At 66.2% G+C, this 57,671-nt stretch carries 57 protein-coding genes and 1 pseudogene (2 of these 58 running past the window's edge); 23 read left to right on the top strand and 35 right to left on the bottom strand.

The window, feature by feature from the left end; genetic code table 11:
• Both dapC and fdxA read right to left on the bottom strand, forming a co-directional pair.
• Nucleotides 1-299 carry the 5' portion of a succinyldiaminopimelate transaminase gene (gene dapC / locus ABW18_RS08320; protein WP_049698475.1) on the bottom strand. It extends 826 nt beyond the left edge of the window, so 299 of the gene's 1,125 nt are visible here — the first part of the coding sequence; the start codon lies at nt 297-299; its stop codon lies off the left edge, out of view.
• Between the two features lies 1 nt (nt 300).
• Complete coding sequence (gene fdxA / locus ABW18_RS08325) at nt 301-633, bottom strand: ferredoxin (RefSeq protein WP_049698476.1); 333 nt, start codon at nt 631-633, stop codon at nt 301-303.
• Between the two features lie 465 nt (nt 634-1,098).
• On the opposite strand from fdxA, the gene ABW18_RS08330 reads away from it, so the two are divergent.
• The gene (locus ABW18_RS08330) at nt 1,099-1,698 is read left to right on the top strand and encodes a cupin domain-containing protein (protein WP_049698631.1); all 600 of its coding nucleotides are present in this window, start codon (nt 1,099-1,101) and stop codon (nt 1,696-1,698) included.
• Nucleotides 1,699-1,722: 24 nt separating this feature from the next.
• Nucleotides 1,723-2,091 (top strand): rhodanese-like domain-containing protein, encoded by a 369-nt coding sequence (locus ABW18_RS08335; RefSeq protein WP_200903230.1) that lies wholly within the window; start codon nt 1,723-1,725, stop codon nt 2,089-2,091.
• Nucleotides 2,092-2,132: 41 nt separating this feature from the next.
• Here ABW18_RS08335 and cofG read toward each other — a convergent pair whose 3' ends face one another.
• From cofG to ABW18_RS08400, 13 genes are all read right to left on the bottom strand, one after another.
• Complete coding sequence (cofG, locus tag ABW18_RS08340) at nt 2,133-3,365, bottom strand: 7,8-didemethyl-8-hydroxy-5-deazariboflavin synthase CofG (RefSeq protein WP_049698632.1); 1,233 nt, start codon at nt 3,363-3,365, stop codon at nt 2,133-2,135.
• 36 nt (nt 3,366-3,401) lie between these two features.
• Entirely contained in the window at nt 3,402-4,907 is a 1,506-nt protein-coding gene (locus ABW18_RS08345) for a flavin-containing monooxygenase (RefSeq protein WP_049698478.1), read from the bottom strand.
• Nucleotides 4,904-6,043, bottom strand: coding sequence for a radical SAM protein (locus ABW18_RS08350; RefSeq protein ID WP_049698479.1), 1,140 nt, complete (start codon nt 6,041-6,043; stop codon nt 4,904-4,906). Before ABW18_RS08350 ends, ABW18_RS08345 begins: the two co-directional genes overlap by 4 nt.
• Nucleotides 6,044-6,123: 80 nt before the next feature.
• Complete coding sequence (locus tag ABW18_RS08355; protein ID WP_049698480.1) at nt 6,124-6,495, bottom strand: hypothetical protein; 372 nt, start codon at nt 6,493-6,495, stop codon at nt 6,124-6,126.
• On the bottom strand, nt 6,495-7,388 hold the full coding sequence (gene mshB, locus ABW18_RS08360) for an N-acetyl-1-D-myo-inositol-2-amino-2-deoxy-alpha-D-glucopyranoside deacetylase (protein WP_200903240.1): 894 nt from the start codon (nt 7,386-7,388) through the stop codon (nt 6,495-6,497). Before mshB ends, ABW18_RS08355 begins: the two co-directional genes overlap by 1 nt.
• A 23-nt stretch (nt 7,389-7,411) precedes the next feature.
• Entirely contained in the window at nt 7,412-9,319 is a 1,908-nt protein-coding gene (locus ABW18_RS08365; protein ID WP_049698482.1) for an ABC transporter family substrate-binding protein, read from the bottom strand.
• 86 nt (nt 9,320-9,405) lie between these two features.
• The gene (typA, locus tag ABW18_RS08370; protein WP_049698633.1) at nt 9,406-11,331 is read right to left on the bottom strand and encodes a translational GTPase TypA; all 1,926 of its coding nucleotides are present in this window, start codon (nt 11,329-11,331) and stop codon (nt 9,406-9,408) included.
• Nucleotides 11,332-11,506: 175 nt separating this feature from the next.
• On the bottom strand, nt 11,507-12,298 hold the full coding sequence (locus ABW18_RS08375; protein ID WP_235434333.1) for an EamA family transporter: 792 nt from the start codon (nt 12,296-12,298) through the stop codon (nt 11,507-11,509).
• A gap of 160 nt (nt 12,299-12,458) precedes the next feature.
• The gene (locus tag ABW18_RS08380) at nt 12,459-13,898 is read right to left on the bottom strand and encodes a lipase family protein (protein ID WP_049698483.1); all 1,440 of its coding nucleotides are present in this window, start codon (nt 13,896-13,898) and stop codon (nt 12,459-12,461) included.
• Nucleotides 13,899-14,095: 197 nt separating this feature from the next.
• A complete protein-coding gene (locus ABW18_RS08385; protein WP_083444337.1) occupies nt 14,096-14,506 on the bottom strand; it encodes an NUDIX domain-containing protein in 411 nt (136 codons plus the stop codon).
• Nucleotides 14,503-15,552, bottom strand: a complete 1,050-nt coding sequence (locus ABW18_RS08390; protein WP_049698485.1) for an ABC transporter ATP-binding protein — start codon at nt 15,550-15,552, stop codon at nt 14,503-14,505. Before ABW18_RS08390 ends, ABW18_RS08385 begins: the two co-directional genes overlap by 4 nt.
• Nucleotides 15,549-17,192: an ABC transporter permease gene (locus ABW18_RS08395; RefSeq protein WP_049698486.1), complete on the bottom strand. Its 1,644-nt coding sequence runs from the start codon at nt 17,190-17,192 to the stop codon at nt 15,549-15,551. The genes ABW18_RS08390 and ABW18_RS08395 overlap by 4 nt, the downstream gene beginning before the upstream one ends.
• The gene (locus ABW18_RS08400; protein ID WP_338043838.1) at nt 17,168-18,184 is read right to left on the bottom strand and encodes a thiamine ABC transporter substrate-binding protein; all 1,017 of its coding nucleotides are present in this window, start codon (nt 18,182-18,184) and stop codon (nt 17,168-17,170) included. Before ABW18_RS08400 ends, ABW18_RS08395 begins: the two co-directional genes overlap by 25 nt.
• A gap of 507 nt (nt 18,185-18,691) precedes the next feature.
• Between ABW18_RS08400 and ABW18_RS08405 the strand changes: the two genes are divergently transcribed.
• From ABW18_RS08405 to ABW18_RS08420, 4 genes and pseudogenes are all read left to right on the top strand, one after another.
• Complete coding sequence (locus ABW18_RS08405; RefSeq protein ID WP_049698488.1) at nt 18,692-19,498, top strand: Rv1157c family protein; 807 nt, start codon at nt 18,692-18,694, stop codon at nt 19,496-19,498.
• Nucleotides 19,499-19,765: 267 nt separating this feature from the next.
• Nucleotides 19,766-20,707, top strand: a complete 942-nt coding sequence (locus tag ABW18_RS08410) for a hypothetical protein (protein WP_049698489.1) — start codon at nt 19,766-19,768, stop codon at nt 20,705-20,707.
• An 89-nt stretch (nt 20,708-20,796) separates the two neighbouring features.
• Entirely contained in the window at nt 20,797-21,984 is a 1,188-nt protein-coding gene (locus ABW18_RS08415; RefSeq protein ID WP_231894277.1) for an alpha/beta hydrolase, read from the top strand.
• Between the two features lie 32 nt (nt 21,985-22,016).
• A pseudogene (locus ABW18_RS08420) lies at nt 22,017-22,709 on the top strand (lysoplasmalogenase); the annotation flags it as partial.
• A 22-nt stretch (nt 22,710-22,731) separates the two neighbouring features.
• Here the strand turns inward: ABW18_RS08420 and ABW18_RS08425 are convergent.
• A complete protein-coding gene (locus tag ABW18_RS08425; RefSeq protein WP_049698491.1) occupies nt 22,732-24,252 on the bottom strand; it encodes a sugar porter family MFS transporter in 1,521 nt (506 codons plus the stop codon).
• 161 nt (nt 24,253-24,413) lie between these two features.
• Entirely contained in the window at nt 24,414-24,941 is a 528-nt protein-coding gene (locus tag ABW18_RS08430) for a hypothetical protein (protein ID WP_049698492.1), read from the bottom strand.
• Between the two features lie 32 nt (nt 24,942-24,973).
• On the opposite strand from ABW18_RS08430, the gene ABW18_RS08435 reads away from it, so the two are divergent.
• Entirely contained in the window at nt 24,974-25,561 is a 588-nt protein-coding gene (locus tag ABW18_RS08435) for an HhH-GPD-type base excision DNA repair protein (RefSeq protein WP_049698493.1), read from the top strand.
• Nucleotides 25,562-25,570: 9 nt separating this feature from the next.
• The gene (locus ABW18_RS08440) at nt 25,571-26,485 is read left to right on the top strand and encodes a hypothetical protein (RefSeq protein WP_049698635.1); all 915 of its coding nucleotides are present in this window, start codon (nt 25,571-25,573) and stop codon (nt 26,483-26,485) included.
• Here ABW18_RS08440 and ABW18_RS08445 read toward each other — a convergent pair.
• From ABW18_RS08445 to ABW18_RS08475, 7 genes are read right to left on the bottom strand one after another with little or no spacing between them, the layout of a single operon-like run.
• Nucleotides 26,415-27,890 carry a WS/DGAT domain-containing protein gene (locus ABW18_RS08445; protein WP_049698494.1) on the bottom strand — a complete coding sequence of 492 codons (1,476 nt, stop codon included), beginning with the start codon at nt 27,888-27,890 and terminating at the stop codon, nt 26,415-26,417. The two genes, ABW18_RS08440 and ABW18_RS08445, sit on opposite strands and share 71 nt — an antisense overlap.
• A gap of 14 nt (nt 27,891-27,904) precedes the next feature.
• A complete protein-coding gene (locus ABW18_RS08450) occupies nt 27,905-28,462 on the bottom strand; it encodes an Asp23/Gls24 family envelope stress response protein (RefSeq protein WP_049698495.1) in 558 nt (185 codons plus the stop codon).
• The gene (locus ABW18_RS08455) at nt 28,459-29,106 is read right to left on the bottom strand and encodes a DUF6286 domain-containing protein (protein ID WP_053117402.1); all 648 of its coding nucleotides are present in this window, start codon (nt 29,104-29,106) and stop codon (nt 28,459-28,461) included. Before ABW18_RS08455 ends, ABW18_RS08450 begins: the two co-directional genes overlap by 4 nt.
• Nucleotides 29,103-29,669, bottom strand: coding sequence for an Asp23/Gls24 family envelope stress response protein (locus tag ABW18_RS08460; protein WP_049698496.1), 567 nt, complete (start codon nt 29,667-29,669; stop codon nt 29,103-29,105). The genes ABW18_RS08455 and ABW18_RS08460 overlap by 4 nt, the downstream gene beginning before the upstream one ends.
• Nucleotides 29,662-29,844: a DUF2273 domain-containing protein gene (locus tag ABW18_RS08465; protein ID WP_049698497.1), complete on the bottom strand. Its 183-nt coding sequence runs from the start codon at nt 29,842-29,844 to the stop codon at nt 29,662-29,664. The genes ABW18_RS08460 and ABW18_RS08465 overlap by 8 nt, the downstream gene beginning before the upstream one ends.
• Nucleotides 29,837-30,295, bottom strand: coding sequence for a hypothetical protein (locus tag ABW18_RS08470; RefSeq protein ID WP_049698498.1), 459 nt, complete (start codon nt 30,293-30,295; stop codon nt 29,837-29,839). The genes ABW18_RS08465 and ABW18_RS08470 overlap by 8 nt, the downstream gene beginning before the upstream one ends.
• Nucleotides 30,295-30,801 (bottom strand): Asp23/Gls24 family envelope stress response protein, encoded by a 507-nt coding sequence (locus ABW18_RS08475; protein WP_049698499.1) that lies wholly within the window; start codon nt 30,799-30,801, stop codon nt 30,295-30,297. The genes ABW18_RS08470 and ABW18_RS08475 overlap by 1 nt, the downstream gene beginning before the upstream one ends.
• 174 nt (nt 30,802-30,975) lie before the next feature.
• Here ABW18_RS08475 and ABW18_RS08480 point away from each other — a divergent pair, with 174 nt between their 5' ends.
• The 3 genes from ABW18_RS08480 (at nt 30,976) to ABW18_RS08490 (ending at nt 33,821) form a co-directional block, all read left to right on the top strand.
• Entirely contained in the window at nt 30,976-31,740 is a 765-nt protein-coding gene (locus ABW18_RS08480; protein ID WP_414651965.1) for an RNA polymerase sigma factor, read from the top strand.
• Complete coding sequence (locus ABW18_RS08485; protein ID WP_049698500.1) at nt 31,737-32,321, top strand: hypothetical protein; 585 nt, start codon at nt 31,737-31,739, stop codon at nt 32,319-32,321. The genes ABW18_RS08480 and ABW18_RS08485 overlap by 4 nt, the downstream gene beginning before the upstream one ends.
• A gap of 228 nt (nt 32,322-32,549) precedes the next feature.
• The gene (locus tag ABW18_RS08490; protein ID WP_049698501.1) at nt 32,550-33,821 is read left to right on the top strand and encodes an AI-2E family transporter; all 1,272 of its coding nucleotides are present in this window, start codon (nt 32,550-32,552) and stop codon (nt 33,819-33,821) included.
• An 18-nt stretch (nt 33,822-33,839) separates the two neighbouring features.
• Here the strand turns inward: ABW18_RS08490 and ABW18_RS08495 are convergent, their stop codons facing one another.
• The gene (locus tag ABW18_RS08495) at nt 33,840-34,625 is read right to left on the bottom strand and encodes an enoyl-CoA hydratase (protein ID WP_049698502.1); all 786 of its coding nucleotides are present in this window, start codon (nt 34,623-34,625) and stop codon (nt 33,840-33,842) included.
• A 308-nt stretch (nt 34,626-34,933) separates the two neighbouring features.
• On the opposite strand from ABW18_RS08495, the gene ABW18_RS08500 reads away from it, so the two are divergent.
• The 6 genes from ABW18_RS08500 (at nt 34,934) to ABW18_RS08525 (ending at nt 39,988) form a co-directional block, all read left to right on the top strand.
• Entirely contained in the window at nt 34,934-35,260 is a 327-nt protein-coding gene (locus ABW18_RS08500) for a transglycosylase family protein (RefSeq protein ID WP_049698503.1), read from the top strand.
• 168 nt (nt 35,261-35,428) lie between these two features.
• A complete protein-coding gene (locus ABW18_RS08505) occupies nt 35,429-35,929 on the top strand; it encodes an acyl-CoA thioesterase (protein ID WP_049698504.1) in 501 nt (166 codons plus the stop codon).
• A 196-nt stretch (nt 35,930-36,125) separates the two neighbouring features.
• Entirely contained in the window at nt 36,126-36,866 is a 741-nt protein-coding gene (locus ABW18_RS08510; protein ID WP_049698638.1) for a (Fe-S)-binding protein, read from the top strand.
• 104 nt (nt 36,867-36,970) lie between these two features.
• The gene (locus ABW18_RS08515) at nt 36,971-38,413 is read left to right on the top strand and encodes a LutB/LldF family L-lactate oxidation iron-sulfur protein (protein WP_049698639.1); all 1,443 of its coding nucleotides are present in this window, start codon (nt 36,971-36,973) and stop codon (nt 38,411-38,413) included.
• A complete protein-coding gene (locus ABW18_RS08520; RefSeq protein WP_049698505.1) occupies nt 38,410-39,045 on the top strand; it encodes a LutC/YkgG family protein in 636 nt (211 codons plus the stop codon). The genes ABW18_RS08515 and ABW18_RS08520 overlap by 4 nt, the downstream gene beginning before the upstream one ends.
• Nucleotides 39,046-39,130: 85 nt before the next feature.
• The gene (locus ABW18_RS08525) at nt 39,131-39,988 is read left to right on the top strand and encodes a TIGR03621 family F420-dependent LLM class oxidoreductase (protein WP_049698506.1); all 858 of its coding nucleotides are present in this window, start codon (nt 39,131-39,133) and stop codon (nt 39,986-39,988) included.
• Between the two features lie 4 nt (nt 39,989-39,992).
• Here ABW18_RS08525 and ABW18_RS08530 read toward each other — a convergent pair whose 3' ends face one another.
• Both ABW18_RS08530 and ABW18_RS08535 read right to left on the bottom strand, forming a co-directional pair.
• Complete coding sequence (locus ABW18_RS08530; protein ID WP_049698507.1) at nt 39,993-40,628, bottom strand: response regulator transcription factor; 636 nt, start codon at nt 40,626-40,628, stop codon at nt 39,993-39,995.
• Entirely contained in the window at nt 40,625-41,824 is a 1,200-nt protein-coding gene (locus ABW18_RS08535) for a sensor histidine kinase (protein WP_049698640.1), read from the bottom strand. Before ABW18_RS08535 ends, ABW18_RS08530 begins: the two co-directional genes overlap by 4 nt.
• 204 nt (nt 41,825-42,028) lie before the next feature.
• Here ABW18_RS08535 and ABW18_RS08540 point away from each other — a divergent pair, with 204 nt between their 5' ends.
• Nucleotides 42,029-43,066, top strand: a complete 1,038-nt coding sequence (locus tag ABW18_RS08540; RefSeq protein ID WP_049698508.1) for an ABC transporter permease — start codon at nt 42,029-42,031, stop codon at nt 43,064-43,066.
• Nucleotides 43,063-43,920, top strand: coding sequence for an ABC transporter ATP-binding protein (locus tag ABW18_RS08545; RefSeq protein ID WP_049698509.1), 858 nt, complete (start codon nt 43,063-43,065; stop codon nt 43,918-43,920). Before ABW18_RS08540 ends, ABW18_RS08545 begins: the two co-directional genes overlap by 4 nt.
• On the opposite strand, the gene ABW18_RS22350 is transcribed toward ABW18_RS08545, so the two are convergent.
• The 6 genes from ABW18_RS22350 to ABW18_RS08575 all read right to left on the bottom strand — a co-directional run bounded on the left by ABW18_RS22350 (nt 43,803) and on the right by ABW18_RS08575 (nt 48,509).
• Nucleotides 43,803-44,246, bottom strand: a complete 444-nt coding sequence (locus ABW18_RS22350) for a hypothetical protein (RefSeq protein WP_152930035.1) — start codon at nt 44,244-44,246, stop codon at nt 43,803-43,805. The genes ABW18_RS08545 and ABW18_RS22350 overlap by 118 nt on opposite strands.
• A gap of 294 nt (nt 44,247-44,540) precedes the next feature.
• Entirely contained in the window at nt 44,541-45,212 is a 672-nt protein-coding gene (locus ABW18_RS08555; protein WP_049698511.1) for a class I SAM-dependent methyltransferase, read from the bottom strand.
• A 92-nt stretch (nt 45,213-45,304) separates the two neighbouring features.
• A complete protein-coding gene (gene cynS / locus ABW18_RS08560) occupies nt 45,305-45,757 on the bottom strand; it encodes a cyanase (protein ID WP_162491223.1) in 453 nt (150 codons plus the stop codon).
• Nucleotides 45,758-45,840: 83 nt separating this feature from the next.
• Nucleotides 45,841-46,902: a PHP domain-containing protein gene (locus ABW18_RS08565; protein ID WP_049698512.1), complete on the bottom strand. Its 1,062-nt coding sequence runs from the start codon at nt 46,900-46,902 to the stop codon at nt 45,841-45,843.
• A gap of 111 nt (nt 46,903-47,013) precedes the next feature.
• Nucleotides 47,014-47,994, bottom strand: a complete 981-nt coding sequence (locus ABW18_RS08570; protein WP_049698513.1) for an isopenicillin N synthase family dioxygenase — start codon at nt 47,992-47,994, stop codon at nt 47,014-47,016.
• Nucleotides 47,991-48,509, bottom strand: coding sequence for a nucleoside deaminase (locus ABW18_RS08575; protein WP_049698642.1), 519 nt, complete (start codon nt 48,507-48,509; stop codon nt 47,991-47,993). The genes ABW18_RS08570 and ABW18_RS08575 overlap by 4 nt, the downstream gene beginning before the upstream one ends.
• Nucleotides 48,510-48,595: 86 nt before the next feature.
• Here ABW18_RS08575 and ABW18_RS08580 point away from each other — a divergent pair, with 86 nt between their 5' ends.
• Nucleotides 48,596-50,176, top strand: a complete 1,581-nt coding sequence (locus tag ABW18_RS08580; RefSeq protein WP_049698514.1) for a helix-turn-helix domain-containing protein — start codon at nt 48,596-48,598, stop codon at nt 50,174-50,176.
• Nucleotides 50,177-50,249: 73 nt separating this feature from the next.
• Here the strand turns inward: ABW18_RS08580 and ABW18_RS08585 are convergent, their stop codons facing one another.
• Nucleotides 50,250-51,665: a purine-cytosine permease family protein gene (locus tag ABW18_RS08585; protein WP_049698515.1), complete on the bottom strand. Its 1,416-nt coding sequence runs from the start codon at nt 51,663-51,665 to the stop codon at nt 50,250-50,252.
• 116 nt (nt 51,666-51,781) lie between these two features.
• The gene (locus tag ABW18_RS08590) at nt 51,782-52,951 is read right to left on the bottom strand and encodes an LCP family protein (RefSeq protein WP_049698643.1); all 1,170 of its coding nucleotides are present in this window, start codon (nt 52,949-52,951) and stop codon (nt 51,782-51,784) included.
• Between the two features lie 646 nt (nt 52,952-53,597).
• Here ABW18_RS08590 and ABW18_RS08595 point away from each other — a divergent pair.
• From ABW18_RS08595 to ABW18_RS08605, 3 genes are all read left to right on the top strand, one after another.
• A complete protein-coding gene (locus ABW18_RS08595; protein WP_049698644.1) occupies nt 53,598-55,799 on the top strand; it encodes an ArnT family glycosyltransferase in 2,202 nt (733 codons plus the stop codon).
• Between the two features lie 79 nt (nt 55,800-55,878).
• Complete coding sequence (locus ABW18_RS08600; RefSeq protein ID WP_049698516.1) at nt 55,879-57,330, top strand: S1C family serine protease; 1,452 nt, start codon at nt 55,879-55,881, stop codon at nt 57,328-57,330.
• Nucleotides 57,331-57,531: 201 nt separating this feature from the next.
• Nucleotides 57,532-57,671, top strand: the beginning of a protein-coding gene (locus tag ABW18_RS08605) for an alpha/beta hydrolase (protein ID WP_049698517.1). It continues 799 nt past the right edge of the window; only the first 140 of its 939 coding nucleotides appear in the window; it begins with the start codon at nt 57,532-57,534; the stop codon falls past the right edge of the window.

Genomic DNA, 57,671 nt, shown 5'->3' on the forward strand with positions numbered 1-57,671 from the left:
CCGATGACCGGCAGAATCGACGATTCGTCGAGTCCTGTTGCGCCGTACCGTCGTGCCAGCGCGTCGACGGCAGCCTTGCGCAGCTCAGGTGTGCCGACGGTTGTCGGGTAGCCGGGGAAATCCGACGCCGACGCCAACGCCTCGCGGATCAGCGTGTCGACCGGATCGACGGGTGTGCCGACAGAGAGGTCGACGATGCCGTCCTCGTGAGCAGCAGCGGTCGCCTTGGCCTCGGCGAGCGAATCCCAGGGAAAATCGGGTAGCGCCTCACTCACACGTGCCCGGCGGGCCGTTCGCAAGTCAGTCCTCGCCCTCGTTCATCGGGGGGAGTTCCTTGATGAACGGCGGGTCGTAGTCGGTCTTGCCCACCTTGCTCGCACCACCCGGCGAGCCGAGGTCGTCGAAGAAGTCGGCGTTCGCGCTGACGTAGGGCTCCCACTCGTCGGGAACGTCGTCCTCGTAGAAGATCGCTTCCACAGGACACACCGGTTCGCAGGCACCGCAGTCAACGCACTCATCCGGCTGGATGTACAGACTGCGGCCACCCTCGTAGATGCAATCGACAGGGCACTCCTCGACGCAGGCCTTGTCCATCACGTCCACACAGGGCTCCGCGATGATGTACGTCACCACTCTCTCCTTCTCCGCATAACGTTCATGTGTCCGCTCGCGCCCGCGTGTGCTCACGCGGCGGCAGACCTTGACGCGAGGGCTGGTCGCGTCGCATGCGCACGCCGTCGACCTCCCCCGAAGCAGGCGCGGAGCACACACGCATCGTCAACCTTATCTGCCTGGCCCAGCCCCGGCCCACATCGCCCCGTGCTATCGCTCACATCTGTCCCGGTCAGGGCAACTCGGCACGACGAAGATCACAGTTTCGACGTTTCGTTCCCCCCGCGAACTCCCATAGTGGGTTTGCGTTCAGCGTGACGCCAACCCTCCCGCGGCGCAGAGGTCGGGAGCATCCTGTTCTGGTGAGTCTGATCATCGCCCGGAACGGGGTCCAGCAGATCAGCGTGGGATTGGCGATCGCGCACTGTCGACGCCGCTGATCACCCGCCGATCCCCGACCCCTCTCCACCTTCGTCCGGAGTGCTCATGACCTCGACCCTCGATCCCGTGCACCGTGCCGCGACACGACCGACGAGTGCCACCCTTCCCACCAGACTTCGACCCGCCGACCTCCTGCGCATCACAGATCAGGGCGTCGCGGACGTTCTCGACGGTCGATACAACCACCTCCTACCTCCGAGCTGGGACCCCGTCGAGCGCTGGTCGACCCGCCTCGAATCCGACGACGACCTCGACCTCTGGCTGATCAGCTGGACACCCGACAGGTCGACGGACCTGCACGACCACGCCGGCTCGCTCGGCGCACTGACCGTGCTCTCCGGCGCGCTGCGCGAGTACCGCTGGACCGGCAACGACCTCGCACTGCGCATCCTGTCCGCGGGCGACCAGGCGTCGTTTCCCCTCGGTTGGGTCCACGACGTGCAGCATCACGCCAGCGCACCTCCGCTGCGCGGACTCAACCAGGCGCACGCGACCTCGCACCGCCTCGGCTCGGTGAACGAGCCCGGCCCCACGCTCAGCGTGCATGCCTATTCGCCACCGCTGACGGCGATGTCGTTCTACGAGGTCACCGACGCCAGCCGGCTACGACGCACACGCACAGAACTCACCGACGAACCCGAATGACCCCGATAACCTTGCGATGTGCCGATGACGATCAATGACCTCCTGCTGAACGCCCGCGAAAGCCTCCAGCGAGTCGACGCCGCGGATCTACCCGGCGAACTCGAGAGCGGTGCAGTCCTCGTCGACATCCGGCCGGCCGCGCAGCGCGCCGCCGAAGGAGAGCATCCCGACGCCCTCGTCATCGAGCGCAATGTCCTGGAGTGGCGCTGCGATCCCGCCAGTGACGCGCGGATCGACGAGGCAGTCGATCACGATGTGCGGTGGATCATCCTGTGCTCGGAGGGCTACACGTCGAGCTTGGCCGCGGCATCGTTGCAGCAGTTGGGTTTACACCGCGCCACCGACGTCGTCGGGGGCTACCGAGCGATCCTCGCCACGCAGTCAGCCGACTGAACTTCTTAGCGCCACAAGACCTCCCGACGCCGGAGGCTCGCTCACGCGACGGCGGGCCAGGGGCGACCCGACGGCCGGGTGTCTGCCGCGAGTCCGGTGACCGGGTTCGCGAGCGCGGCCACGTGCTCGGCCAGCGATGCGTCGATCCAGTTCTCGGCGTCGAGCACATAGGGCGGCTGGGCCGTGATCCGCTCGGCGAGAACGTATCCCGACTCGGCGGTGATCTCGGCGAGCGTGGTGAGGTTCGGCCACGGGCGTTCGGGGTTGACGTGGTCGGGCGTCAGCGGCGACACGCCGCCCCAGTCGTCGATACCCGAGGCGATCAGCGCTGCGCACTCCTCCCCCGATACCAGGTTGGGCGGCGCCTGCACTCGCATCCGCGACCCGAGCACGATGCGCGCCGTCGCCACTGCCGCGAGGAACTCCGTCATCTCGGCGTCGGGCGTGCCACGCATCGCGGTGTCGGGCTTGGCGCGGAAGTTCTGCACGATCACCTCTTGGATGTGACCGGCACGCGCGATATCGGCAAGTGCGAGTAGCGATTCCGCGCGTTCGGTCAGACTCTCGCCGATACCGACGAGGATGCCCGTGGTGAACGGAATCCGCAGATCGCCCGCATCGCGCAGCACCTGCAGCCGGACCAGCGGGTCCTTGTCGGGGCTGCCGTAGTGCGGTTGTCCCTTCTCGGTGAACAATCTGCGCGAGGTGGTCTCGAGCATCATGCCCATCGACGGCGCCACCGGTCGCAACACCGCCATCTCCTCGGCGCTCATCACGCCGGGATTGAGATGCGGCAGCAGGCCGGTGTCTTCGAGGACGGCGACCGCCGCCGCGTGAACGTAGTCGAGCGTCGACGAATATCCGCGTGCGGCAAGCCATTCGGCGGCCTGCGGCCAGCGATCCTCTGGCCGGTCGCCCAGCGTGAACAGCGCTTCTTTGCAGCCGAGTGCCGCGCCCTGGCGCGCGATCGATAGCACCTGGTCGATCTCGAGAAACATTCCCTCGCCCGCACGGGCCAGTTTGCCCGGCACGGTCACGAACGTGCAGTAATGACACCGATCGCGGCACAACCGCGTCAACGGCACGAATACCTTGCGCGAGTAGGTGATCTGCCGTTCCCGACCCACCTCGGCGAGCCCTTCGTCACGCATCGCCGACGCGACCGCCGCCACTGCCGTGAGGTCGTCGCCCGATGCCGACAGCAGTGCTGTTGCCTCGGCGAGCCCGACGTCGCCGCCCGCACGCACCACGTCGAGCGCCTCACGTGCGGTCATCGCCTTACCTGCAGTCATGTCAGTTGTCATCCACGCTCACCCCTCGCGGGTCTCGACGACATACGGCTCTACATCGAACGTACCGTTTCTCTCTCGGAACGAGACGGCCGTACCAGGCCACAGCAGCGTCAATCTCCCGCTGTCGGGATCGACGTACCAACTGTTGCAGCCGGTCAACCACACCGTCGACGATGCGCGGTCGTCGATCTCGGCGGTGTAGGCGGCTTCAGCGTCCGCGGTGACCTCCAACGATCGGATGCCGTCGTCGGAGAGCACATCGAGCGCGCCGAGAACGTAGCTGAGTTGGGTTTCGATCATGTAGATGGCGGAGTTGTGACCGAGCGCGGCATTGGGCCCGTCGAGCACGAACATGTTGGGAAAACCGTGAACGGTGGTCGACGCGTACGACGTCATCCCGTCGGACCAGTGCGTGTCGAGCCGTTCGCCGCGGGCGCCGGTGATGCGTGTGGAGACGGGAGGCCGGGCAGCCTCGAATCCCGTTGCCATCACGAGCAGGTCGAGGTCGTAGCAGCGTCCGCTCGCGGCGCGAGCCTTGGATTCGCGCACCGTGTCAAGAGCGCTCGGCTCGAGGATCACGTTGTCGCGCACGAGTGTCGGATAGAAATCGTCGCTCAACAGGATGCGCTTGCATCCGATCTCGTAGTCGGGGGTGAGGATCGACCGGAGTTCCGGATCACCGATCTGAGAATGCAGATGAGTTCTTGCGCGCGAACGGATCTCGTCGATATCCGGGTGCAGCGCGAGTCGCTGACGGAACGCCGCGTCGGCGTCGCGCAGAAGTTGATCGCGCACATCATCTGCGACGGCGGGATCGAGGTAGGTGGCGCGTTCTTCGACGGTGTACTGCCGATCGTCGCGCGGCACGACATACGGTGGCGTCCGACAGAAGACGACGAGTTCTTCGGCTTTCTCGGCGAGATGCGGAGCGATCTGCACCGCGGACGCACCCGTACCCACCAGACCGATGCGCGCACCGTCGAGCGGCAGGTCGTCGCGCCAGGCGGCGGTGTGGACCACCTCGCCGGTGAACGAGTCGAGTCCCTCGATGTCGGGGATGCGCGGCTCCGACAGCCGCCCCACGGCGAGAACCAATGCGCGGCAGGTGATCTCACCGTCCGACGTCATGATCGTCCACCGGGCCGCTGCGGGATTCCAGGTGGCGTCAAGTAGTTCGCAACCGAGACGGAGTCGATCGTCGAATCCCTCGTCGATGACAGTCCGTTCGAGATACTCGCGGATCTCGGCACCGCTGGGATAGACCGACGACCAATCGGCAGGCGGACGGAACGAGAACGAGTAGAGATGTGCCGGAATGTCGCAGGCGATGCCCGGATAGGTGTTGTCGCGCCAGGTTCCCCCGACAGCGTCGGCGCGCTCGAGAACAACGAACGACTCGCGTCCACGTCGGGCGAGTCCCGTGGCCATCCCGATGCCGGCAAACCCCGCACCGACGATCACGACATCGACGTCGAGCTCTGCGACAGTTCGACGGTCAGGCGTGCTCGAGAGGTCGGCAGTCACCCGCAGGCCCGCGCATTCTCGTTCTGCGGCAAGGCAATTCGACGCCCCTGCGGCGGTTCGCCGTAATCGGTACGTCGCTGCCGGGGCAGCCGACCGACCTCGTGCGCGATCTCCGCGATGTCGTCGACGGACAACGTCCGACCGGCCTCCTGGCCGGATTCGGGTGAGAGCTCGCCGTCGAGCAGCAAGCCACCGATGTCGTCGGCGCCACCCGCGAGGACGTCGAGGACGACGTCGCGATCGAGCTTGGTCCAAGCGACCTGGATGTGGTCGATGTGTCCGAGCATCATCAGACGCGCGACCGCGTGGACAGCCCGGGTCTCACGCACGCCGACCGAGTCGGTGGCAGCGTCGGCGAGGTGAGGTGGTGCGTTCTCGGGCAGCAGCGGCATGACGATCAACTCGTGGAAGCCGCGGGTTTCGTCGGCGATGCGGGCGAGCAGCCGCAGGTGTGCCACCACCTGTTCGGGCGTCTCGACGTGGCCGTACAGCAGCGTCGCGGTGGAGAACAGCCCTGCACGATGGGCAGCGCGGATCGTCTCGACCCACTCCGCTACCGGCTGCGGCGCACCTGCGGGATGCAGTGCGGCCCGCACCTCGTCGTCGAGGATCTGTGCCGCGGTGCCCGGTACGGACCCGAGCCCCGCGTTGCGTGCCAGCTCGAGGAACTGCGGGACGTCGAGGTTCATGCGCTCGGCGCCGTCGCGAATCTCGGGTGGGCGGAAGGCGTGCAGGTGCATGTCCGGCGACGAGGCGTGGATTCTCTCGATGATTCGCAGGTAGACGTCGCCGCGATCGTCGCCCGGTACAGCGCCCTGCATGCAGATCTCGGTGGCTCCGAGCGACCAGGCCTCGGCGACGAGCGCCTCGATCGAGACGGCCGAATCGTCGGCCGCGACAACCGCGGTGTCGAAGTTTCGGTTCACCACGAAGGTCATGACGTCGGGATCGGTGACCTCTCTGCGGGCGGCGTCGGCGACTGCGCACAGTTCGAGCAGTTCGTCGCCATCGGCGCCGAGCAAGGCCACCCACTCGGCGTCGGTCACCGACGCCGCGTCGGCTCGCACAGCGGCCAACGCCGACCGAACCGATTCGACTGGGGCGGGGCGGTCACTCGCCCACGCGCGCAACACCATGCAGAACACTCTAACGATCACGCTTACCGCTTCCCCGGCGGACGCCACCCAGAGGACTCGGCGGCCGACGCGGGACCGGGTCAGGCCTCGGCCTCCGGCAGGCGCCTCGACCAGACCAACGCGACGGGTGCGCCGAGTCCGATGATCACGAGTAGCAACGTCGCGAGTGTGGTGCTGCCCTGCAACGCGAGCATGACGTCGCCTCCCGGGCCGCCCATACCCGCCACAGCGAGCACAATCAGCCACGCCACCAGAGGGCCGTACCGCAGCGGGCCGTCGGTGTACTTCGCGGCCAGCCACAGCAGCAGGCAGTTGAGCAGGCCTGCGGCGATCGCAGCGACCGGTACGGGTGTTCCGCCGAGGCGCAGGTACACGAAGCCGACCGAGAGCAACCCGACGATGAACCCATCGAGGATCAGGAATCCGAGGAGGACACGATCGGCGACGCGCATCACGCCACTCCGTCAGAAGAGCCGTCAGACGAGGGGTCCGAGGAATCTGCGAAGAAGAGATCCGCAGCACGGCGTCCCGACCTGAGGCGGTCACGGCTCGACCGCAGCACGAAGTGTTCGTCACTCATGATCGGTTGCAGGATGTTGTTGCTGAGCGCGTACTCGGTTCCCGAAAGCGCAACGGTCACCTGGGTCGCATGCGCACGCAGGCCCTCGACCTTGCGGTCGTACACGGCGCTGATATCGATCGCGGCGTCGATCTCGTCGTCGGCGTAGCTGGGCAACTCCCCCGCCTCGGGCATCCGCCATCCGTCAGGAACGCTGCGCGCAGAGGCCAATCCCTGGTGCAGCGCGCTGTGTTCGGTCACCGACTCCCAGACGATGAGCTCGCGCCCGGTTCGGGCCTCGACAAGCGGTATCGCGGCCATCGACGCCGTGTGGACCATCTTGTGGTCGGGGTGGCCGTAGGTGCCCGCCATGTCGTAGGTGATGAGGACCTGCGGGTCGAAGTCGGCGATGACGTTCGCGAGAGTTGCGACGACATCGTCGAAGCGCGCTTGGGCGAGCGCACGCGGGTGCTGTGCCGATGGCGAACCGGCCATCCCCGAATCACGCCAATGCCCCGCTCCGCCGAGAAACTCCGGACGCAGTGGCGCGGCGCCCTCCGGGGTGAGCGCGGCCAGCGCGTCCGTCAGCTCACGGATCCGGTAGCCGCCGAGCTGATCGGCACCGCCGTCGGCGACCAACTGTGCCCATTCGTCGCCGATCACCTCGCCCTCTTCGCCGAGCGTGAACGTGAGCACCCGCACGTCGACGCCGTCGGCGAGATACCGCGCGATGGTGCCACCGGTCATGATCGTCTCGTCGTCGGGGTGCGCGTGAAGCAGCAACATACGACGATCGGATCGCTGGTCGCTCACCGGAGGTTCCATGTGCTCGCCGAGCCGAAGATCGAGACCTGAATCGGTCCGGACAACGGAACGTCGGTCACCTTGCGCGTCACACCCACCATCATGCTGTCCTGATACAGCGGCAGATAAATCGACTGCGCTGCAAGTAGGGGCTCTGCCTCGGTCAGCTGAGGCAGCGGGTCGTCGGATGCCATCGCGTCGCGCGCGAGACCGATGAGCACGTTGTCGCAGACCCCCGAGGGATTGGACGCGTAGACGTCCTGATTCGACGACTGCTGCTGCTGGTCGGGGGCGTCGCTGGTTGGTGTCGGCGGCGTCGAGAGGCTCGGTGCCGTACCCGGCTTGGGCTGATCGCAGTCGACCTGGGACGCCAGCGCCGCGGCAGGCGGCACGCCGAGGCCGGTCCAGCCGACGGCCATGTCGACGCGCGATTCGGTCAGGGCTACCCCGTACAGCTCGTTATTGGGCAGCGAGACCACCGCGGCACGGACACCGGCGTTGCGTAGCTGGTCGACGATGTTGGCGGCGGCCGCGGTCGACCTCGCGTCACCGCTGATCGCACCGACGCGCACGGCCAGGTCGCGCCCGTCCTTCGAGAAACCGGCGACACCGTCGGGTACCGGCGACATCGTCGACGCGGGGTCGGGTGGCGTCGAGGAGGACGGCGCTCCCGACGAGGGGGAAGCAGAGCTGGTGGCCGGTGCACTCGAGGGAGCCGACGAACCGGCGGACGACGTCGACGTCGGGGTGGCCGCCCCACGCCGGTACCCCGCGGAGGCGAGCAACTCGTCGATCTGCTCGGCACCCGGGCGCTGACGGTCGACCGCGAAGTATCCCGGATCCGACGGCGCGAGAACGGTGTTCGCGTACGGCGTGACGACCGTGTCGCCCGCGCCCGCGTAGGTGACGACCGCCGGGTCGATCATTCCCAGGATCGCCCGACGAACCGCCACCGAATTCATCACCGGGGTGCGCGCGTTGACGCTGATGCTCAACGCTCGTGATGTCGCCGAGCGCTGCGTCGCGATACCCGGGACGGCGGCGAGTTCTGCGCTACTCGCAGGCCCGGTGGCCAGCGTCGCGAGCGACGAGTCGCCCGAACGTACGGACTCCACCATCTGCGACGCCGTGCCCGCCCTGCGCAGCACCACCTGGTCGAGGATCGACGGTTTCACCCAGAAACGGTCGTTGCGGATCAGGCGCACCTCGTCGCGGGTGGTGTCGATCGAGAACACCGAGAACGGCCCCGCCGACACCGGCTTTCCGCTGTCCATACCGGTCTGGAATCCGGCGGGCGCGCCCTTCAGGACGTGACTGGGAAGCAACCAGGTGAACATCTCTCGCCACGCCGGGTAGGCACGCGCGAACTTGACCGTCACGACCTTGCCGCCGCTGCTCGACTCCACGGAGTCGATCAACCGGTAGCCGGCGGGAGCGACGACGTTGGGCTGTCGCGACATCTGTTGCCACAGGTAGCTGAAATCGTCGCCGGTGACGGGCAGGCCGTCGGACCACTGCGCGTTGGTGTGGATCTTGTAGGTGACCGTGAACGGCTGCTGTGACGTGACCTCCGCCGAGGTGAGCAGAGCTTCGGAGCGCTGCCAGACGACGCCGTTCGGCGTCTGAACCGGTTCGAACGCACTCGGCAGCGTCATCGAGGCGATCGCCGTCGTGACCGGGCTCTGATCAGCGGCCAGGTGCGGATTGAATCCCTGGCCGACCGAGTCGGTGGCGACGTAGATCGTCTTCTCCGTCGGGTACTCGGCGGGGGTCTGCGGTGGCGCCTCGGTCTCGCGGACCGGGGGCGGCGGGTCGGACATACACCCGGCCATCGTCGCCACCACAACAGCGCTCAGCACCGCCAACAGGAGGTGCCTACGCCGTCGAGAACGGTCAACCGCTCGCGCCCGCATCGGCGGCCTCCTGCCGGTCACCCACTCACCCCCACCATCACGTCCCGATGTTCACCCAGCATTCACCCCGACACTCGCGAGGTCGGCTAGCCGGCCGCCTGATCGCGCGTCTTGGCCCGCGAACGCTCACGGGCACGCGTCGACGAATCGAGGTGCACCTTACGCACTCGCACGACCTCGGGGGTCGCCTCGACACACTCGTCCGCGGCGCAGAACTCCATCGCGCCCTCGAGCTCGAGGTGCATCGGCTTGGCCAGCGTCTCCATCACGTCTGCCGACGACTGACGCATATTGGTCAGCTTCTTTTCACGGGTGACGTTGATGTCGAGGTCTTCCGCACGCGGGTTGATGCCGACGACGTGGCCCTCGTAGGTGTCGTCGCCCGGATTGACGAAGAACGTTCCGCGATCGGCGAGCTGGATCATCGCGAACGGCGTCACGCTGCCCGCGCGGTCACTGACCAGTGAACCGGTGTGGCGTGCGCGGATCTCGCCCGCCCAGGCGTCGTAGCCGTCGAATACGGCGTTGGCGATGCCGGTGCCGCGGGTCTCGGTGAGGAAGTCGGTACGGAAGCCGATCAGGCCGCGAGAGGGAACCCGGAACTCCATGCGGACCCAACCGGATCCGTGGTTGTTCATCTGGTCCATCCGACCCTTACGCGCGGCCAGCAACTGAGTGACCGCGCCGAGGTACTCCTCGGGCACGTCGATCGTCAGGTGCTCGAACGGCTCGTGCACCTTGCCGTCGACCTTGCGCGTGACCACCTGCGGCTTGCCGACGGTGAGTTCGAAGCCCTCGCGGCGCATCTGCTCAACGAGGATCGCCAGGGCGAGCTCACCACGACCCTGGACCTCCCAGGCGTCGGGGCGATTGATGTCGACGACGCGCAGCGACACGTTACCGATGAGCTCGGAGTCGAGGCGGTCCTTGACCATGCGCGCGGTGAGCTTGTGACCCTTCACCCGTCCGGCGAGCGGCGAGGTGTTGGTGCCGATGATGACCGAGATGGCAGGCTCGTCGACGGTGATGCGCGGCAGCGCGACCGGGTTCTCGGCGTCGGCGAGGGTGTCGCCGATCATGATCTCGGGGATGCCGGCGATGGCCACGATGTCGCCTGCGACGGCCGACTCCGCGGGACTGCGCTCGACGCCGACGGTCGCGAGCAACTCGGTGATCTTGGCGCGCTCGACGACGGGCTCTGCCGTGCCGTCCTCCTTGGTGATCTCACGCATCCAGGAGACGGTCTGGCCCTTCTTGAGGGTGCCGTTGTGGATGCGGACCAGCCCGAGGCGGCCGAGGAACGGCGAGGCGTCGAGGTTGGTGACGTGCGCCTGCAGCGGAGCATCCGCGTCGCCCTTGGGTGCGGGGACGTGCTCCATCAGGACGTCGAAGAAGGGGTCGAGGTTCTCGCCCTCGGGGACCTCTCCGTTCGCGGGCTCCACCGTGCTGGCGATACCGGCGCGGCCCGACGCGTACAGGACCGGGAGGTCGAGGACCTGCTCGGCAGCGGCGGCGGCTTCGTCGTCGAGGTCGGAGGCGAGGTCGAGCAGCAGGTCGTGGGTCTCGGAGACGACCTCGGAGATACGAGCGTCGGGACGGTCGGTCTTGTTGACCAGCAGGATGACCGGCAGCGATGCGCTGAGAGCCTTGCGCAGCACGAAGCGTGTCTGCGGGAGCGGACCCTCGGACGCGTCGACGAGCAGCACGACGCCGTCGACCATCGACAGGCCGCGCTCGACCTCGCCGCCGAAGTCGGCGTGACCGGGGGTGTCGATGACGTTGATGACGACCTCGGTGCCGTCGGGCTGACGACGATGCACCGCGGTGTTCTTGGCGAGAATGGTGATGCCCTTCTCGCGTTCGAGGTCGCCGGAGTCCATCACGCGGTCGACGAGCTCGGCACGCTCACCGAACACTCCGGACTGGCGGAGCATCGCGTCGACCAGCGTGGTCTTGCCATGGTCGACGTGCGCGACGATCGCGACATTGCGGAAGTTGGGGACAGCGCTCACTGAGCTCTCTTTCATCTTTTTCGACGTCCCGAAGGCATGTGCGGGCCGTCGGCGATCCGGTTTCAGGCACCGGATGTGGACTCTACGACGCTCAACAGGGTATCTGCTCGGACCATGAGAGCGCGATCACACAGGTGGGAGTGGGTTTTGCGGTGCTCTTCGGGGGTCGCCGTCGTCACCGCGTCCGACCACCGGCCTGGACCAGGATCGCCCCCGCGACGGCGAGGATTCCGAGCAGCTCTGTGAGTGCGGGGACCTGCCGTAATGCGATGAAGCCGACCACCGCGGCGGTCATCGGCAGCAGTGCGAGCAGCACGGCGAATCGCGCCGGACCCACCGACCGTAGGACGACCTGATCGAGGGCATACGGAACCGCTGTCGACAGCACTCCGAGTCCCAGCGCGAGCAGGATGAGCCACCACACGTTCTCGCCGGCCTTCACCGCCGGCACGACGGTCAGCGCCAGCGGCGAGGTCACGATCGCCGCGACAACGAAACCCGTTGTCAGATCCTCGATCCCCGCTCCGCGCACCGCGACGCGACGGCCGAGCAGGATGTAGCCCGCCCAACACGCGGCGGCCACGAGGGCCAGCACGACGCCGAGCACACTCCCCGACCAGTGCACGTCGACGATGAGTGCCACGCCGATCACGGCAGCAAACAGTGCTGCGACATCGCGCCTCGTGCGTGATCCGGCTGCCGCCACCGCGATGGGACCGAGAAACTCCAGTGCGACTGTCGTGCCGAGTGGTAGGTGATCGAGCGCGAGGTAGAACGCGATATTCATTGCGGCCGTCATCAGGCCGAACACGCCCGCAAGGCGTAGGCGCGACCACTGCCACGCGGCGCGGCCGGGACGCACCACGATCAGCAGGACGAGCGCGGCCCCGGTGATACGCAACCACGCGACACCCGCGGGCGACACCGCGTCGAAGAGGTCTATCGCGATGGCGGCACCGAGGTACATCGACGTGCCACCCGCGAGCATCAGCGCGGGAGCCAGCCAGCGGACGTCACGCGTGGCGCGGAGCCGCTCGACCCGTTGCCGTCGCTGTTGCGTCACAGCCGACGAACCTACTCCGCGCTGCGGTCACCGCGCACGGCGGTTTGTGCCGACGCTGCCTCGGTCAGGACGAGCCGGATGATCCTGCCGAGCCCGTCGTCAGTCCGTTCGACGGTGCCTTCCGCACGCATCCGCTCGCCGGAGCCTTACCGGCGAATCTGTCGGCGAGCCAGTCGTACGCCTCGTTGTACCCGGCAACTCCACCCGCGATGTGGCCCAACGCAGTTCCTCCGAGTACCGGAAAGGCGATACTCCGGTATTCGAGCGACTTCGGGGACTTGGCGCACCACTCGGCGAAGAGTGTCTGACCTTGCGAAGCGGGGACGGTCGGGTCAACTGGATTGCTGGACAACAGGATCGGGATGTCGGTGGGCTTGTGCATACCGACCTTCTGCTCGTTCACGCGCGCGGCAAGCGCGGGGGTGGAGTCGATCAGCTCTCCGATCGTCTTACCGCTGGCCGTCCACGTACTCGTCTTGGGTGATCCGATCAGGGTCGTCGCCACGATGCATTGTCCGCGAACGAGATTCATCACACGCTTACCCTCCGCGTTCAGTAGCGGAGGAATCTGTTGTGCCATATCCGGATACAGCGCCATCGCCGCGTCGATCGCCCAACCGATCGCTCCCCCGAGGCGCTGACCGTCGAGGTGGTTGAGCAGACTACGCAGATCGGTTGGCGCCCCGCCCGCGTAGATCCCGACAACGTGCTCGGCGAGGTCGGGGGCATAGTCGTCGATCAGTTCTGCCGCGGCCGCCGTGGCGGCACCGCCCTGCGAATAACCGGCGAGCGCAACCTTTGTCGCGGGATCCACGCCCGGCAGTTGCAGTGCGGCGCGGGCGGCGTCGATCTCCGCATCGCCCTGATCGACCCGCATCGCGAACGTATGGACGCCCGGCGTACCCAATCCGATGTAGTCCGTGCTGACAACGCCGTAACCCCGTGCGAGCAGGTTGTAGGTGATGAGAGCTTCGATCTCGGCCATGGGTCCGCCGGGAGGCGCCACGGTCGGCGAAGAGATCAAACGTGAAGGCGCACACTGGTCGCCCATACCGTGCGCGCCCGGCCCGTACGACACGAGCGGCCGGGGTCCCGGTCCGGTCCACGGACGCGACGGCGCGAGGTAGTAGCCGCTCACCGCAACCTTCTTGCCGAGAGCGTTCGTCGACACGTACATGATCTTCGTCGCCGACGCCGGGATCTTCCCTGCGCGGTTCGGGACGGTGATGAACGTCGACATGGACTGTGTCCGAAGCAGTGTGCCCGCTGCGGGAAGCGGGCCGGCGGGCGGCGTGTAGAACGGGTCGCTGCCGTCCGACGATCCCGCCGAGCCACTGTCGGCCGACCCGGACGACCCGAGGGGGGACGCCACGGCACGTCCGGCGTCGAGCGTTCCGCACATTCCGGCCAGCGCAACGGCCGCCGTCATGGCCAGCGCACAGCCGATGGTCGCTACCGATCGGCGCCCGCTGCTGCGAAGCCGACCCGTACGCCGATACGACATCGCTCCCTCGATTCCCGGTCTGGAACACCCGATTCGGCCCGTCGCCACCGTGGCGGGATAGACGCAAAGCGCGGCCCCGCCTGCCTCACGACGCAGCAGTGTAGGACAGTAAACCGCGCATTGACTGGGTCCGCTCGGCGATTACCGAATTGTCATCTACCGAGCCGACAGTCGCCTCAACCGCCCGACGAAGGACCTCAGTCGCGCTGGCGCAGGACCTCGCATAGCTCGGGCACCCACGCGGTATCGGCGGGAACCAACTGGTTCGAGGCGGCCATGTCTTCGAGTTCGTCGACGCTCACCCAGACCAAGCGGGAATGTTCGACGGCCCTCGGCACGCCGTCGACGATCCGCGCCCAGAGCGCGACAAGTGTCAGGTCGTGGGCGAGTTCGACGGTCTCGGCGAGGAGTGCACCGACCTCGACATCGATCTCGAGCTCCTCCCGCAGTTCACGACGCAGCGCGGCCGCCAGCTCTTCGCCGGGCTCGACCTTGCCACCCGGAAGTTCCCACAGACCCGCAACCTGAACCGGATAACTCCTCTGCGCCAACAGAAGTCGACCATCGGAAGAGGTGATGGCACCCGCGACGACGGTCCGCATGCTCACGTGCCGACCACCGCAACGTGTTCGGGACGCAACCGCAGCGCGACCGAATCACCCACGCGCACAACGTCCAGTGACACCGCGTCGACCTCTCCCACCGATGTCGACACCCGAACTCTCTGGCCTGCCGGGAGATCGGCTACCACGACGACCTCGCCACGGACCGAAGCGGCGTCACCGGACGCATGCTGCACTCCTGGCCGCTCCGCGACGAGCGACTCTGCACGAAGTCCGAGTTCGCCTGATTCCCAACCACACTCGATGCCCAGCTCTCTCGGGTCGACGAGGCCCAGCGGTGTGCTGATGGCGCCGTCGGTTCGTCGCGCCGGAATGATGGTCGTGCATCCGAGGAACTGCGCGGTCCACGCGTCGACCGGCCTTTTCCACAGTCGCGCAGGTGGACTCGTCTGCACGATGTCGCCCGACCTCATCACCGAGATGGCGTCTGCAACGAGCGCCGCCTCGGTGTGATCGTGAGTGACCAGGATCGCGGGAGTCTCGGTCGCCCGCACCGCGCGACCGATGTCGACGGCGAGCTCGTCGCGCAATCTGCGATCGAGCGCGGCGAGCGGTTCGTCGAGCAGCAGCAGTCGGGGATGCGGCGCTAGAGCGCGCGCCAACGCGACGCGTTGCGCCTGCCCGCCGGACAGTTCGTCGACAGCACGCCGTTCAAAACCGGGCAACTGTACGAGTTCGAGCATCTCGGCAACACGCTCGGCGATCTGTGACCTGCCCATGTGTCTGGCCTTGAGTCCGTATGCGACATTCGCGCCGACGCTTCTGCCACCGAACAATTGTCCGTCCTGAAACACCACGCCGAAATCTCTGCGGTGTGCCGGCACGCGGACCAGATCGGTTCCGTCGAGTCGAATGCTTCCTCGCTCGACCTCTTCAAGACCTGCGATGGCTCGAATAAGCGTCGACTTTCCACACCCCGAAGGACCGAGCAGCGCGCTCACGAGCCCGTCTGCCCCGACGCTCCAGTCGAGACCGTTGATCACCGTGTGCGAACCGTAGGAGATGCGCACGCCCTCGAGTTCGAGTTTCACAGCGGTGCCCCCGACCGCGGCCTGAGCGCTTCGACGGCGACCATCGCCACGGCCGTCGCCATGACGAGCAGCATCGACGCGGCCATCGCGGTCGCCAATTGTGTTGCGCCGGGACGGTTCAGCGCGGAACCGATCAATACGGGCAGCGTCGTGGTGTCGGCGCGCGCCAGAAAGCTCGTCGCACCGAACTCGCCGAGCGCCATCACGAACGCGAATCCTCCCGCGGCAGCCAACGACCTGCCGATCGCGGGCAGGTCGATGGTGCGCAGTACCCGCAGCGGGCCGGCTCCGAGCGTCGCGGCAGCAGCACGCGCGCGGTCGGGAACGGCGTTGAGCGCGGGCACGATGATCCCGATCACGACCGGTATGGCGATGAGCGCCTGGACGCAGGGAATGATCAACGGCGAGGACGACGTTCGTGCGGGGAGCTCCGACAGCACGATCAGATAGCCGAAACCGAGTGTGACAGCACTGATCCCGAGCGGGATGAGCGCCAGGATCGCGCCGACCGTCCGCGCGGCGCCGCGCGCGGTGTGCAGCGCGATCGCGGCCATGACTCCGACGACGAGCGCGATCAGCATCGCGAGCAACGCGGAGAGAAACGAATACCGCAGCGTCGCAAGTGGTGTCACACCGTTCACCGGGTCGGCGAGCGCGCGATAGCCGGCGAGTGTCCACGCGCCGTCACGACCGGGGCGAACCGAGCGGACGGCGAGCACCACGATCGGAACGACCAGGATCAGAACCGTCCAGGCCCACGCGAGGGTCGCCGACACTCGCGCCCACCCCTGCAGTCGACGACGCCGAGGCGCGCGCGTGCTCGTGGCGAAACCTCGCGACCGCGCCGTGACGAGGCGCGTCAACACCAGCGCGACAACCACGACGACGATCTGCAGCAACGACAATGCCACCGCCTCCGGAATCCGGAAGTAGCCGATGGCCTGTTGGTAGATCTCGGTTTCCAGCGTGCGCAGCGTGCCGCCACCCAGGATGATGATCACGCCGAAACTGGTCGAGCAGAACAGGAAGATCAATGTGGCGGCGGCGCCGACGCTCGGCAGCAGGGCGGGAGCGATCACGGTCCGCCACGCACGAAACCGACCGGCACCCAACGTGCGTGCCGCGTCCACGACACGAGTGTCCAGCCCGCGCCACGACGCACCGACCACCCTGACGACCACCGCGACGTTGAGGAAGGCGTGCGCGGCCAGCACCGCCCACCACCCGGAACCGATGTGCGCGAACGCGAGTGGACCGTCGAACACCGCTCGGAACGCGACGCCGACCACCACCGTCGGCAACACGAACGGCACTGTCACGACGACACTCAGAATCATCGCCGACGCTCCGTGCAGCCTCGACGACAACCAGACGATCGGTGCGGCCACCAGCAATGCCAGTACTGTCGACGCCGCAGCCTGGGCAAGCGTCACACCCAGCAGATGTGCCGCGTGCGTTCGCGTGAACAACTCCCCCAGCGACGCCGATCCTGTTGCGGCGTCGCCATTCTGGCTGATCGCACGCCAGACGAGCGCGGCGACCGGCCACACGAAGAGCACCCCGAGAAACACCACGGGCACCGCCGCAAGTAGCCAGCGGCCGAGGCGGTTACTGTTCAGCGACCGACTGCGCTGCGCCATTGCTGAAGCCACGTCTCCCGATTCTGCGCAATGTACGCGGGCGGTAAGTTCACCGTCGACTGCGGGATCGGTGCGCGTTGCGCCCAGCCGTCAGGCAACGGCGTGTTCTTCTGCACCGGGTACACGAACATCGACGACGGAAGCGCCTTCTGCACTGTAGGACTCAGCATGAAATCGACGAGTTTGCGGGCGCCCGCCACATTGGGAGCCCCCTTGAGTACGCCGACGTACTCGACCTGCCGGAAGCAACTGTCGAGCAGCGCACTTGTCCCCGGCGTCGCTGCGGGCGACGAGGCATACGACAGCACTATCGGCTTGTCGCCCTTGCCTTCTCCCGCGGTGAAGAGCTGGTTGTAGGCGATCTCCCAGCCCGACACGATGGTCGCGCCGCCAGCGGACACCTGCTTCCAATAGTCCTGCCAGTTGTCACCGAAGACTCCGACGGTACTGAGTAGATACGCCATGCCGGGCGACGACGTGCCGGGGTCGATCAGTGCTGCCTGCTTGGCGTAGGTGGGATCGGTCAGGTCGCGCAGACTCTTCGGCGGAGTCTGCCCCTCGCGCCGGTACCACTCATCGTCGATGTTGAGGCAGACGTCGCCACGGTCGACCGCGGTCAGCTCGTTGTTCGAGTCGGGCACCGCGTACTGATCGGCGCCGTCGGCGAGAGCGGGTGACGCGTACGACTCGAGCGCCCCGGCCTGAATGGGACGGGTCGCGAACGTGTTGTCGATCCCGTACACCGCGTCGCCCTTGGGCGAACCGGGCGTGAGTGACACCGTCGACGCCAATTGGCCTGCGTCGCCGCTCTTGACGACCTTGAGCGTCTGCCCGGTCTCCTTCTTGAACTCGTCGAAGACCGATTGCGGGAGATCGAAAGAATCGTGGGTCAGCAGCGTGACCTGAGAACTCGACGACGAATCGTCGCCGCACGCGGTCAACATCGACGCTCCGACGGCGACGACCGCTGCGGCAACGGCACCGGTGCGCATCAGCCTCCTGCGCTTACTCCCCTGCCAGCGGGTGCGTCTCATTACGGTCCGGTCTGTCACCAGCGCTCCTCATCTCCGGGCGATCCACACATCTCCTGGTGCTCCTCGCGTGCGAGATTGGCGCCGTCCGACACACCGCCACCTGACACAAACGGAGGTCGGGCGACACCGCTGAGTAAAGACACACCACCGAGAAGACCGATCTTGATCGAACTTCTGTCGATCTAACCAGGTGCGTCGCGGACGTTCCGAGGACCAGCGGGCAGCGCCGGTCCCTTCGTAACATTCGTAACAATTGCATCACCTGTACCAAGAATGCGGCACTCGCAGCGTTAGGCTCCCCTGGACACCGCCCCATCGCCGGGGCTTAGAATGACGCGCCGGCGTTTCCGGACAGGACGCCCGGGTAGGGTCCCCAGTGCACCGAGATTCAGTGCTCGATATCTACAGCGCTCGATGAGTCCCAGTGCCCGATAACTACACCGACAACCGATAGGACTCCGACAAGTGCGTCTCTCAGCACTGACCAGTCGCGCCCGCATCGCCGTGGCCGCAGCAACGGTCGCCGTCGCCGCTTCGCTCGCCGCCCCGAGCCTCGCGCACGCGGCACCTGCGCCCACCCAGGCCACGAAGGTTGACCAGCGCACGCTGGATTCCCTCGGAGCCTTCGCGCCCGCGATCATCGGCTCGGTCACCACCCCCGGACCGGACGGCAAGGTGAATGCGCAGCTGTTGCAGCAGGCGCGCGCGATGGCCGACCAGCCGGGTCTCCCACCACAGGTCGCCGCCACCTGGCAGAAGATCACCGACTTCCTCGGCGAGCCCGGCCGCCGGCAGGTCGCCCGGATCGAGGCCGCAAAGCCCGGCGACCCGGAGATCCCGCAGGGTCCGAACGCACCGAAGATTCAGGAGTTCCTCTACCCGACGCTCGGCTTCGGCTGCATGCCCGGCGGTGGCAACTCCCTCGGTCGCGCACTCGTGACGGCGGGTCCGCAGAAGGCACCGGCCCCCGGCCCCAAGCGCGGACAGGCCGGGTACGTCTACACCAGCCTCGGCACCGGTCCCGCAATCAACAACCAGGCCCGCAAGCTGCTGGTCAGCTGGATCAACATCGACAACGGCCGCACCGGCCAGTTCCAGCTCAAGCGCAACGCGTTGATCAACGCGACCGACGGACCGGGCACGTTCACCGGGATCGCATCCACCGGTAAGGGACGCGTGATCTCCACGATCTACGGCGACGTGACCACCAAGACCAAGGGCAAGGTGCTCAGCTGCACCATCATCCCGACGATCGGGCTCGCGATCATCTGATCCGACCCGGGTAGCACTCTCGGCAAAAGGCCGGGGAAGCAACACATGCTTCCCCGGCTTTGTCGTTTCCGGCACCCGAGATCAGACCGTCGGATCGCATCGCTCGGGGGCGGCGTCGGGGATCGCGTCGGGGTCGCATGCACATCACAGCTCGGACTCGCGACTTGCAGAGCCAACCTCAACCGTGGTCTCTTGTAACTCTAGAAACATCTGTCACATCAGCACCACGCTACGACGCGTGGGCTGATGGTCGTGTCGAGGAGAAGCATGCTGATGTCGGCTCAACCCACCGCAACCGGTCGCCGCGAGCAGAACCGCCGTCGAATCCGCGTGGGCGTTGCAGGAGCGGTCACGGCAGCCGCGATGCTGCTCGTCGTCCCGGCGACGGCATCGGCGGCACCCGCATTGCCCACCCCGCCGACGACGCTGGCTCCCGATCCTCAGGCGCTCGGCAGCGTTCCCCTCGACCACGAGCTCGCAGAAGCAGTCAAAGTACTCAAGGCCGCAGGCGTCGACCAGATGGCACTCAAGGCGGCCGAAGCCGTGAAGTCCTCGCTCGGGCAACTCTCCACCGCCGACATCGAGAGCAAACTCAACACCCTCTCCGTTGCCCTCGGTGGTGCGTCGGCCTCGCGCGACGTGAGCGCCACCGGCGTCGCACCCCATCCCGTCGCCGGTTCCGACGTCGGGTCCGTTCTCAAATTGCTCGGCATCCAACCGTTCTCGCCCGCCATCGCACCGTTCTGCGCGACGCCGACCGAAGACAACCCGCTCGGGCTCGTGACAGGCGCTGCCGGTGCGGCACCCGGGCCCTGGCCCGCCAAGGATGAGCCGATGAAGCTCGTCGAGCCCCTGGCGCCGCTGCTGAAACTCATCCCCGGCATCACGTTGCCGGAGAAGCTGAACCTCGTCGACAAGGGTGAGACCGCATTCGCATTCGTCCCGGCCACCATGGGCACCGGCACGGCCGACGACGGCCAGATGCAGGTCGCGTGGTTCAACACCTCGACGCTCCAGGGCGGCTTCGAGAAGCTCGCCCCGGTGACGGATGCGCGCGCGAAGGCCCTGCAGCCGTTGCTGTCCGGTGTGCGCCTCGCACCGGTCAAGACCGGAAGCGGCACCGTTCTCGCCGCCATCTACGGAACCTCGAACAACGCGGGACGCTCGTGCTTCTTCCTGCCCGCAGTCGGCGTGGTGAACGCCAAGTGACCACGTCATCTCGGCGTCGGAGGCCACGGAGGCGAAATCACGCATCGGACAGATCACTTCGGGTAGCGACGTGCGCAGCCTTGGTCACCGTGAGCCTCGCAGCAGCACCTGCCCTGGCATCGGCCGCGCCACCACTGTCGGGCGGTAACACGCAGTCCTCATCGGACACCGCCAAGACTTCCGGCGCCACAACGAGTGTCGATGCCACCACGACCACCGGGGCAACCACAGCCACCGGGGCGTCGGCAGGTTCGGTGTACTCGCGCCGGTCGATCCCGCAGCCGGATCTGGTGCCCGGCGCGGCGAATGGCACCGTGTTCACCTACGCGACAACCGGCGCAGATCACAAGCCGCGACAATCCAGTGGTGTGCTCCTGACGCCCTTCGGTTCCGTTCCCGCAGGCGGATTCCCGGTGATCGCCTGGGCACACGGCTCGCGTGGATTGGCGGACGGGTGCGCACCGTCGGTGCGGCCGACCGTCGCTGATCTCGACCAGGCACGCACATGGCTGTCGCGCGGATACGCTGTGGTGAGCACCGACTACGCGGGACTCGGAACCGCCGGCACGCCACAGTATTTCGACACAGACGCAACCGCTCGCAATATCGTCGACGCCGTGCGCGCCACCCAATCGTTACGCAGCGATGTCTCGCGTCGCTGGGCCGTCGTCGGTCAGGGGCAGGGTGCTGCAGCCGCCGTCACACTCGCTCGAATCGGCCAGACGCTCGGTGGCTCCACTCTGGACTTCCGCGGCGCAGCCGCATCGTCGATCCCGGCCCAATTCTCGTCGCTGCTCACCAAACTCGGCCCGGGCACCGTCAACCTGCCCGCCGGGCTGACGGCCGACGCCCTCTACACCCTCAGCGCCATCAGCAGCGCACGCCCGTCCGTCGACGTCGTCGACTACCTCACCGAGAGCGGCAGAAGCTGGTTGAACCGCGCCGCGCAACTGTGCGTCGCCGATCTGACCCGCGAGGTCGACGGCATATCACTGGGATCGCTGTTCTCCAAACCACTTTCGGGCAATCGTGAGCTCGCAGGCGTTCTCGAGGCGGCCTCGGTGTTGCCGGTTCGTGGCTTCACCCGACCGGTGATGATGACGCAGGGCCTCGTCGACCCGTCCGTGATCGTGCCACTGACACTGAACTACATCAACGACGCCCGGATGGCCGACAGGCAGGTCTCTCCGCGACCGTATCTGACCCTGTCTGCCGACAGCGCAAACCGGATGGCCGACAACGACATCCGATCGTTCATCGCCACCACCATGCGCTGATGGCGGACTGACAGCGAGCCGCGTCGGCGAGGTTTCCTCTCGCCTACGCGGCGGCGTCGGCTGCCGCGAGCGCCGCGGGAGCATTCGGGACACGACGCACCGCCGCCCTCACCAAGCCGATCCCGCTCGTGCTGCTCGCGGGGCGAGCATTACTGCGTCGACAGGAACGACAACACACCGGTCTCGGCATCGACGACGCGCTACTCGCCTGCGCCATAGCGTTCTCTGCGGCAGGTGACCGCGCGATGCTCGTCGAAGAGTTCACGCCGACCGACACCGAAGCCGATCGCGTGACAAAGGATCGTCGACTCGCGACGGGTGCAGCGCTTTTCGGAGCCGCCCAACTCAGCTATTGCGCACTACTGTGGCGCCGCGGCGCCCGGCCGACGGTCAAGGCGTTCGTACCGAGGATGGCGGCGCTGGGCGAGTCGGCCGCGATCCTGGCCGCCAACCGACCTCGCCCCCTGCTCGTGCTGGCGCCGTACGGCACCTCGTTGGCGTCGATGTCGACCCTCGCGGGCACTGTCGATACCCCGCAGCCTTCGGCTCGCGTCGGCGGGCTGTTGTTCCTCGCATCAGATTTCACGATTCTCAACCGCCGCCACCTGATCGCGGGCGCCATGGCGCGACGCCTCAGCGAAGTCTGGGTTCTCGCAAGCTATTTCGCGGCACAGTACCTGCTCACCGATGCCGTCGACATCGCCAGGTCAGCCGAGACCGACTGAATTCAGACCTAACTCGACTGACCTAACTCGACTTGGCCCGCTTCGTCGCCTCGAAGCGCGAGAGATCGTCTGCCGCAACGGCATCCATCTCCTCGAGTTCGAGACCCTTCGTTTCACGCACCTTGGCCCTGACGAAGAAGAACGACGCCGCGGCACAGAACGCGAAGAAGCCGTAGACCCACCCGAGTCCGAGGGTCGAGCTGGCCTCCGGGAAGAGCATCGAGATGGTGAAGTTCGCCAACCAGTTGAAGGCGGTACACACACCGAGCGCGACCCCGCGGATTCGGTTGGGGAACATCTCGCTGAGCATGACACACATGACCGGACCCCACGTGGCGGCGAACGCGATCACGAAGAGGTTGGCTCCGATCAGCGCCACGACACCCCAGTGCCCGTTGAGCGTCAGGCAATCGGAATTGGTGTTCCCCGGGGTGCACTGCGTATCGCCGACAGAACCGGTCTCCTTGTAGTGCGACTGTGTGAACGCAACGCACGCCATGATGAGCCCGATGAACATGCCGACCGAACCCCAGAGGAGCAGCACCCGCCGCCCGATGCGGTCGACGAACAGAATCGCCACGAACGTCATCACCACATTGATCGCCGACGTGATGACCGACGTGGTGAACGCGGAGTCGGTGCTGAAGCCGACGGACGTCCACAGGCTCGTCGAATAATAGAAAATGGCGTTGATACCGACGAACTGTTGGAAGATCGCCAGCCAGATACCCACCCAGACAAGCGGATGCAGACCGAACGAGGGACCGCGCAAATCCGACAGCTTGGCCGACGATTCACGCTTGACGGTCAGTTTGATCTCTTTGACACGGTCGAGCGGATGCTGCTCCCCGGTGACCTCCTGCAGGATGCGGGCGGCCTCCTCGTCGCGATTGTGCCCGACGAGATACCGCGGAGATTCGGGGATCAGCAGCGCGAGAATGCCGTACACCACCGCGGGAATGACGCCGACCAGGAACATCCACCGCCAGGCCTCGAGCCCCCACCACAACGTGTTCATCGGGTCACCGCCGGGCGCGGCCTGCTGAAAGAGCTTGTCCGACAACAACGCGGCGAAGATACCGAGCGTGATGGCCAACTGCTGCATCGACGCGAGCGCCCCGCGATAGCGCGCCGGTGCGATCTCGGCGATGTAGGCGGGAGCGATCACCGACGCGATACCGATGCCGAGTCCGCCGATCACACGCCAGATGAGCAGATCCCATACCGTCTGCGTGTAGGCGGTTCCGATGGCCGATGCTGCGAACATCACCGCACCGAGAACCATCACGCGTTTGCGACCCCACACGTCGGCGAGACGACCGGCGAACCACGCACCGACAACGCAACCGAGCAGCGCGATCGCGACGGCGAAGCCCTTGAACAGCGATCCCAGCCCGAAGGTGTCCTGGATGGAGTCGACGGCGCCGTTGACCACGGAACTGTCGAAGCCGAAGAGGAATCCGCCGACGGCCGCTGCGACGCTGACGCCGATGACCCGCGCAGTGTGTTGATCAGATGAAGGGGCAGAACGAGCTTGTGACATTGCCTGACCTCGCCTCGATGCTCGGTTCGCGGGGCCCCAGCGCCCCAGACGTGATTTTCACGTTACCCAATGTTGTTCAGCGTGAAGGCGTTTTGCACGGCACCACACCCGAAACCGTGACAGGGCGACGAGATCGAGCTCAGATCGTGACAGTCGGGCGTTCAGAAAGCAGTTGCGGTGCCGCGGCACGTCGAGAACTGCGGGTTGACCATCGGCAGGAACGCGATGGCCCCGATCTTCTGTCGAATGACGAACGAGACCGGCCCCGCACCCGGATGAATGTCGATCTGCCAGGAGATGTTTCGTGCCCGGCTCGGCGCACTGACCACACCCGTGCGGCCTGTCGCCAGGTTGCGCCACGAGACCGTGACGTCCATGGAGTACTCGACGAGTCCTGCCTTGCTGCGATCGGTTCCGATGAGTTCGATGGCCGGGGGCGGCAGGCCGTCCGAGGGGAAACGGATGCCGTTGAAGACATCGACGTGGATGCGCAACGGCCCCAGGGGCCACGGGTTGGCGCTGTCGCACCTCATCGAGGTCACGAAGTTGGGGTTGCTGTTCTCGGGAATCGCCTGCGCACCGCCGACGCCGACGGTCGTCAGTCCCGTGACGGCGACCACTGCGGCACCCACGAGCGCCGCGACCCGGCGCGTCGCGACCTTGCTTGCACCGACTACCCCTTCGCGCATGGCGCAAGTGTAGAAGTCCCTAGGATGAAGCCATGGCAAAACTGCAGATTGCCCAGGACCCAGCCGCAGACGAACTGCTGTCGACCGACCCATTCGCACTGCTCACCGGTATGTTGCTCGATCAACAGTTTCCGATGGAGCGCGCGTTCGCCGGGCCCGCGAAGATCCGGGACAGGTTCGGTTCGCTCGATCCCGAAGCGATCGCCGACGCCGAACCAGAGGCCTTCGCCGACCTGTGCGCCACACCGCCCGCCATCCACCGCTACGGCCGCTCGATGGCCGGCAGGGTGCAAGCGCTCGCCCGCGTCATCGTCGACGAGTACGAGGGAGACACCGCGCGGCTGTGGACAACGGCAACGACCGGCAAAGAACTGTTCGACCGCATCCGCGCACTGCCCGGGTTCGGCGATCAGAAGGCGAAGATCTTCACGGCACTACTCGCAAAGCAACTCGACGTCGCCCCGCGAGGCTGGACCACGGTCGTCGGCGACTACGGTAAGAAGGGATTTCGCTCGGTCGCGGACGTGACCGACCCCGACTCACTGCAGAAGGTTCGGGACTTCAAGAAGGCCGCCAAGGCAGCGGCGAAAGCAGGCGATCAGGCGTCGTCGAAAGGCTAGGGTGTCGTGGTGGTCGAAGAACGTGGCACCGACGCCGACATCGTGCCTGTGGACATCCGCTCGGCCGTCGACCTGCCGTTCCGCCTGGGATTCGCGATAGCAGGTGTGGCACTGACCGCCGCGGAATCGGCGGTCACCATTGCGCGAGTGACTGCGACGAGTGTGCAGCACGAGATCGGACAGGCCATCGGTGTCTCCGGGGCCGAACTCGGCGGCGCACGCGCTCCGCTCGCGCTGCTGGCTCAACTGAGCGATCTGATGTCGCCCGACCGCCCACTGGGCAGGCTGATCGCGCCGGGAGGTCCGCTCGAGCGGCTGGTGACGCCCGGCGGCGTCGTCGACCGCCTCACCGCCAAGGACGGACTTCTCGAGAAGTTGACGGCCCCAGGCGGGATCTTCGACCAGATCACCGACGAGAACGGCATCCTCGTCCGGCTCACCGCCAAAGACGGGCCACTCGACCGGCTCACCCGAGAGGGTGGAGTCGTCGACCAGTTCACCGAGAACGAGGGCATCCTCGAGCGCCTGACGTCCGAGGGCGGGATCGTCGACCAGCTCACCGCTCCCGGTGGCGTGCTCGAGAAGGCGACAGAACCCGGTGGCGTCCTCGACCGGCTCGCGGCCGACGGGGGTCTTCTCGACCAGCTCGTCGGCGAGAACGGAGCGGTCGAGCGAGCTATCGCGCCCGGCGGCACGCTCGATCGCATCACCGAACTGACCGAGGTCATCGCAACGCTCGCACCGAATCTCATCGCGATGCAAGACACCGTTCACGAACTCGCAGAGACCGTCGACCTTCTCAACCAGACGGTGGCACCGCTCGGCGGGCTCGCCGACCGACTGCCGAAGCGGCTCACACGTGGCTCGCGGAATTCCCTTCCGAGCGGCCACGATCCATCGCGGGCGCCGCACGACCAGCTCTGACGCCGCTGGTCCTGACGGCGTCGAGCTGGTCTATCGCTTCGGACAGCAATGTCAGGTAGTCGTCGACGTCGGGAGCGATTTCCGGCGACGTCGTCACCGAGATGGTGACTTGATCGGCGATTCCGTGCACGCCGTGCGTCAGCCCCTGCACAGGAGAGAGCGCAGGGAATCCCGTTGTCGCGAGGACGGGTCTGCCATCGAGCATGAGGTCGCCCGCACCACGGTTCACCGACGACACGACGGTGACTCCGGTGATGCGCTCGGGAACTGCCGTCGGGTCGAAATGGCCGATGCCCCAACGGGTCAACGCGGCGGGAGTCGCGGCGGTGGCCGCACGCGACGCGACGCGCGCAGGGTCCTCGTCGGCGCGGCGGGCGGCGTCGATCTCGCCGGCGATCAGGCGAGCCCGCTGCGCAAGATCCGACTCGTCGACGTGGAGGTCGACGCCGACGTTGCGGAAATTGTTGCGGCGAGAGCTCTTGCTTCGGAAGTTGTTGCGTGACAGCCGCTTTGAGTTCCTCGCAACGGTGAGCTCGACAACGAGGCGGCCGTCTGGGTCACCGAGGAACGTCGGCAACGCCAGCGAAATCGCAATTAGCGCGCCGACTGTGACACCACGATCACCGATGCGCAGAGCATCACGCTCCACGGTGAGCGTGCGCAGGGTTCGGCCCGTGCCCGGTGCACGGTTCAGCCGCGAGAGCAGCACTCCTGCAGCCTGCCGCGGTGGAGCCGCCCGATATCGTTGCCAGGCAACGAATCCGCGGGCGATCATCCACGCGAACTGCGCGGGTAGACGCGCCGCACCGATGACCGCACCAGCGACGCGCAACGTCGAATCCGGAAGTGCGCGTACCGGATACGCGGGGTTCGCCGGCATCGGTGCCACAGGTCCGAAGAGGTCGCGCGTGATCGCCGCGGTGCGTCGACCGTCCCCGAGCGCGTGTGAGACCTGCAGGGCGACGACGACCCCGGCACGAACCCCGCCGCTCGGACCGGCGGAGGCGTCAGAAACCTCGACGCCAGAGTGCTCGATGCCCGGAACGCCCAACACGTGAGCGAAAAGATGTACCCGCCAGGCCATCTCAGCCGGATCGAGCTGCTCGGACATCCGGTCCGCCAAGATGGCCAGACAGTCCTGCCAGGTGCGCTCGGCGTCGTCGACGACGAACTGGCTCGGCAGAATGTCGGCGTGCACCCAGTAGGGCCGATCGAGAGTGAACGGTATGTCCAGGACGCGCAGTCTCAAGTCTGCGACGCCCGCCGCCCTCGTCGCGATCCACGCTGCGAGTTCACCGGCGTCGCCCGGACGGTCGTCGGCGAAGACGTAGACGACGAACTGGTCGTTGGGGATGATCGGCGCCATCCAATACGGCACCACATCCGCGGCCGACATCCGTTGCATCCGGCGAGACCGGGTCAGCTCGTGGGTGTTTCGAAGTGGACGAGGCCCTGGACGTGCACGTCGGAACCGTCCACGGCCGACCGGATCAGCTCGATCTCGGGTCCGAGCACGGCAGCGACCTCGTCGTAGGAGTAGGTCGGAGGAGCCGTCACGGTGACCCTGATGAGTTTGCGGCCCCTGTCGTCGAGAGCCTTGGCCGAGACGTCGTCGAACATCGTGTGTGTCGCGAGGTCGGCGGCGACCGCGTTCGCGATCAGTTTGGGTGCGACGACCAGGTCGCCGTCGTCGTTGCTGCCTGCGAGTTCGAGGTCGTCGACCTTGCTCGGGCGAATGGCCGTGGAGATCAGTGACCATCCCCAGATCAATCCGATGAGGACGATCCCGAACAGCACCAACGTCCACCAATCGGTGCCGTCGAGGCGTGCGGGCCAGCCCGAATCGAGGTGGTCTGCCCACTCCCGAACCTTGGGCACATCGAGTTGCCACAGCACTGCACCCACTCCGACGACGAGGCAGATCAGACCGATCAGCCCTGCCGTTATCCGATGAAATGACGCGGGTCCGCGGTTCATCGCGATGCCCCCTTCTTGTGTCGGGTGACAACCTTGAGCTTCACGCGCAACGGCTTCTCCAACGACGCCGCGACACCATCGAGCGTGTCGTGCAGCGCCGACTCGTCGACCTCGGAGTCGGTGGTCACGAGCACCTTGGCGCGCCGTCGTCCGACGACCGTTGTCGCATGTTCGACGCCCCGCACCGACAGCGCGGCCGTGCTGAATCGGCGTGCGACATCGCCACGTCGAGTCCAGAGGACCTCGAAATCGCCGAGACTGACGTGCGTGCGCCTGCGCGGCGCCAATGCCGTCCACAGCAGGAGAAGGCCGACGATGATGAAACCGATTGCGGCAGCCCACATCCAGTCCTGCCACGTCGCGCCGTCGAGCCAGTCGGCAGCGGCCTGAAACCACCGGGTGCCCGAGATCCAACCCACTTCGACGAGCAGGTCGTGGATGGCGACCGCGACCAATGCAAGCAGTAGGACGCCAATGATCACCCCGGACACAACGGATTTCGGCCCTGCCGAGGGATTGAAGACCTTGCCCTTGTGCGTGTCAGCGGTATGAGCGCGGATCACGGCACGTGCATGCTTGTCTTCTGCGTGCTTGCCTTCTGGGGTCTTGGCCTCTGGCGTGGCGTCCGGCGCGGCCGTGCTCATGACTCCTCCTCGCTGGGTTTGGTGTCCTGGTCTCGATCGCTGTTCTGGTCCACACGATCCGGCGAATCCCCGGACTCAGCCGACGGATTCGGGATCTCGACGAACCCCGACTGGCGACGCTTTGCCTGCGTGGCCGTCACGATCTCGGCGACCGTCACATCGACGCGTCCGGGACGCACTCCGGTCAGTCGGGTGACCTCGGCGGCGACGTGATCACGAACCTCCGCGCACACCGAGGCAACCGCACACGGCCACTGCAGTGAGATGGTGAGCTTGATGACCGGCGCGGTCTGTGACATGTCGGTCGACGCAGACGGATAGCCGCCCGCAAGCGGGTTGAGCGAATTCAGTACCGACGCACCCTTGCCGTCGGATTCGATCACACCGTCTACCCCGAGAGCGGCCCGCTCGGCAATCTTCTCGCCGACGCGGTCGTCGAGAATCAGACTGCCGCGCGCCCCTGGGTCGGACGAGTCGGCGGCCTCTGGAGACAGTGCGGGCGCTGCCGTGCCGACCGCCGACTTGCCTAGGTCGCCGCGGGTGACGGTGACTGCATCAGCCACGGTTCCGACTCTTCAGCACATGGCCGAGATCGAGCACACCGTCGCGGTGCAGCCCGATGACCAGTCCCACCGCTCCGAGGACGATGGCCAGGATGAAGCCGGTGAAGCCTCCGGTCGTTGCCGCGATTGCGAGGAGCAATCCGACAATGAGACCGACGACAGCGTTGTTACTCATCGTTGTTCACCTCTGTTGATCGAGTTGGATTTGCCTGCGCCGATGTACTCCCGACGGGAATGTCACCAACGGGAATGTCGCCAACGGGGATCTCCCCTGCGGCCGTATCCCCGCCTGATGTGCTCTCGGGGGCGTCGTGGGACTCGGCGGGTCCCACCGAAACGTCCTCGACGACGACGGAGACCGGCACACCCGCTGCTCGCGATGCGGCAGTGACAACGTCGTCGGCGACCGCGCGCAGGTCGTGGTTGATGTCGACGATGATGTGCACCTCGCCGGAGTCGTCGGACATGCGCACACCGCTCACCCGGCTTCCGGGCAGATAGGTTGCGACCTCGCCGAAAACTCCGGCGTGCAGACCCGTGACCCCGGGAACCGCCTGCGCGGCCGCGGCGACCTGCTGCGCAACCGATCCCGCTTGCGAGGACTCGGATTGAGAAGACTCAGACATCACTGGACCCGCGGCGTGCTCGACGAGTCGTCGTCGTCATCGTCGCCGAAGTGGATGTCGTGCACGGTGACATTCACCTCCGTCACTTCGAGACCGGTCATCTGCTCGATCGAGGTGATCACGTTGCGTCGGATGGCTGCTGCGAGTTGGTGAATCGCGACGCCGTAGTCGGCGACGATCGAGACGTCGACGGCGGCCTGCCGCTCCCCGACCTCGACGTTGATGCCCTGTGTGGTGCTGGTGCCCGTGCCCGGGATCACCTCGCGGACCTTGCCGACCATGCGCTCGGTCGCGCCGCCCACGTCGTAGACGCCGTTGATCTCGCGGGTCGCGATGCCTGCGATCTTGGCGACAACCTGGTCGGCGATCGACGTCCTGCCGCGCTCTCCGGCGGGCGCCACCTTCTTGGAGGCATCAGCCAGTGCGACGGCGCTGCTCTTCGCGCCCTCGGTGCCGGTGGTGCCCGACTGGTTGGTTGCGGTTCCTGTGGCTGCGTTCTCGGCCATGACGCTCCTCTTTCCTCATTCTCGTCCCATGTGGACGGTCAGACGACGGGTCCCGACGACCTCGAACGCTCGCGCCGACCTTTCGACGCGCCGTCCGGCGGTAACCGAGACGGGGGCGGTGACGGCGGGATCTTTGACCCGCTTCCTCATCGCGCCCGTATAAGGTCAGTCGTAGTGAATCCGATATCTGCACGCGTGAATTCGCGTGACGCCGGACACAGTGACGAGTCACCGACAGCGGCGGGCCGACACACGGGCGCGCCGGGTGCGACGCTGCGCTCCGCGCCCGGTCCGTCAGCTCCCTCTCCTGCCGCTGCGTTGAGCGACTTCTCCGAGGATGAGCTCGCTGCCGCTGCGGCAGCAGGCGACGCCGAGGCGTTCTCGGTACTCGTCGCAAAACTCTCGCCCTCGCTGCTGCGCTACCTACGCCGCATGGTCGACGATCCGCAGACCGCGGAGGATCTGGCCCAGGACACACTCCTCGACGCATGGCGCGGACTACCCGACTTCGCTTTTCGCAGTTCGTTCAAGACGTGGATGTTCGGGATTGCGCATCGCAGAACCGTCGACCACTGGCGTCGACGCCGAGACATTCCGACCGCGGAAGAACGGTTCGCCGACCTCACCGACCCCCATCCCCTCCCTGCCGACGACGTGCTGCACACCTCTCTCGTCGATGCGCTGCGTCGAGAATTGACGACACTTCCGGAGACATCGCGCGCCGTATGGTGGCTGCGAGAAGCCGAGGGACTCTCACTCACCGAAATCTCACGGGTCTTGCAGATCTCTGTCGGCTCGGTCCGCGGGCACCTACAACGAAGTAGGCGGTACCTCGCGACCCGCCTTGCCCCCTGGCGGCCCGACGCGACCAACGACGAGCAAGCCAGCACAGGCACGACCAGCACAGGGACGGGTCCGATGAGAGGAGGACAACGATGACGCGAACAGGCAGGACGACCCGCGGCGCGGGTTCTCCCGGCACCGAATTCGACGACCGCTACGAGATTCTGGACGACGACTCCGACGAGACCGACGCCTGGCTCGTGGAGGCCAGCCGCCGACTCGAGGAGCCCGACCGTGACATCGCGCAGCTGATCTCCTCGATCACGGGAAAACTCGGTCGCGTACGACGCAACGGCCGCCTCCTCGACACCGATGAGGGCACGGTGCGAGTCAACGACCGCGTCGTCAAACAACTGCTCGCCACACGCGTCCGACATACGCTCGGCCGACTCGTTGTGCTGGTGGAACTCGACGGCCCCGACGGCATCGAGGCCACCCACAGCGCCGAGAGCACCGACGGCCAGCAAGCAGAGGGCAGCCCGAAAAACGGAGTCAGCCGGGTGCGTATCGGACTCATCGCCCGCTATCACGACGATCTCGTCGCCGATTCCGATCGCGTACGCGAGGTCGTCGCGACCGTGCTCGCGTCCGTTCTCGGCCCCTCGACCACCACGACCGCACGCCAACACATCGACGTCCGGTGGCAGGATCTGTACACCAGGAATTGGATCGACTGACCCCGGGCATGCGCGTGTTTTTCTCTCGCGAGTGGCACGAGCGTCTATATGCTGAGCGCGGCGGGTTTCTTCGTCACGACCGTCACAGGGAGCGCCGCGTTCTGGGCAATCCCGTTCTAGGTAGTCCCGTTGTAGGGAAAACTGCTCTTTGGGCAGTGCTGCTGCGTCATCGAGATTGCTGCGTCACACGAGATATCTGCGGGGGCCGACGCCGACAGAAAGGTCGACATGGCGGACGAAGAAACTGGTTCGGACGAGGTAGCCGCACGGAAGCCGACAGCGGAGGCAGAAACGGCGACCGGCGACACGAGCGCATCGGCCTCGACCAGCGGCGAGACGGCTGTCGACGATCCCGGTTCGCCGACCTGGGCACTTCCTCGAGGGACCGTGGTGCTGCTGACCATCGCGGGCATCGTTGTCGCGGTCTTGGGTATCAAATCGATCGGATCGATCGTCGGGCCCGTGTTCCTCGGTTTGATCATGACTGTCGCTGTCGCACCGGTGCCCGGCTGGTTGCGGCGCAAGGGCTGGCCCAAGTGGGCGGCGTTCCTCGCAACGGTCCTACTGGTCTACGGGATCATCCTCGGACTCTTCGGTTCGGTCATCTACTGCGTCGCACGGCTCGCGACGATACTTCCCCAGTACAGCGACAAGTTCAACGACCTCATCGACGACGTCCAGAAAGCACTGTCCGACCACGGCATCGGCGAAGACAAGGTCAACGACATGCTCTCGCATATCGACGCGGGCAAGGTGTTCGACGTCGTCGGCGACGTCGTGTCGAGCACGGCGAACGCGGCGTCGGCCCTCATCCTGGTGCTCACCGTCCTGCTGTTCATGGCCGTCGATTCGATCAACGCCGATGAGCGTTACGACGTTCTGAAGAAGGTTCGCCCCGACGTGGCGCACGCATTCCAGACGTTCGCCTCGGGCACGCGAAACTATCTCGTCGTCTCGACGGTGTTCGGCCTCATCGTGGCCGTGTTGGACACCGGCGCCCTGTGGCTGATGGGCATTCCGCTACCGCTGCTGTGGGGCCTGCTCTCGTTCATCACCAACTACATCCCGAATATCGGCTTCGTACTGGGAGTCATCCCGCCCGCGATCCTGGCACTCCTCGACGGAGGCTGGACCCTCGCGCTGTGGGTGATCGTCGTCTACTCGGCGATCAACTTCGTGATCCAGTCGGTGATCCAACCCAAGTTCGTCGGCGACTCCGTGGGCCTCACCACGACGGTCACGTTCTTGTCGCTGATCTTCTGGGCCTGGGTGATCGGTCCGCTCGGTGCGCTTCTCGCCATCCCGCTGACGCTGCTGTGCAAGTCGCTCCTGATCGACATCGATCCGTCGACCCGCTGGGCCGACGTGCTGGTCTCCTCGGGCCGACCGACCACAGACGAGGTCGAGGACGCGCGACGGCACAACGATCGGGAGGAACGCATCCGCGAGGCAGAGGAGCAGACTCTGCGTGCGGGCGACGGCGGCGAGAGCACGGCCTGAGACAGGGTCATCTCCGAGTCACCGATCTGACCACACCGGCTCTCGCTTGGCGAGAAAGGCCGTCATGCCCTCCTGCGCATCGCACGTCATCGCGTTGGTGGCCATCGTCGAACTCATCGAGCGGTACGCCTGCGGCTCGGACTCGTCGATCTGCCGGTAGAAGGCACGCTTGCCGATCGCCAGCGTCGACGCGCTCGACGACGCGATCTGCAGCGCGAGATCGCGAACAGCGCCGTCGAGAGCATCGGGTTCGACGACGTCGTTGACCAGTCCCCAGTCCGCGGCTGTCGCTGCGTCGATCGGTTCTCCGGTGAGTAGCATTTTCATCGCCCGCTTGCGTCCGATCGCCCTGGTCAGGGCAACCATCGGGGTCGAGCAGAACAACCCGATCCGTACTCCCGGCGTGCTGAACGAGGCAGTCGTGGACGCCACCGCGAGGTCGCAGGTGGCCACCAATTGGCAACCTGCCGCGAAAGCCGGCCCGGCGACCTGCGCGATCACCGGTTGGCGGATCTCGTGAATGGTCGTCATCAGCTCGACACACGTCGCGAAGACCGCTTCCTCGTCGTCGAGCGTTCTGTCGACGAGTTCAGTGAGGTCGTGTCCAGCGGAGAAGGCCGGCCCTTCTGCTCGAACGACGACCACCCGCACGCCCTCGTCCCGATCGAACTCGCGCAGCGCGGTTGTGGCTGCCTGCATCGTCGACGTCGAGAGAGCGTTGCGTCGACGTGGATCGGTCAGCGTGAGGTAGCCGATCGGTCCGTCGTGAGACACGGTGACCGTCGTGGAATTGATTTCCGACATTTCGCCCTCATTTCTCTACACGCATTATTGAGCAACTCGACGATATCTGTGCGCCGGACCACAATATGGAGGTGATCTGTCTCACAGTATAGGCGACCGCTAAACTCGCTAAATAACACAGCAAAACGCCGCAGTGCGCAGGCATTTCACATGAAAATGTCAGATTTATCTTCGCTAATCCTCGCTGCGCAGGTCAGAAAGTCGATGTGACCTTTCCGTGATCACTCCGTAAGGTCGCCGTTGGTCCAAATTCGAGTCACCCGACACCCACTCAATTCGTCCTTACCGGGTGACTGATAGGAGGAACAATGACCACGCGGATGAAGAAGACCGCCCTTCGTGCCGGAATCATCGGCGCGCTCACACTTGCTCCGTTCGGCGTCGCGACCGCGACCGCCTCCGCAGACGGACACGACTGGGATGCCGTCGCCAACTGCGAGAGCAGCGGCAACTGGGCAACCAACACCGGCAACGGCTACTACGGCGGCCTGCAGTTCTCGCAGAGCACCTGGGAGGCCAACGGCGGTAGCGGCAGCGCGTCCAACGCGTCGCGCGACGAGCAGATCCGCGTTGCGGAGAACGTGCTCGCAACTCAGGGACCGGGCGCATGGCCCGTGTGCGGCCAGTACCTCTGATCCTGAGGTCTGCCCACCTGCTGTGAGGACCTGATCGGTTCTACGGTTCTGTAAACGCCCCGCGATTCTGCGGACGCCCGTGGTGTACCACGCGCGTTTGCCAGATCGCGGGGCGTTTGCGCGTCTGACAGCACGCCAGCCACCGTCAAGGCGGCTACGATTCGCGACATGGATGCCGGGCACGGGTCGTCGGAGAGCACTCATCACGTGTCCGACGCCGACCATTCGACGTTGTCGATGTCACTGCTGATGACGCCCGACATGGCCAACTTCACCGGAAACGTCCACGGTGGCACGCTGCTCAAACTGCTCGACGAGGTCGCCTACGCGTGCGCGAGCAGGTACTCACGTCGATACGCGGTCACGTTGTCGGTCGATCGCGTCATCTTTCGTGAACCGATACGCGTGGGCGAATTGCTCATTCTTTCGGCTTCGATCAACTACACCGGACGTACCTCGATGGAGGTCGGTATCAGGGTCGAGACCGAGAACATCCATACCGGGATTCGCCGCCACACCAACAGTTGCTACTTCACCATGGTCAGCATGGGCGACGACGGACGTCCGCACGAGGTGCCACCTCTCACGCCCGAGACCGACGACCAGAAACGACGCTTCGCCGAGGCAGAACTCCGCCGCGCCGCTCTGCGCTCCGCGCGTGACGGATGACCGCGACGGCTTCGACAGCACCACCATCGAACGTACGGTGCCCAGCGGTTGACGCTCACTGCGAGTGGCCATAGCGTCGAAGCCAGGTCGGGTCGTAGGGAACACCGACCACCAGCCCTCAGGTTGTAGCCCCCAACCCGAGCCCCCAGCCCTGGCGGTGATCAATGCACCACAGCAGAACCGAGAACAGCACGCGATGAGAGTCGCGCTGTTCGCAACCTGCTTCAACGACACGATGTGGCCGAACACCCCACGGGCAACCGTGCTGCTGCTCGAACGCCTCGGTATCCGAGTCGAGTTCCCCGTCGAGCAGACATGCTGTGGGCAGATGTTCACCAACACGGGCTACGCCGACGAAGCCATCGGCGGTGTACGACAGTTCGTCGACGTCTTCTCCGGATACGACGCGATCGTCGCCCCGTCGGGTTCGTGTATCGGATCGGTCCGCCACCAACATGCGGCCGTTGCCGCGCGAACCGGCGACACCCGGCTGTGCCTCGACGTCGACGAGATCACACCACGATTCTTCGAACTCAGCGAGTTCCTCGTCGACGTCCTCGGCGTCACCGATGTCGGTGCCTACTTTCCCCACCGGGTCACCTACCACCCGACGTGTCACTCCCTACGGATGCTGCGCGTCGGCGACAAACCTATTCGGTTGCTGCGCAACGTACGTGGCATCGACCTCGTCGATCTGCCTGCCGCCGACCAGTGTTGCGGCTTCGGGGGCACCTTCGCGATGAAGAACGCCGACGTCTCGGTGGCGATGGGGGCAGACAAGTCCAGGCATGTCCGCGACACCGGGGCCGAAGTTCTTGTCGCAGGGGACAACTCGTGCCTCGCGCATATCGGAGGGCTCCTCTCCCGCGAACGGGCGGGTGTACGCACCATGCACCTCGCAGAAATCTTGGCGTCGACCGAGGAGCACCCGGCATGAGCGAGACAGTTGAGTCCGATCAGCACGCCGAGCAGGAAGCGTTGAGCCGGCACGGTTTCGGTCTCGGACATCCGCACGTCGGGGTGACCGAGACATTCGTCGGGATGCCGAAGTTCCCGAAGGCCGCCCGTCACGAGTTGGCGAATACCGTCCAGCGTCGCAATCTCGAACACGCGACGTCGACCATCCGGCACAAGCGCGCAGCGGTTGTCGACGAACTCGCCGATTGGGAGGAGTTGCGGCTGGCGGCGGAGGCGATCAAGAACCGCACGCTACGCCACCTCGACGCCTACCTGTTGGAGTTCGAAGAGAAGGCGACGGCCGCTGGCGCACAGGTGCATTGGGCGCGCGACGCGGACGAGGCCAACCGCATCGTCGTCGATCTGGTCCGCAGCACTGGCGCCTCGGAAGTGGTCAAGGTCAAGTCGATGGCCACTCAGGAGATCGAACTCAACGAGGCGCTTGCCGCCGCGGGCATCGACGCGTGGGAGACCGATCTCGCCGAACTCATCGTGCAACTCGGCAACGACTGGCCGAGTCACATCCTCGTGCCCGCAATTCATCGAAATCGCAGCGAGGTCCGTGAGATCTTTCTGCAGAACATGGCGAAGGTGGGACGCCCCGCACCCGACGACCTGACCGAGGAACCGGCGCGGCTGGCCGAGGCGGCGAGAGTACATCTGCGTGAGAAGTTCCTACGCGCCAAGGTCGGCATCAGCGGAGCCAACTTCGCGATTGCCGACACCGGCAGCCTTGTCGTCGTCGAATCCGAAGGCAACGGACGCATGTGCCTGACGCTGCCCGAGACCTTGATCTCCGTGGTGGGCATCGAGAAGATCCTGCCGACGTGGGCCGACCTCGAAGTATTCCTGCAGGTACTTCCTCGCTCCAGCACCGGCGAACGCGAGAATCCGTACACGTCGGTGTGGACAGGCGTCACCCCGGGCGACGGTCCGCAGAACGTGCACATCGTCCTCCTCGACAACAACCGCACCGGCGTCTTGGCCGACGAGGTCGGGCGCGCCGCGCTGCGCTGCATTCGGTGCTCGGCGTGCCTCAACGTGTGTCCGGTCTACGAGCGCACCGGCGGGCACGCGTACGGTTCGGTCTACCCGGGTCCTATCGGCGCGATTCTCACCCCTCAGCTCCGCGGCACGGCGTCGAAGATCGATCAATCGCTCCCCTACGCGTCAAGCCTGTGCGGTGCGTGCTTCGACGTGTGTCCGGTCCGAATTCCCATACCCGACATACTCGTTCATCTGCGCACCCGCGTCGTCGACGAACATCGGAAGGGGCTACCGACCGCCGAGGCCGCAGCGATGAAAGCCATGGAGAAGGTCTTCGCCGATCACCGCAGACTCGAGGCCGCCCAGAAAGCCGCCACAGCGAGTCACCGCTTCTTCGGCAACCGGCGCACGCTCGGCGCGCTGCCCTGGCCGATGACTCCGTGGTCGAGTGCGCGTGACACCCCGGTTCCACCCGCTGAGACGTTTCGCGAGTGGTGGAAACGCGAGCGCGACAACACTTCTGGAGATGAAGCACGATGACCGCCGCCCGTGAGGAGATCATCGGTCGGGTCCGCGCGGCCCTGGCCGACGTACCTGCCGACGACGTCACACCCGTCGACTGGGCCTACGGCCGACCCTCGAGCACAGGCAATCTCGGCCTCGTCGACCGATTCGCCGAGCGCGTCGCCGACTACAAGGCCGTTGTCGAACGCGTCGATCCAGCACACCTGTCGGATCACGTGAACGCCCTGCTGGAGAACCTCGACGGTCCGGTCATCGCCGACGCCGTCGTCCGCGATCTGCTGTCTGGGGTAGACCCGGCGTGGCTGTCCGATGACGATCTCTCCCCCAGTGAACTCGACGCCGCGTCGGCGGTGATCACCACCGCGGCGGTCGGCATTGCCAACACCGGCACCATCGTCCTCGATCACGGTGCGGGACAAGGTCGTCGGGCCGTGTCACTCGTACCCGATGTTCACCTCTGCATGATCCGCACCGATCAGATCGTCAGCGACGTTCCCGAAGCAGTGGCCCGCTTGATCGAGCAGGGTTCGGCGACCCGCGCCCAAACCTGGATCAGCGGACCGAGCGCGACGAGCGACATCGAACTCGACCGCGTAGAGGGCGTCCACGGCCCGCGCACACTCCACGTCATCATCGTCGAGGCGTAGTGGTCGGCAGCGAGATCGGTTCCTGCCCGGAATCCATCGGGCCCTGGCCGGAATCCATGGCCGGTCGCGGCGGTTGGTACTAGGCATGTCGCCAGATACGCGAAAGATCCGTTTCGGAGTCAACCTGTTGGGAACCGGCACGGGCGATCAGTTCCGTGCGCAGGTGCAAGCCGTCGCCGATTCCGGCGCCGACGTCGTTCTCGTACCCGACCACCTCGGCCTCATCGGGCCGATGCCCGCACTCGTCGCGGCTGCCGCGCAGGCACCAGAGCTGCGGATCGGAAACTTCGTACTCAACGCGCCCTTCTACAGTCCCGCGCTGCTCGCGCGCGACCTCGCAACCGTCGATCAACTCAGCGGTGGGCGGCTCGAGATCGGTCTCGGAGCTGGCTATGTGAAAGCCGAATTCGACGCCGCGGGAATCCCGTTCGGCCGTCCCGGCCAGCGAGTCGATCATCTCGAGGAGGTCGTCGACCATCTGCACATCGCCTTCGACGATCCCGCGCAGGCGCCACCGTTCGTTCAGCCGCATCCGCCGATCATGGTCGCGGGAATCGGCGACCGCGTACTCTCGCTCGCCGCACGCAAGGCCGACATCGTCGCGTTCTCCAACCTGCCGACCGACGACGTGCTCGCCGACCGCGTCGCCCACGTCCGCAGCGAGGCCGGTGAGCGCTTCGACGCACTCGAACTCAACGTGATCCTCTTCGACCTGGCCGTTGGGCGCGAACCCGATGTCACCGCGCTGCGCGGGGCAAACCCCGACCTCGACGACGCCGCACTCCGCGGATCGGTGAACATCCTCCACGGCAGCGCTGCGGAGGTCGCCGACAGGATCAACCACCTCAACGAGACCGCCGGAATCTCGTACTTCACGTTCATCGAACCCTCGCAAAAGGATCTCGACGCACTCGCCGAGGTGATCGGTCTCGTGCGCGGCTGACCGGTCAGTCGATGAGTCCCTGACGACGCGCGCTGGCGACGGCGGCGGTCCGGGAGCCGACGCCGAGCTTGGTGAAGATGTGCACCAGGTGCGACTTCACCGTCATCTCGCTCACGTGCAGCGCCTTCGCGATCTCGCGATTGCTCCGGCCCGTCGCCACCTGTGCGACGACGTCGATCTCGCGTGGCGTCAGCACGGTGTCGGGCGTGGCACGCACCCGCGTCAACAGTCGGGTCGCGACCGACGGCGACAACGCACTCTCCCCCGCCGCCGCTGCCCGTATCGCGGCCAGCAGTTCCGCGGGCGCGGTGTCTTTGAGCAGGTACCCGCTCGCCCCTGCCTCGATGGCGGCGAGGATGTCGGCGTCGGTGTCGTAGTTCGTGACGACGAGAAGGTGCGGCGCCCGCGGCAGGGCGTGAATCCTCCGGGTTGCCTCCACTCCCGACATCCCCTCTCCGAAGCGGAGATCCATCAGGACGACATCGGGTTGTGGGGATCGGGCGGTGTCGGTGCACCAGGCCACCGCGTCGTCGGCCTTCGCCACCTCGCCGATGACGTCGATATCAGCGGCGTTGGCGAGCAACGCCGACAACCCGGCCCGCACGATCGGATGGTCGTCGGCAAGTAGAACGCGGATCACCGGCCGCGCTCCTGCACCGACCGCGCGGCAGCAGGCGCCACGGTGGGAAATGACACAGCGGGAAATGACACGGCGGGAAATGAGACGGCAACGGTGGTACCCGCGTCGTCTGAGGTGATGTCGACCTGTCCGCCGAGAGAGTCGACGCGCCGTCGAATAGTGCTGAGCCCGTATCCCTCCGACGCATCGGCCGCGAAACCCGTACCGTCGTCGACGATGTCGAGGTGCACCTCGTCGGCGGTGTACGTGAGGGTGAGATGCAGCGTGCCTGCGCGAGAATGGCGGACCACGTTCGACACCGCGCCCTGCGCCACACGGACAAGCGCCGCCTCGGTGGGCATGGCGAGTGGTTGTGCGTCGCCCTCGATGAGCACGCTGACGGTGATGCCGTGTCCCGATGCGTCCGCGGCGACTCGTCGGAGTGCATCCGCCAGCGAGGAGCCGTCGAGGGGCGCCGGGGACAGTTCTGCGATGAGGCGTCTGGTCTCGGTCAGTGCGTCACCAGCGGCGTTGCGCGCCAACGCGATCGACGACGCCGCTTGTTCTCCGGTCGACTGTTCTGCCGCGTGCAACAGGAGTTGGATACTCGACAGGCTCTGCGCGACGGTGTCGTGGATTTCGGCAGCGAGCCGTTCACGTTCCTCGGCCCTGCCGATGGCCTGTTGCTGATCGCTGAGATCGGCTCGCGCAGCGACCAATTCGTCGATGAGTCGCTCCCGCTGTCGTGCCTCGGCGAAGAGCTGTGCGTAGCCCGCGGAGATCACGACGGCGACACCCGCACCAAGCACTGGCCCGATGATCGCGGCCGCCGACCATCCGTTGTGCAGCGCGTAACCGACCACCGCGACACCGGTAGCCAACGTGACGGCCACCAAGCCGATGCGTCGACCGAGCAGGTGCAGGTAGAGGAAGAACAGGACGAAGACGAGATACGTGGCCTCCGCGGTGAGTGCCAGTTCGACCAGCCACACCGCGGTGAGTACGGCCAGCCACACCAGCGCACGCCGACGATTGCCCACCACGAGACCGCCCGCGAAATAGACCGCGAGCCAGACCGCAGCGACGATCGCCGCCGCGACGTCGGGCGGAGTCGCGATCAACGCGCGCACGATCACCACCACGGTCAGCGCGACGGCGAGCAGGTGCAGACCCCACCGCAACGCAGCGACAACGGGGGTGAGTGGGGACGGGTGCATGTCGTTCAACGATAGCCGCGCTGGTTGTCCACGCATCCATCGAAAGGAGTAGAGGGTACGTACGGAGGACGGAACCGATGCCATCCCGACAGGCGACGCGCGGGCGGCGTGTGCGGCCGAGCATGAAGTTGTCACCACACATCGACGCTGCGCTCCGGACGATCACACGGGGCCCGGGTACGCAGCGACGGAAAGGACTTCTCGATGTTTGTCGCGCTTCGCGACCTGCGGCGTGCCCGTGGACGGTTCGCTTTGATAGCGCTCGTCGTCGTGCTCGTTGCCGTACTCGTCACGTTCCTCAGCGGACTCACTGCGGGCCTACGCCACCAGAACATCTCGGCGGTGCAGCACCTTCCGGGCAACTCGGTGGTGTTCTCCGACACCGGAACCGCACCCTCGTTCGACGAATCCTCGCTCACCGCAGCGCAACTGGCCGCATGGCGCTCGGCGCAACCCGACAGTGTTGGAGTCGGGATATCCCGGGCGCGGATAGCGCCATCCACCGCGCCCGACTCCCCTGTGCCCGTGGCGCTCATCGGTACCGACCGCGACTCGCCCACACCGGGGAGCGTCGAATTGAGTTCTTCGGTCGCAGAAACGCTGCACGCGAGTGAGGGCACGTCCGTCGAACTCGGCGGTCGACCACTCACCGTTGCGCGGATCGTCGGCGACGACTGGTACGCACACAGTCCCGTCGTGTACCTCTCGCTCGGCGATTGGCAGCAGTTGTCACCGCATGCCGGCGCCGCCACGGTTGTCACCTTCACGGCGTCGAACGGTGCTGACACATCGGTCGCACGGGCGACACAGACGACGGTCATGAGTTCCGATGATGCGCTCTCGGCGCTGGCGTCCTACAAGGCCGAGAACAGTTCACTCACGTTGATGACCATCATGCTGTTCGTGATCTCGGCGTTGGTGATCGGTGCCTTCTTCACGGTGTGGACGGTGCAGCGCATTCCCGATATCGCGGTCCTCAAGGCGTTGGGCGCGTCGACCGGTTCACTCGTACGCGATGCGCTGGGTCAGGCCGCGATGGTGCTCGTCGTCGGGGCCGCGATCGGAACGGCCATCACTGCCCTGGTCGGCGGATTCCTCGGCGGAATACCGTTCGTGCTGACCACCGCCACGACCCTCCTGCCCGCTGCCGCCATCATCGCGCTCGGCCTGATAGGCGCCGCACTGGCGCTCCGATTTCTTGTCACCACTGATCCACTGACCGCACTGGGAGGTGCTCGATGAGCACGATCGTCTCAGCCAAATCTGTTCCTGCCCTTGACATGTCGGCAGTGACGCTGACCTTTCCCGACGGCGCCGGGCGTGTGCGAGCGCTCGACGATGTCAGCCTCGCGGTAGCGCCGGGCGAGATCGTGGCGATCACCGGACCGTCGGGTTCTGGGAAGTCGAGCCTGCTCGCCGTTGCGGGCAGTCTGATCCGACCGGATTCGGGACGTGTTTCGGTTGCGACCCGGTCCGGTGACACCGTCGAACTCAATGGTCTCTCCCGTGGGGAGGCCGCACGGGCTCGTCGCGAGCACCTGGGCTTTGTGTTCCAGCAATCCAATCTCATCGCGTCGCTGACCGCGGTCGAACAATTGGAGGTCACCGCTCATCTCGGCCAGCGATGGTGGTCGGGACCGAGCCGACGCCGCGACGTGCGTGAGCGCTCCCGACTACTGCTCGACCAGGTCGGGCTGGCCGATCAGTCACACAAGCTTCCCGCGCAGCTCTCCGGCGGCCAACGTCAGCGCGTCAACATCGCGCGCGCACTCATGAACACGCCGTCGCTCCTGCTGGTCGACGAACCGACGTCAGCGCTCGACTCGGCACGCGGTGCCGCGATCGTCGAACTGCTCACCGCGATGACGCGGACCCACGGCGCGGCGTGCGTTCTGGTCACCCACGATCCGACGCACCTCGACCGGATGGACGCCGTCTACGAGATGGTCGACGGACGGCTGCGCAGCGTGACCAGCGATCAGGACGTCGAGCCAGGCGTCGGATCGTCGGAAGCGGGACCGTCGTCGCTCAACGGCGTGGGGCTTGTGTCGTTGCGCGGGACGGCGATGTCGAGTGCGCTCACCGCGATGCCGTAGGGCAGAAAGCGGACCCGACGGGTGGGGTCGGTGTTGTGCTGGTTTGCCCGCAGGGCGTCGAGTTCGTTCGCGAAGACCTGCTCGACGCGTGCGCCGCCGTCGGCGTCGGTGACGAAGACCGCCCAGACGCCCGAGCCGGACTTTCCGGTCGTCTCCGGTTCGGGTGCCGCACGGCGCGCGGGCTGCTCGAAGACGGTCGACCACGCCACTCCCGACGACGGTGAACCGAGGAACTTGCCCACCATGTCGCGCAGGCCGTCGCCGGCCTCGCGTGCGAATCGATCGAAGTCCTCCGGATCAATGCCGAATGGATTGTTGCCTGCCATCGTCTACCTCCCTGCGAGCACCCGGCGAACACCGGACTGCCCTCCAGTGTGACGACGATGCCGGTTGCGCGCCACAACGTGGGCAAACCCCCGCTGATCGAGCTACCCTCGCTGATCGATTGCCCCCCGCTGATCCAGCTGCCCCCCGCTCATCGAGCCGACCCCCTCGCTGATCGAGCTTGTCGAGATCACCCGCCGATCGAGCCCCACCCGCCGATCGGGCCCCACCCGCTGATCGAGCTTGTCGAGATCACCCGCCGATCGAGCCCCACCCGCTGATCGAGCTTGTCGAGATCACCGCGGCGCGAGCGCCTCGATCGTCCAGGTGAGGTCGCCCGTGGTCAGCGTGGAGCGCAGCCGGACGTCGAAGGCGGAGTGGAGCAGCTTCCAGACCTGGCGGGCCTGGGGAAGGTCGATCGATTTGTAGTGCGACACCACGATCTCGCCGGTCGGGGCGAGCCACCCCTCCTGCAGTCGGCGAACCGTCGCCAGCGGGTCCGGGAGGTAGTAGAGCATCTCGGAGAACACGATCGCGTCGAACCGCGTCTGCGAGGCCGTCGGATCGACGTCATCCGGGGTAAACGTACTGGCGTCGGCTTGCACGAACGCGGCGCGGTCGAGCCCCTTCGCACGAGCCTTTTCGACGGCATCCTCAGCGGCGTCGACTCCGAGGAACTCGGTGTAGTGCGCGGGCGAGAGACGCTGCGCCAACAGCCCTTCGCCGCAACCGAGTTCGAGCACACGCGGTCGGGGCGTGGTGCGCAGACAGTACCCGGCAACTACGTGGAAGCGCGGAGCCTCCTGCTCGTTGGCAAGGTAGTCCCAGTCGCCGCTGCGGTATTCGTCGTCGCAATCGGCGACGCCGTGTGCCGACGTGTACGGCCGCAGATAGCTCGAGACGAGTCCCACGCCGCGGGCCGCCTGCTTCCGCGCACCGCCGACAATTCCCTCGCGCGCCGCACCCATCGCCAGCCCTGCCTTCGTTTGTAGGACAAATCCGACGAAATGCTACCGGGCATCTAGGCGCGACGGATGTGTGCGGCGCCACAGGATCGCGCTCACCAGCGGTAATCGAGGAACTTCCCGTCGAAGGTGACCACCACGCGGTCGCCGTCGGGGTCGGGCCTCCTGGCGACGTCGACCTTGAAGTTGATGGCGCTCATGATGCCGTCGCCGAACTCCTCGTGGATGAGCTCTTTGAGTGCGGGACCGTACACCGCGAGCGCCTCGTAGAAGCGGTAGATCGTCGGGTCGGACGTCAGTTCGTCGTCGCGCGTCCGAGCGGGTTGTAGCCGAAGGCTCTCTGCGACGCCCTCACCGAGACCGAGTATCTCGCAGACGATTTCGGCCTTCTCGGCAGGTACAGGATGCTTGCCGAGTAGTGCGGCAACGGTCCACACAAGTGGGGCCTCGATGCGCTCGGCGATCTCGGCCCATGTCAGACCGGCACGCAGTCGCGCTGCGACGATGAGTTCGGCGGCGTCGGATTTGGACATGATCGGTGGGTTCAACGGTCGCTCCCTTGCTGGTGATACGGATGGTTGGTCGAACGGATGGTTGGTCGATCTGATGGTCGGTCTATTGCGAGGTGCGGTCATGAAACGACGTCGGCGTCGCCCAACCACGCGCGCAGGCGGTCCAGTGGCCATGTCGTCACAATGCGGTCGGCGTCGATGCCGAGTTTCTCTGCGCGCTGGGCGCCGAGTGCTTTGAATTCCAGTTGGCCGGGTGCGTGTGCGTCGGAGTCGATGGCGAACAGGCAGCCGAGATCGCGTGCCAAGGTGAGCAGGTCGTCGGGAGGGTCGACGCGTTCGGGTCGAGAGTTGATCTCGACGGCGGTGTTGGTGTCACGGCACGTCGAAAACACTTGGTGCGCATCGAATGTCGACTGCGGGCGCGTACCGCGCCCGCCGGTGATGAGCCGACCCGTGCAGTGCCCGAGCACCCGTACGCGAGGGTGTTCGACTGCGGCCACCATCCGTCGGGTCATCGGAGCCGCGTCCATCTTCAGCTTCGAGTGCACCGACGCTGTGACGACGTCGACGCGCTCGAGCATCTCCGCGGATTGGTCGAGTGCGCCGTCGTCGAGGATGTCGACTTCGATTCCGGTCAACACGGCCAGGTCGATGTCGCCGCGCGCGTTGAACTGCTCGATGACGCCGATCTGGGCATCGAGACGCTCCGCCGAGAGTCCGTTGGCGACGGTCAGACGGGGTGAGTGATCGGTGATCGCGAGCCATTGTTGGCCGAGAGCGCTTGCCGCCGATGCCATTTCGTCGATGGATGCACCGCCGTCGCTCCACGTGGTGTGTGCGTGGAGGTCGCCGCGCAGCGCCTCGTAGAGCAGGTCGGCTGCGGGGTCGGCCATGGGATCGGCTCCGACCTGCAACCCGTCGAGATAGTCGGGAAGCACCCCCGACACGGCCTCGTCGATCACGGCTGCAGTCGTCTTGCCGATGCCCGACAACGCGGTCAGCGAACCCGCCGCGGAGCGTCGTCGAATCTCGTCATCACCGACCTCGACGACCGTCGCGGCCGCGCGCCGGAACGCCTCGACTCGGTAGCTGCTCTGTCTGTCGCGCTCGAGTAACCACGCGATCCTCGTCAGCGCCTGCGCGGGATCGATCGGCGCGGCGAGCGGGATCAGTGAGCGCATTCCCCGACAGTAGCCTCGCCCGACCCAGCAGCGCACTCTCGAACGAATTCGACGCCCACTCAACCGCTTTTAGCGCACAGTCGACCGGATAGAGCGCACAGTCGACGGGATCTAGCCGACCGTGATGGCGTCGAGCCGTTCGCGGATGAAGTCGCCGCCGATCACCGGTGGCCTGCCCGCAATCTTGCCGACGGGAGGGTCCAGGGGTGTCACGACGGCGTCGTGGTCGAGTTCGTAGAAGAAGATCAACGAGACGAGGTCCTCCTCCGGGGCGTCGGCCTGCGGCGGCAGCACGCGGTGCCTGCCTGCGGGCCAGCGGCCTCCCGACCAGTACTCGAGCAGGTCGCCGATGTTGACCGTCAACGCAGACGGGTCGTACGGCGCATCGGCCCAACCGCCCTGCTCGCTGTAGACCTGCAGCCCGCCCGCGCCCGGCTCGCGGTCGAGGATGGTGACGGTGCCGAAGTCGGTGTGCGGGCCGATGCGGTACTGACCGGGCTCCGGCTCACCGATGTCGGTCATGGGCGGATAGTGATTGATGTTCGACGTCCAGGTGGCCGAGCCCGCGAGGTCGCGAAACGGGTTCTCGCTCCCGGACAGTCCCAGCGACGCCGCCATCAGGGCGAGCAGGTCGTCGGAGAGCTTCTTGCACGCCGCGGTCCAGGCGGTGAACAGCTCACGCAGTCGGGGCGCCTCGGCGGGCCAGACGTCCGGCGCGAACCAGTAGTCGTCCACCTCGGGAATGCCGACGCGGGTCTGCGCCCCCGAGTTGTAGGTCTCCTTCAGGTCGGGAGGTGTCTCGGTGCCCTCGGAGTAGCCATTGGCCTCCAGGCCCGGCCCGATCCAGCCTCGACCACCGACGCCGACGGCGTACTGCCCTTTCACCTCCGGCGACATGGCGAAGAACTCCCTGGCGGTAGCGCGCAGCGCTGCTGGCAGCGCCGGATCGATTCCGTGGCCCGTCACCAGAAGGAACCCCGCCTTCTGCAGCGACTCGTCCACCGCGGCGCACACGGCCTCGGCGCCTTCGCCGCCCGCGTGCCACTGCGCGAGGTCGACGGTCAGGATCGGACTCGACGTCTCCCCGCTCACCGCAGACTCCCCGTGTCGGAACGTGCCGAGTTCACTCCGGCGTCGACGACACCGATGTCCTCATTCCAGAGCGCGGGATTCCCGGCGATGAAGTCGGTCATCATCGCGACGCACCGCTCGTCGTCGAGAATCGTCACGTCGACGCCGAGGTCGCGCAGCCACTCCTGCCCACCGTCGAAGGTGCGGTTTTCCCCGATCACCACCGCACCGATACCGAACTGCCGGATGAGCCCACTGCAGTACCAGCACGGCGCCAGCGTGGTGACCATGATGGTCGACGAATAGTCGCGCTGCCTGCCCGCCACGCGGAAGGCGTCGGTCTCGCCGTGCACAGACGGGTCGTCGTGCTGCACGCGACGGTTGCGTCCCTCACCGAGGAGGGTGCCGTCGGCGCTGAACAGCGCGGCCCCGATCGGGATCCCCCCTTCGGAGAGGCCGAGTTGCGCTTGTCGGTAGGCGGTGTCGAGCGCAGCCACGGCGTCGAACGCGGACGTCGTCCCATGTCGCGAGAGCATGATTCGACTGTGCGCGGCTACGTCGTCGTGTTCAACCGACAGTCCGTCGTGTCGCGCGCCGACCTCAACGTGCATATCGTCTATCCATGCTTCAACGGCCGGCGTCGACGCTCTCGCTCCGACAGATCATCGACGACTACCTCATCGACGCCGATCCGCACGTGCTCACCGCACACGATCGCCTCGAACGCCCCGTGATCTGGGTGCATTCGAGCGAGATCTACGAGATAGGCCCCCTGCTCTCGGGCGGTGAACTGTTGTTGACGACCGGACTCGGATTGGCTGGCCTCGACGCGGGCACCCGCCGCCATTACGTCCGCGAGCTGGCTGAACGTGGTGTGGTGGCGCTCGCGTTCGAGATCGGACGCAGCTTCGACAGCGTTCCCGACGAGATCATTCGGGAGGGATCCGCGCGGCGGCTGCCGATCGTCGAGCTACGTCGTGTGGTTCCGTTCATCACGATGTGCCGCACCTCCAACACGGCCATCGTGTCTGCAGAACTCGCCGACCTGCGGTTACGTGGCGAGCTCGACACCACCCTGCACGACGACATGGCCTCCGGCGGTGGCGTCGCCAAGATGCTCGAACACGTCTCCGACGCCGCGCACTGCCCGATCGTGTTGGTGGGCACGGGAGGTGCACTGATCGCCGCGCACGGCGTCGACGACGATCGATCAGCGTGGCGGGCCGTCGACGGTCAAATCGCATCGGCGCCGATCATCGCGCGCGGACGCGAGATCGCACGGTTGATCGCAGGTCCGGGTGCCACACCGATCCCCGGCGAACGCGCCGCGATGCTCCTCGACTGTGCGGCGGGTCCACTGACGTCGGCACTCGTACGTGGAGGCATTGGGCGCTCCGCGGTGGCGTCGCGGCTCATCGAGGAATTGTTGGCGTCGCGCCCGATTCGACGAGCCGATCTGTTCGCTCGTCTGTCGGGTTCGGGCGCTCCGGTGTCGCAGTCGACTCAGATCGTGCCGGTTGTCGTCGAGTCTCCCGATTCACGCATGGCCGAGAGTGCGCTCAGTCGTGCCGCGGCCACGCTCGGCGGTGTGGTCTTCGAGACCGTCGACGCCACCGTGTACGGCCTCGTCGTGATGCCGACTCCCACCGGTGACCACGACGCCGTCGACTGCGTCCGCACGGCGTTCACCGACATCGGTGCACACGCCAGCCGCGTGACCGTGGTCGTCGGCCAACCGTGTGCGACCGCTGACGCCGGGCCAGGGCCAGGACTGTCGCTATCGATCGGAGACTCGCTGCGTACCTGTGCCGAAAGACTGGGCAGCGCAGTCGAATCCGTGCAGACCAAGAGTGTTGCCGGGCGCGTGTTCACCGCAAGGGCTCTGGCCGTCGACGCCGCGGCAAGCACCATGTCTGCTGCGGCACGCGACGAACTGATCGACCTCATCGATCCGCTCGTTCGCCACGACGCGGCGTCGTCGACGCATCTTGCACACACACTAGAGGTGCATCTGCGCAACGGCTGCAGTGCAACTCGCTCGGCGCAGGCCTTGCACATTGGACGCCAAAGCCTTTATCAGCGTCTCGACCGTGTGCGCGAGGTGCTCGGATTCGACCCGACAGACCCCGAGATGTATGCATCGATTCTGTTGGCATTCAGCGCTTTACGCGCCGACGGCGCCGGGACCCGCACGCCGAACTGACCGACGCGGGCCCTGCTCCGAGATGAACCTCGGAGCAGGACCCGCGTCGGCGTGACAGCGAGAGGCTGTGTCGTCAGACGTATGTGCGCTGCGACTCCTCGACACTCTTTCTGGCCAGAACCACATACCCCACGAATGCGATTGCGAACCCGACGAACGCACCGATGTCACCCAACTCGGGAACCGCGCGAACCGCGTACCCGACGAACTTCTCCTGATTGCAGAACAGCAGGACCGATCCGACGAGCGCGATGACGAACGCGGCGAGTCCACCCCAGTTCACGTAGCGCGTGTCGTACAGCAGGTCCAACGACGGACGCTTCTTGCGCAGCAACCGATCGGCGAAGACCACACCGAGCCACGGACCGATCCAGTAGGCAACCAAGAGCAGGAATGCCTCGTACGACGCTGCGGCGTCGGCAAGTGCCCACCAGGCCACCAGGAATCCGACGATGCCGAACAGCACTGTGACCAGCGCGCGCTGCGTGTTCATCGGCAGCTTGAATCCCATGGTCACGAACGCCATCGATCCGGAGTAGACGTTGATCGCGTTGGCCGCGACGGCGCCGACCGCGATGGCGAGCAACGTGAGATCCGCGACGAGCGTCGGCAGGTTCGCGGTGAATGCGGCGGTCGGGTTGTCCGACGTCGCCGGACCGATCGTCACCGACGCCGCGCCCACGAGCATCAGCACGGTGCACGAGACGAACAAGCCGAGCGACGCGTAAAGGCCCGTGTGCACCCGCGACACTGTCGGCGGAAGGTAGCGCGTGTAGTCGGCGGCGTAGGGCGTCCAGCCTGCGGTGTACCCGAACGCGGCACCGACGGTGAGCCAGAAGCCCGCCATCGAGAAACCGCCGCCCGACGACGGGGGCGCGTCGAGGTGCGACTTACTGAAGATGATCACCGCGGCGATCAAGAAGATCACCGCCAGGATCGGCGCGGCGATCCGCTCGAATCGCTGCACCAGGTTGTGCCCGAAGAACGCGAACGCGGTCTGCACGATGACGATGATGATCAACCCCACGAGCGGGGTGAATCCGAACAACGACGACAAGGCGAAAGCGCCACTGGCACTGTTGGTCGCGAACCAGCCGACGCCGCACATGACTGCCATGAACGTCGCGGGAAGGATGTTGCCGCGATATCCGAAGGCGAGCCGACCGAGCACCATCTGCGGCACCCCGTGCAGTGGCCCGTCGGCCGACAGCAGGTAGTGGGCAACCGCGGCGAGTCCGTTGCCGAGCACCACCGCGGCCACGGCCTGCCAGAACGACAGACCGAACACGGCCACAGCGAGCACGCCGACGAAGATCGTGGCGAATTCGAGGTTGGGTGCCGTCCACGTCCAGAAGAGCCCGCGCGGCGACCCGTGGCGGGCCTCCACCGGAATCGGCTCGTTGCCACCTGGCTCGACGGCGAGGACTTTGCTGCCGTAGTTCAACTGCGTGACGGCGGCATCGTCGTCGGCGGGTGCGTCTGTACTCATGGCGGATACTGTGCTGCGTCGCGTCGGGAGCGGCAACCGACGGATTGTCCGTTGCACCCACCCGCAGGCGCGACATTTCGACGGTCGAGCATCGATCGACCCGACGCCGAGCTCACTCAGTCGACGCAGGGAATGGCCGAACCGCTGCTCACGGCTCCGCCCGAGTCTGGCGCGGGACCGTCGAGCGACGCCGTCGTCTCGTCGTCGGCAGGGTCGCTCGTCGACGTCGAACCGGAAGACGACTCGGCAGACGGTGACGCTGCCGAGGCGCTGGACGTGGTCGACGCCGCCTTCATACCGAAGGCTGTCTGGATCTGGTCGCGCACCTTTGCGGTGTCGATGATGTTGACGTCCTGGCCGTCGACCGTGTCGTACCGCTCGACCGGAAGCGTGCGGAAGCTGACGCGCTGGCCGCTCGGTGCGAGCATCTGCTGCCCCCACGACGTGAGGTCCCACCCGTCGGAGAGCACCACGTCGTTATTGAGGGCTGTGCTGAGTCTGTTGAGTTTTCCGGGGTCGGTCAGCATTCCGGTGCTCTGTACCTGATGCATCACCGAGAGGAGGAACGCCTGCTGTCGGTGGGTACGGTCGAGGTCGCCGTTGTCGAGTCCGTGGCGCTGCCGCACGAAGGCCAACGACTGCGACGCGTTGAGGTGCTGGCGCCCCGCGGGGAACCGAGCGCCCGAATACGAGTCGCGGACAGAATGATTCAGACAGACGTCGATACCGCCGAGCGCCTTGGATATGTCGTAGAAGCCGACGAGGCTCACTTCGGCGAACCGATCGATCGGCACCCCGGTGAGCTGACGCACCGTCTCGATGGTCTCGGCACGACCGGCCTCACGTCCACGTGATTCGAGGGTGGCCTGATCGGTGATGCCCTGCGCCGTCAGTTCGTCCTCGACCATCGCCTTCTTGCGGCCGTACGCCTCTTTGATCTTGGCCTGGCTGACATCGAGACCGTCGACATCGACGAGGTCGTCGCGCGGAATCGAGAACGCGACGATGTTCTTCCTGTCCGCGGGGATGTGCACGAGGATCAGGGTGTTGGTGTTGTAGCCACCCTCGTCGCCATCTCCGGCATGAAGCTGCTTGAGGACGTCGGGTGACAGATTGTTGCCGTCGCGGTCCTTGCGGGTGTCGAGACCCATCAGCAGGATGTTCTCGGCCCCGCCGCTCGACGCCGGTCCGCCGGCCAATGCTGCCGACCTGCCGAACCCTCCGGCGACGTGTGTAACAGTGCCCCACGCGAGTCCGACGACGCCGAGGATCGCGACCGAACACATCGCGACCGCGATCCGCCCGATTCGCACCGCCGACGACCGGCGCTGGGCGCGGGCCGCTTGGCGTCGGCGCGTCGAGCGGGTGCGGGACGGGCGGGTACGGGACGAGGCGCGAGCGTCATCGTTCGCGGCGGACCTGCGCGTGCGGCGCGAGGTGGTGACCTGCGGAATGGGCTGGGTGAGATCGTCGACCGGCTCCCACCGCGTTCGCGGTTCCGGTCGGGGCGGCGCTTGCTGCCTTACGGCCGGACTCGCAGGGATACGCGACCGTCGTGCAGCGACTTCGCCCGCAGTCAGGCGCCGACCGTCGGAGCCACGGAAACCACGGTCACCGGAGGGTGCGCGGCGCGCGCGATAGCGCGACGTTCCCTCCTGCTCCACCGGTTCCGCCCTTTCTCGATAGTTCACTGCCGCACCCGTGATCGGCATCACAGGCCAACATCACTGGTCGGCATCAATGGTCTTGGGCGGACTCCCCCACCTCGACTGGGTCACCGTAGTGACACCGTCTGTGAGAGCCCTGAGTACTCGACGTTCCGGACGGATCGGACACTGAAACACCCCTGGTGAGAACACATTTCCGCGCTCACAGCTACCTGGCAGCGCAGCCTCAGCCGCACCTCAGCACATCGGCCGCACCATCGTGTTCGTGACCCCAGCCTCCCCAGCCGCAGCTGCGTTTCCCAACGGCACCTCCCGTCTCGCCGCACCGCAGGGAACAGACGACCTCGAGATCGGCGCCGACGGCAATCGCCTGCCCCGCGCGACAACCCGTGATCGTGTAGCCCTCGCTGCACTCCTCGTCGGCACCGCTGTGCTCTACCTCTGGAACATCACCGTCAACGGAAACGCCAACTCGTTCTACGCGGGTGCGGCGTGGGCGGGGTCGCGCAACTGGGAGGCCGTACTTTTCGGATCGGTCGATCCGTCGAACTTCATCACCGTCGACAAACCCCCGGTGTCGCAATGGATCATGGGGATCTCCGGACAGATCTTCGGATACTCGTCCGCGAGCATGCTGATCCCCGAGGCGATCATGGGAGTCGCATCGGTCGCTCTGCTCTACGCCACGGTGACCCGCATCTCCGGCAGGACAGCGGGACTCATCGCAGGCGCAGCCCTTGCGCTGACTCCCGTGGCGGCCATGATGTTTCGATTCAACAACCCCGACGCCGCGATGGTCCTGCTGATGACCGCGGCCGCCTACTGCACGGTGCGAGCGACGTGTCGGGCATCACTGCGCTGGCTCGTACTGGCCGGTGTTGCACTGGGTTTCGCGTTCCTCGCCAAGATGCTGGAAGGATTGATGGTGTTGCCCGCGCTGGGCGTCGTCTATCTGTTGGCCGCCCCGACGACGCTTGGTCGGCGCATCTGGCATCTTGCGGTCGCGGCGCTCGCACTCGTCGTGGCATCGGGATGGTATGTGGTGCTCACGCTCCTATGGCCGGCATCGTCGCGCCCGTACCTCGCTGGTTCGACGGACAACAACTTCATGAATCTGGTGCTCGGCTACAACGGACTCGACCGCATCCAGGGTCGCAGCCACGCGGGCGGTCCCACCGATGCCGCGCTGGATGAATTCATGCGCCAGAACCCCTCTCTCGCACATGGTTTCGGCGGTGGAATGTTCGGTAGCACCCCCGGCATCGGCCGACTCTTCGCCGGAGAGTTCGGAGCGGAAATCTCGTTCCTACTGCCGTCAGCGCTCATCGCGCTGGTGGTGGTGCTCGCTCTTCGCGGCCGTGCACCACGCACCGACCTCGTGCGCGCAGGCGCGCTGCTGTTCGGACTGTGGTTACTGCTCGACGGAATTGTGTTGTCCTACATGAGTGGAACGGTTCACCCCTACTACTCACTCGCGATCGCGCCGCCCATCGCGGGACTGGTCGGAATCGGGGTCGTCGAGGCGTGGCGCGCCCGCGACTCGGCGACCGTGTGGCGCGCGATCACCGCGCGTGTGGGACTGGCAGCAATGATCATCGCGGGCGGCGCCTGGGCATTCGTGCTACTCGACCGCGAATCGTCGTGGCTTCCCTGGTTGCGTTGGGCGGTACTACTTGTCGCCGTCGCGGCCGCAGTACTTGCTGCCGTGCCGACACGCGCTCGTCGGCCCGTCGCTCTCATCGCGGCCGGATGCGGTGTGCTGGCCGTCCTCTCGGCTCCGGCCGCGTTCGCGATCAACGGCGACGCAGTGGCACACACTGGCGGCGGGCCGTCGGTACTGCCCGGGCACAACACTTCTGGGCGCGACACCTCTGGGCACGGTACTTCTGGCCACGGAACTTCTGGGCACAGCTCTTCCGGACACAGCACAGGCGGCGGGGGTATGGGAACCGCCCCGGATTCGCCCCAACTCGACCGTCTGTTGCAATCGAGTTCCGCGCGCTGGGCTGCGGCCACCAACAGGACGTCGAGCGCAGCGTCGCTCGAACTCGACGCCCGCGTCCCGGTCATGGGTATCGGCGGATTCTCCAACGATCCGACGCCGACGCTCGCGCAGTTCCAGAAGTATGTGGCCGACAAGGAGATCGGCTACTACGTGGTGACCACCCCGCGTGAGTCCGGAACCGAAACACACAGCGCGACGACCACGACCGACGGGTTCGGCGGCGGACAACGCGCGAGCGGAAGAGGCAGTTCGGTTACCGCACCCATCGGGAAGTGGGTCACAAGCCATTACGCTGCCCGCACCGTCGGCGACTACACGGTGTACGACCTCAGCGCGCGGCCGGGCACAGGCACGACGTCGGCGTCGGCGGACACCACTTCGGCACAACAGAACTCCGGCACCGCACGGCCGGAGACACATTCGACGACCCGTCGTCGTACCCATCACCTGGCACAAAGCTGAGGAGAACACCGTTGTTTTGTCAGCAAATTCAGAATTTCGCACTGACCATGCTCTCAGTAGCGGACGGCAGTGTGGTCTCGTGAACAGCAACACGCCCGACGAGTCCGACACCTCACCGATCGAGGGACCCCACCCGGATCAGGGACGCCACGGAACCGACCCAGGCACCGCAACCGACCCGGGGACATCGTGGCAGGGCGCACCCTACGAGAATCCTTACACAGAGCCTAATCCCACCGCCGGGCAGTTCTCTGCCACTCATCCCAACGGAGGGCGGTTCCCCGGCGCATACGCGAGCGCTCCGACACCCCCGGCGCCTGCCCAGCGATCCCGCGGGATCGCCAAGCCGCTTGTCGCGACGGCGGTGCTGGCCGGACTGGTCGGTGGCCTCGTCGGCGTCGGAGGGTATGCCCTTCTCGACAACGGCTCGTCGTCGAACGCTCCCGTCATCGCGTCGGCACCCGCCGCGGCAACCAATGCCGCTGACGCGCAACCCGGTTCGGTCACCTACGCCGCACAGGTGGCGTCGAAGTCGACGGCAGACATCAAGGTCGCAACCAGCAAGGGCACAGCGGTCGGTAGCGGCATCATTCTCTCGCCGGACGGCTACGTCCTCACCAACAATCACGTGGTGTCGGGCGTCGGCAGCGGCGCCAAGATCCAGGTGACCACCCCGGACGGAAAGACCTATCCCGCAAGCGTGAAGGGCACCTCTCCCTCGTACGACATCGCGGTCATCAAGCTCGACGGCGCGTCGGGGCTCACCCCCGCGAGCATCGGCGATTCCGGGTCGCTTCAGGTCGGCCAGCAGGTGGTCGCCGTCGGCAGTCCCGAAAACCTTTCCAACACTGTGACGTCCGGAATCGTGAGCGCACTGTCGCGGACCGTGACCGCGGGTGACGAACAGGGCAGCTCGGTCACCGTCTACAACGGGCTACAGACCGACACTCCGATCAACCCGGGCAATTCCGGTGGGCCACTGGTGAATCTGCAAGGACAGGTCATCGCTGTGAACTCGGCCGTCGACACCGGACAGAGCAGCAGTGGCGGCCCGCAGGCATTCGGCCTCGGCTTCGCCATTCCGATCAACACGGCAAAGCGCATCGCGAATGAACTGATGCAAGACGGACAGGCCACCAAACCTGTTCTGGGCGTGTCGGGTTCGCTCGCATCGAGCAACGATGCGGTCAACGGAGCCAAGGTCACGTCGGTGCAGTCGGGCGGTCCGGCAGCCGATGCCGGCATCAAGAACGGTGACGTGATCACCAAGATCGGCAACGCCACCATCGGCAACTACGCCGACCTGATGGCGCAGATCCTCACGCACTCCCCCGGTGAAACCGTGCCCGTGACCGTCAGTTCCGGCGGACAGACCAAGACCGTCCAGGTGACACTGGGCAGCACCGTCGACAAGGAACAGACGACGATCTCCGAGCGCGGCAGCGGCTCCGACGGAGACGGCTCGGACGGAAGCGGTTCCGGTCGGCAGCGCGAGGGCGGTCGCCTGCCGTTCGGTTTCGGGCTGCCCTGATAGCCGCCGCGGCCGGCTGTAGCGTCCCCGCGCTCTGACTGCGCGACGCCCCCCACGCTCGATTTTCCGGTTGCCCAGACGCGCGGATTCCGCGCGTCTGGGCAACCGCAAGCGACGGGCCGGGTAACCCGCCAGCTGTTGCGCGCCGGTTCGTCCTCCGAATCGGGTAAGTCGTCGGGCTCATCGTGAGATCCTCGGCCCATGCGCCACACGCGGATCACGACCCTGATCGCCGTCATCGCCGCGGCTCTCGGCGTGGGCATTGTCGGAGCGGGCACTGCCGACGCCGCCGTATACCGTCGCGCCACTCTCAGCGGGTGCGGCATGCCTGCCACGCCGGT

Origin of the sequence: Gordonia jacobaea (genome assembly GCF_001186365.1) — a bacterium.
Lineage (GTDB): Bacteria > Actinomycetota > Actinomycetes > Mycobacteriales > Mycobacteriaceae > Gordonia > Gordonia jacobaea.

Coding starts and splice junctions, on each gene's coding strand:
- ABW18_RS08330 (WP_049698631.1), top strand. CDS start 1,099: ATGACCTCGACCCTCGATCCCGTGCACCGTGCCGCGACACGACCGACG.
- ABW18_RS08335 (WP_200903230.1), top strand. CDS start 1,723: ATGACGATCAATGACCTCCTGCTGAACGCCCGCGAAAGCCTCCAGCGA.
- cofG (WP_049698632.1), bottom strand. CDS start 3,365: ATGACCGCACGTGAGGCGCTCGACGTGGTGCGTGCGGGCGGCGACGTC.
- ABW18_RS08350 (WP_049698479.1), bottom strand. CDS start 6,043: ATGGTGTTGCGCGCGTGGGCGAGTGACCGCCCCGCCCCAGTCGAATCG.
- ABW18_RS08355 (WP_049698480.1), bottom strand. CDS start 6,495: ATGCGCGTCGCCGATCGTGTCCTCCTCGGATTCCTGATCCTCGATGGG.
- mshB (WP_200903240.1), bottom strand. CDS start 7,388: ATGTTGCTGCTTCACGCGCACCCCGACGACGAGACGATCATGACCGGT.
- ABW18_RS08365 (WP_049698482.1), bottom strand. CDS start 9,319: ATGCGGGCGCGAGCGGTTGACCGTTCTCGACGGCGTAGGCACCTCCTG.
- ABW18_RS08375 (WP_235434333.1), bottom strand. CDS start 12,298: ATGTACCTCGGTGCCGCCATCGCGATAGACCTCTTCGACGCGGTGTCG.
- ABW18_RS08380 (WP_049698483.1), bottom strand. CDS start 13,898: ATGTCGTATCGGCGTACGGGTCGGCTTCGCAGCAGCGGGCGCCGATCG.
- ABW18_RS08395 (WP_049698486.1), bottom strand. CDS start 17,192: ATGGCGCAGCGCAGTCGGTCGCTGAACAGTAACCGCCTCGGCCGCTGG.
- ABW18_RS08400 (WP_338043838.1), bottom strand. CDS start 18,184: ATGCGCACCGGTGCCGTTGCCGCAGCGGTCGTCGCCGTCGGAGCGTCG.
- ABW18_RS08410 (WP_049698489.1), top strand. CDS start 19,766: ATGCTGATGTCGGCTCAACCCACCGCAACCGGTCGCCGCGAGCAGAAC.
- ABW18_RS08425 (WP_049698491.1), bottom strand. CDS start 24,252: ATGTCACAAGCTCGTTCTGCCCCTTCATCTGATCAACACACTGCGCGG.
- ABW18_RS08430 (WP_049698492.1), bottom strand. CDS start 24,941: ATGCGCGAAGGGGTAGTCGGTGCAAGCAAGGTCGCGACGCGCCGGGTC.
- ABW18_RS08435 (WP_049698493.1), top strand. CDS start 24,974: ATGGCAAAACTGCAGATTGCCCAGGACCCAGCCGCAGACGAACTGCTG.
- ABW18_RS08445 (WP_049698494.1), bottom strand. CDS start 27,890: ATGCAACGGATGTCGGCCGCGGATGTGGTGCCGTATTGGATGGCGCCG.
- ABW18_RS08450 (WP_049698495.1), bottom strand. CDS start 28,462: ATGAACCGCGGACCCGCGTCATTTCATCGGATAACGGCAGGGCTGATC.
- ABW18_RS08455 (WP_053117402.1), bottom strand. CDS start 29,106: ATGAGCACGGCCGCGCCGGACGCCACGCCAGAGGCCAAGACCCCAGAA.
- ABW18_RS08465 (WP_049698497.1), bottom strand. CDS start 29,844: ATGAGTAACAACGCTGTCGTCGGTCTCATTGTCGGATTGCTCCTCGCA.
- ABW18_RS08470 (WP_049698498.1), bottom strand. CDS start 30,295: ATGTCTGAGTCTTCTCAATCCGAGTCCTCGCAAGCGGGATCGGTTGCG.
- ABW18_RS08475 (WP_049698499.1), bottom strand. CDS start 30,801: ATGGCCGAGAACGCAGCCACAGGAACCGCAACCAACCAGTCGGGCACC.
- ABW18_RS08485 (WP_049698500.1), top strand. CDS start 31,737: ATGACGCGAACAGGCAGGACGACCCGCGGCGCGGGTTCTCCCGGCACC.
- ABW18_RS08490 (WP_049698501.1), top strand. CDS start 32,550: ATGGCGGACGAAGAAACTGGTTCGGACGAGGTAGCCGCACGGAAGCCG.
- ABW18_RS08495 (WP_049698502.1), bottom strand. CDS start 34,625: ATGTCGGAAATCAATTCCACGACGGTCACCGTGTCTCACGACGGACCG.
- ABW18_RS08500 (WP_049698503.1), top strand. CDS start 34,934: ATGACCACGCGGATGAAGAAGACCGCCCTTCGTGCCGGAATCATCGGC.
- ABW18_RS08505 (WP_049698504.1), top strand. CDS start 35,429: ATGGATGCCGGGCACGGGTCGTCGGAGAGCACTCATCACGTGTCCGAC.
- ABW18_RS08510 (WP_049698638.1), top strand. CDS start 36,126: ATGAGAGTCGCGCTGTTCGCAACCTGCTTCAACGACACGATGTGGCCG.
- ABW18_RS08515 (WP_049698639.1), top strand. CDS start 36,971: ATGCCGAAGTTCCCGAAGGCCGCCCGTCACGAGTTGGCGAATACCGTC.
- ABW18_RS08520 (WP_049698505.1), top strand. CDS start 38,410: ATGACCGCCGCCCGTGAGGAGATCATCGGTCGGGTCCGCGCGGCCCTG.
- ABW18_RS08525 (WP_049698506.1), top strand. CDS start 39,131: ATGTCGCCAGATACGCGAAAGATCCGTTTCGGAGTCAACCTGTTGGGA.
- ABW18_RS08535 (WP_049698640.1), bottom strand. CDS start 41,824: ATGCACCCGTCCCCACTCACCCCCGTTGTCGCTGCGTTGCGGTGGGGT.
- ABW18_RS08540 (WP_049698508.1), top strand. CDS start 42,029: ATGTTTGTCGCGCTTCGCGACCTGCGGCGTGCCCGTGGACGGTTCGCT.
- ABW18_RS08545 (WP_049698509.1), top strand. CDS start 43,063: ATGAGCACGATCGTCTCAGCCAAATCTGTTCCTGCCCTTGACATGTCG.
- ABW18_RS22350 (WP_152930035.1), bottom strand. CDS start 44,246: ATGGCAGGCAACAATCCATTCGGCATTGATCCGGAGGACTTCGATCGA.
- ABW18_RS08555 (WP_049698511.1), bottom strand. CDS start 45,212: ATGGGTGCGGCGCGCGAGGGAATTGTCGGCGGTGCGCGGAAGCAGGCG.
- ABW18_RS08565 (WP_049698512.1), bottom strand. CDS start 46,902: ATGCGCTCACTGATCCCGCTCGCCGCGCCGATCGATCCCGCGCAGGCG.
- ABW18_RS08575 (WP_049698642.1), bottom strand. CDS start 48,509: ATGCTCTCGCGACATGGGACGACGTCCGCGTTCGACGCCGTGGCTGCG.
- ABW18_RS08580 (WP_049698514.1), top strand. CDS start 48,596: ATGCTTCAACGGCCGGCGTCGACGCTCTCGCTCCGACAGATCATCGAC.
- ABW18_RS08585 (WP_049698515.1), bottom strand. CDS start 51,665: ATGAGTACAGACGCACCCGCCGACGACGATGCCGCCGTCACGCAGTTG.
- ABW18_RS08590 (WP_049698643.1), bottom strand. CDS start 52,951: ATGTGTTCGGTCGCGATCCTCGGCGTCGTCGGACTCGCGTGGGGCACT.